Below are 57,671 nucleotides of genomic sequence, written 5' to 3'. Positions count from 1 at the left end.
CGGCCACCGTGCCCCTCGTACTCGACGTCGAGATGGCTTGGGAGCCGGCCCGTTCCGACGGCGCCGGATTCACCTCGCCGGGCCACAACGTGGTCATCGGCCGCCGCGGCAACGTCTCCTAGCCCGAAGCCGCGTGTACCGCGGCTTCGGGCCATGGATCGGGGGGTGGGGTCAGACGGCGTCACCGCCGTCGATGCTGCCGAAGTCGCCGACCTCGACGTTGCCCTCGTCGTCGACGGCGGTGTCGAAGGTGCCGTCACCGTCGGTGTCGGCCACCGCGATGTCGGTGTAGCCGTCGGCGTCGGTGTCGGCCTCGATGACGTCGATCTCGCCGTCGGCATCGGTGTCGTAGGCGATGGAGTCGGCCTGGCCGTCGCCGTCGGTGTCGAGGATGGCGTCGGTGGTGCCGTCACCGTCGACATCGGTGAGTGCGGCGTCGACGGCCCCGTCGCCATCGGTGTCGATCAGAACGGCGTCGGCGGGGATCTCGGTGCTCATGGGGTTGTCCTTCCAAGTGACGAGGCGCTGTGGTGGTGCACTGCCTCTGGGCGGTTCATGTACTTGGAGGCGGCACCGGATGCGAATGTTCCCGTGGTCTGGTGAGTCATCCGAATGGTCGACGCCGGAGTTTCGCGGCCCCGATTCTCAGGTCAGGTAGGCGTACGCCGGACTACCCGGCTCGAGCCGCTCACAGTGCAGCCGGGAATGGGCCATCCGGTCCATCAGGTCGCCGAGCCCGTCGCGGTGTCCCAGCTCGACGCCGACGAGGGCGGCGCCGGTCTCCCGATTGTTGCGTTTCACGTACTCGAACAGCGTGATGTCGTCGTCGGGTCCGAGAACCTCGTCGAGGAAACGCCGCAGCGCACCCGGCTCCTGTGGGAAGTCGACCAGGAAGTAGTGCTTGAGTCCCCGGTGCACCAGCGAGCGCTCGATGATCTCGCCGTACCGGGACACGTCGTTGTTGCCGCCGGAGACCAGGCACACCACGGTGGAGTCCGCGGGCAGCTGCAGTTTGTCGAGGATCGCGACGGCGAGCGCCCCCGCGGGTTCGGCGATGATGCCCTCGTTCTGGTAGAGCTCGAGCATCGCGGAGCAGATGGCGCCTTCATCGACGTGGGTGATGTGCGCGGTTCCCGGCACGGGGGCGTGGCGTTCGTCGGGTACCACGCGTGCGGAGGGGGCGTCGGTGATGCTCGCCAGCACCGGGTGATCGGTCACGGTCGCGCCCATCTCCGACAGCACCCGGTGCCCGATGGTCCCGATGCGCTTCACCGCTGCCCCGTCGACGAACGGGTCGATCTCGGCGAGGGTCACCGGTCCCCCGTTGACGAGGGCGGCGCTCAGCGACACCGCGCCGGTCGGTTCGACACCGACGATCGTGACGTCCTCGGACAGGCCGCGAAAATAGGTGGCCATCCCGGCCAGGCATCCCCCGCCGCCGACCGGTGCGACCACGACGTCGGGAACACGACCGAGCTGTTCGACGATCTCGTGCGCGATGGTCCCCTGACCGGCCGCGGTCCGCGGGTCGTCGAATGCGTGAATCCACGCGGACCCGGTACGCATCACGTCGTCCTGAGCAGCGGCCGCGGCGGCGTCGTAGGTGTCGCCGACGGCCCTGAGCTCGACGAAGTCACCACCGTGCCAACGGATTCGATCTCGTTTCTGCTTGGGCGTGGTGGTCGGGACATAGATGCGTCCGGGCACCTGCATGCTCCGGCATGCGAACGCGACCCCCTGGGCGTGATTGCCGGCGCTGGCCGCGACGACGCCACGCGACAGCTCCTCGGCGGACAGCTGCGCCATCACGTTGTAGGCACCGCGCAGTTTGTAGGAACGGACGGCCTGGAGGTCCTCGCGCTTGAGGAAGATCTCGGCCCCGGTGTCGGCGGACAGCCGCGGGCAGATCTCGAGCGGGGTACGCGCCACCGCGTCGGCGATACGGATCGATGCGGCTTCGATCGCGTCTACCGACAACGCCTGTTGATGGACCGGGACGTGGTGCGTACTCACGACAGCCATGTTCTCACTGTCTGCCGGTGATCCGATGTCGCGGGTTCCGACGCCCGTCCGCGACCGCGTCGTGGGTCGTGGCATGGCGGCGCCGGACGAATCAGCGTCGCGGCACATTCGCGCACCCGATGGCGTAACACTGGACGGGTGCGTTTGACAGCGGGCCGGACGGGAATCTTCCCGACGACCGTCTCGCCCAGCCATCGCCGACGGCGACCAGCCTCACCGACCAGGGAGCAGCCATGACAACTCGTCGAACCTTCCCACCCCGCACGCGACGCCTGTCGCGACTGGCCGCGCTCGGCGCGGCCGCCGCCCTGGCGGTCGGGCTCGCAGCCGCCGTCGACCCCGCCCCGGCCTCGGCCGCCCCCGTGTGTGCGGGTGCCGGACAGCCGGCGCGACTCGTCGGGTCGGTGCCCGGCGCGGCGCTCGAGGGCCTGACCGTCGACGCCGCCGGACGCCTCTACACCACCGACCTGATCACCGGTCGCGTGTATCGCCTGGCCGGACCGGGCGCACCTGCGGTTCCGATCGCACGCGTGCCGGGCGGGAGCGGAGCGGGCGCGCTGGCGTGGACCCCCGGCGGCACCCTGCTGGTCGGATACGGCGCCGACCCGCGTGTCTTCGTGGGCGACGCGCTGCGACACGCATCCATCGCCCGGCTCGACATCAACACCCGCGCACTGCGGCCCTGGGTGACGGGACTCTCGGCGGCCAACGGGATGGACGTGTCGGCGCGCGGAAATGTGTACGCCACCAACGACTTCGGCAATCTCATCGGTCGGGTGAGCCCCACCGGCGCCGTGCAGGCTGCCTGGGGAGCGCTGCCGAGCGCGAACGGAGCAGTTCTCGGACGCGGCGACGGGTGGCTGTACGTGTCGAGGACCTTCGTGAACCCGGGCGTCAGCCGGATCTCCACCGCGAATCCGCGCGTCGTGCAGAACCTGCTCAACGTCGGTGCGCCGTCGACGCCGGACGGACTGACCCTCGATTCACGCGACCGACCGGTGGTGCCGTTCAACGCGACGGGTGAGATCGTGCGCGTGACGGCGCCCGGAAGCTACTGCGTGCTCGCGACGGGCCTACCGACCTCGAGCGTCGTGTCCTACGGGCGAGGCGACCGCGGGTTCTCGGCCGGACGTCTCTTCCGCGCCGGATTCGACGGACGGATCTACGAGATCCCCGGCGGGTTCGATGCCGGCGCGACGGCCGCCGTCCCAGGCAGGTAGCGCTCGCCCCACCACACCGCGAGCAGCGTCAATCCGCTCGCCCAGGCGGTGACCGCGAGTGAGCCGAGGAGAACGAGGCTGACCAGTGCCACCACGACCGCGGCGGCGACGGCGTGCGCCTTGTGGACCGGACACTGCGCACCCAGGACATCGACGGTGCGGGGCTGTCGCGATGCCGGACGACCGGGGTCGACGTCGATCAGAGTCGCCATGTCGGATCACTCCCTCACTGGCCGGGTGCGCTGGACGTGCCGTCGAGTGTAGCGCAGAACGAACGAAAATGTTCGGCGACCCGAATCCTGGGTCACGGCCGGGTGAAGTCGGTCGAGCAGGCGACCCTCACTTCAGCCGCGTCAACTCAGACAGCTTGGTCCCAGGAGGGCTTTGAGGTCGCCCATCAGCGCCGAACTCGGGGCCACACGTAACGACTCGGTCAGTTTCAGCTGGGTCTGCCGCTTGTCGCTGACGAGCGTCACGTGCACGTCGGCCATGCCGGGATGCCGGGTCAGCACCTGCTTGAGCGCCGCCACGCGGTCGGGGGTGCAGAGTCGCGCCGACAGTGTCAGGGCCACCGGTTTGGTCGCCCCCGCGGTTTCCAGATCCGGCACCGCGAGATCGTTCGCGCTGATCATCATGCTGTCGTCGCGCAGGTTGACGCGCGCCTTGATCAGGACGATGTTGTCGGCGACGATGTCCATCCCGTACGCGACGTAGGCCCGCGGGAAGAAGTACACCTCGACTCCACCGACCATGTCCTCGAGGGTCACTGCGGCCCACGGCTCGCCCTTCTTGTTCACCCGCCGGGTCACCGAGGAGATGATGCCGCCGATGGTGATCTGGGCGCCGTCGGCGACGTTGCCCTCGAGGAGCGTCGAGATCGAGGTGTCGGTGTGCGCGGCGATCGCATGCTCGACGCCACTCAGCGGGTGGCCGGACACGTACAGCCCCAGCATCTCCCGCTCGATGGCGAGCTTGTGCTTGGTGTCCCATTCCTCTTCGGGCACCTTGACCGCGAACACCTCGGCCATCGAGTCGTCGGCACCGCCGGCGTCGCCGAAGAGGTCGAACTGTCCGATCGCCTCGGCCTTCTTGGTTCCGATGACCGATTCGACGGCCTCCCCGTGAACGAGGAACAGACCCTTGCGCGGGTGTCCGAGTGAGTCGAAGGCGCCGGCCTTGATCAGCGACTCGGTCACCTTCTTGCTGCAGGCGGTGACGTCGATCTTGCCGAGGTAGTCGGAGAAGTTGGTGAATTTCCCCTTCTCCTCGCGCGCGGCGATGATCGAACCGACGACGCCGGAGCCGACGTTGCGGATCGCGGCGAGACCGAATCGGATGTCCTTGCCAACCGCGGCGAAGTTCCGCTGCGACTCGTTGACGTCGGGCGGCAGCACGGTGATCCCGAGCTTGCGACAGTCGGCCAGGTAGATCGCGGCCTTGTCCTTGTCGTCGCCGACCGAGGTCAGGAGGCCGGCCATGTACTCGGCGGGATAGTTCGCCTTGAGGTACGCGGTCCAGAAGGAGACCAGCCCGTAGCCGGCGGCGTGCGACTTGTTGAACGCGTAGCCAGCGAACGGCAGGACGGTGTCCCACAGCGCGGTGATCGCGGCCTGCGAGAAGCCGTTGTTGCGCATGCCCTCCGCGAAGCCGTCGTAGGCCTCGTCGAGGATCTCCTTCTTCTTCTTGCCCATCGCGCGACGCAGCAGGTCGGCCTGTCCGAGCGAATACCCGGCGACCTTCTGCGCGATCTGCATGATCTGCTCTTGGTAGACGATGAGGCCGTAGGTCTCCGACAGGATCTCCTTGAGCGGCTCCTCCAGCTCCGGGTGGATCGGCCTGATCTCCTGCAGACCGTTCTTGCGCTTGGCGTAGTCGGTGTGGGCGTTCACACCCATCGGGCCGGGACGGTACAGCGCGAGCACGGCGACGATGTCCTCGAACCCGGTGGGCTGCATCATCTTCAGGAGTTCGCGCATGGCGGCGCCGTCTAGCTGGAACACCCCGAGGGTGTCGCCACGGGCGAGTAGTTCGTAGGTCTTCTCGTCTTCGAGCGGCAGCGAGTCGAGGTCGAGATCGATTCCCCGGTTGAGCTTGATGTTCTCCAGGGCGTCACCGATGACGGTGAGGTTGCGCAGACCCAGGAAGTCCATCTTCAGCAGGCCGATCGCCTCACACGACGGGTAGTCCCAGCCGGTGATGATGGCGCCGTCCTGCGCGCGCTTCCACACCGGGATCGCGTCGGTCAGCGGCTCCGAGGACATGATCACCGCACACGCGTGCACACCGGCGTTGCGGATCAGACCCTCCAGTCCGATCGCGGTGTCGTAGATCTTCTTGACGTCCGGATCGGTCTCGATGAGCGTGCGGACCTCGGCGGCCTCGTTGTAGCGCTCGTGTTCGGGATTGGTGATACCCCAGACCGGGATGTCCTTGGCCATGATGGGCGGCGGCAGCGCCTTGGTGATGCGGTCGGCGATCGCGAATCCCGGCTGACCGAACTGGACGCGCGCCGAGTCCTTGATCGCGGCCTTCGTCTTGATGGTGCCGAAGGTGATCACCTGGGCCACCTTGTCGCTACCCCACCGGTCGGTCGCGTACCGCACCATCTCGCCTCGACGACGGTCGTCGAAGTCGATGTCGATGTCGGGCATCGACACCCGCTCGGGGTTGAGGAACCGCTCGAAGAGCAGGCCGTGCGGGATCGGGTCGATGTTGGTGATGCCCAGCGCCCAGGCCACGAGGGAGCCGGCCGCCGAGCCACGGCCCGGGCCGACCCGGATGCCGACCTCGAGAGCGTGGCGGATGAGGTCGCCGACGACGAGGAAGTAGGCCGGGAACCCCATCTGGATGATGACGTCGAGTTCGTAGTTGGCGCGCTGCAGGTACTCCTCGGGCACCTCGGTGCCGGCGAAACGGCGCTCCGCGAGTCCCTTCGCGACCTCCTTGCGCAGGAACGTCTGCTGCGTCTCGCCGTCGGGCACCGGGAAGACCGGCATCCGATCGCGGTGGGTGAAGACCTCCTTGTAGGACTCGACGCGTTCGCCGATCTCCAAGGTGTTGTCACACGCCCCGGGGACGATCGAGTCCCACTGCTCGCGCATCTCGGCTGCGGACTTCAGGTAGTAACCGTCGCCGTCGAACTTGAACCGGGTCGGATCGGAGAGGGTCTTGCCGGTCTGCACGCACAGCAGCGCCTCGTGCGCCGCGGCGTGTTCCTTGGTCACGTAGTGGCAGTCGTTCGTGACGATCGGCTTGATGCCCAGCTTGCGACCGATCTCGAGCAGACCGTCGCGCACACGCCGCTCGATCTCGAGCCCGTGCTCCATGAGTTCGAGGTAGAAGTTGTCCTTGCCGAAGATCTCCTGCCACTTCGCCGCGGCCTCGAGCGCCTCGCGGTCGTGGCCGAGCCGGAGCCGGGTTTGCACCTCACCGGACGGGCATCCCGTCGTCGCGATGATCCCCTCGGCATGCTCGGCGATCAGGTCCACGTCCATCCGCGACCACTTGCCGAGCTGCCCCTCGATCGACGCGAGGGACGACAGCTTGAACAGGTTGCGCAGCCCGGTCGCGTTCTCGGCGACCATCGTCATGTGGGTGTAGGCACCCGAGCCGGAGACGTCGTCGCTCTTCTGATCGCGGGTTCCCCACTGGATTCGTTTGGTGTCGAATCGCGAGCCGGGGGCGATGTAGGCCTCGATGCCGATGATCGGCTTGATGTCGTTCTTGACCGCCGTGTTGTAGAACTCACTGGCGCCGAACATGTTTCCGTGGTCGGTCATGCCGATCGCGGTCATCCCCAGACGTTTGGCCTCGGCGAACAACGGGGACACCTTCGCCGCACCGTCGAGCATGGAGTACTCGGTGTGGTTGTGCAGGTGTACAAACGAGTCCGTCACGGCGCCTCTTCTGTCGAGATCAGTCGGTAGATGTCGGGTCAGTCGTCAGATGTCGGTTCGGTTGGCGGTCATCGGCACCCGGGAGAGTGCGCCCGACGGCGGTCGGGCGGGTCCGAGTCCGGGTCCACTCTAGGCGCGTGCACCGACACCGCCGGGCTCCCACTCCGCGTCGTGACGGATGGGACAGCTGTGGTAGCGGAGCCGGTTCACTCACCGCGCTCACAGGGCCATGAACACGATGACGATCGCGACCAGCAACACCACGGCGACGATCGCCAGCACGATGGGTAACCGGTTCGACGACGACGGCTTCGGTGCTGGTCCCACCGGTCCGGCGAAGCCCCGGGGACCTTGACCGGGCAGCCCGCCGGGTCCCGCGGCATCCAGGCCGCGCGGCGGGGTGCCGGCCGGTGTCGGGCCGACGCCGCCCAGGCGGCTCCGGTCGGGCCGCAGGTGGTCGTTGCTCTGCCGGAACGGATTCGACGGCGGACGCTGCCACACCGCCGGATCGGCACCGGTCGTCGGCCTCGATCTCGGGCCGCGCCCGGGCACCCGCGAGCCCGGCGCGGGGCCGGAGGACGGCGTGGCGGCACCCGGTGGGGCGTTCGGCGGACCGCCGCGCGCCGGGGCCGCGCGCTGCGTCGCTTCATGTGCCGGGTCCACGTTCGCCGCTGGACGGCCGGGCCCGGGTCGGCGGGGCTCGGCCGGCCCCGGCCGTGATCGACGTTCCGCGGGTGGTCGGTCGGGGGTCGCGGCGCGACCGGCGGGCGGCGGTGTCGGCCGGTCGGACCGTCCCGGCATGTCCGGCGCGCGCCGACCCGGGACGGCGCCGCCGGCCATCCGACCGGGGAGGCCGCGAACCGTCTCCGCGTCGAGGTCGGCGGCCGACCTCGGCCGCACGTTCCGCAGACCCGTCGCCAGCGCGTCGGCGAACTCCCGGCAGCTGGCGAAGCGCTCGTCGGGGGACTTCGCCATCGCACGCGCGATGACCGCGTCGGCGTCGGGCGAGAGTCCGGGCACGAGCTCGGAAACCCGCGGTACGGGTTCTTTCAGATGTGCTCCGATGACGGCGCCGTTGTCGCGGTCGTCGAAGGGCACGCGTCCGGTGAGCAGGTGGAAAGTGGTGGCCGCCAGCGAATACTGGTCGGTCCGGCCGTCGAGTCGACGACCCGTCAGCTGCTCCGGCGACGCGTACGACAGCGTTGCCAGGACCGTGCCGACCGAGGTGAGCGCCTCGGTCTCGTCGGACAGTTTGGCGACCCCGAAGTCGGTCAGCAGGACCCGCTGCTCGTCGAACGACGAATCCTCGTCGACCTCGGCGAGCAGGATGTTCGCGGGTTTCACATCGCGGTGCAGCAGTCCGCGCCGGTTGGCGTGGTCGATCCCCCGCGCCACCTCCGACACGATGTGCACCACGCGCCGCGGGGCGAGGCGGCCGCGTCCGGCGAGTTCGCGCGCACAGTCGGTACCCGGGACGTACTGCATGGCGATCCAGAGCAGATCGGCCTCCGCCGACTTGTCCGGCCTCGACGCCACCGGCACACTCGCACGTCCGCGGTTGAACACGGTGACGATGTTCGGGTGGTCGAGCGTGGCCGCGACCTCCGCCTCACGCAGGAACCGCCGGCGAAAGTTGCTGTCCGTGAGCCCGGCCGAGGCCTTCAGCACCTTCAGGGCGTCGTACCGGGGCAGCTCCGGATGCCGGGCGAGGAAGACCGCACCCATGCCGCCGCTGCCGAGTACCCGTTCGACGCGGTACCCGGCGACGAGGGTTCCCGGCTCGAGCACTCCCCCAATCTAGCGGTGTGTCTCGGAAATAGTCGATCGAACGGCCTGGTCGCGCGAGGCCTCAGGCCCGCTCGCTCCGCTCCCGGCGCCTCGTGAGGTCAGGTCGCGCGCAGGACCTCGAGCGCGTGCTGCAGGTCCTCGGGGTATGACGAGGTGAACTCCACCTGTCGGCCGTCGGCCGGATGGGCGAACCCGAGCGACCGCGCGTGCAGCCATTGGCGTTCCAGACCCAGCTTCTTGGCCAGCACCGGATCGGCGCCGTACGTGGGATCACCGCAGCACGGATGGTGGAGGGCCGAGAAGTGAACCCGGATCTGGTGCGTGCGACCGGTTTCGAGGTGAACGTCCAGCAGCGACGCCGACGCGAACATCTCCAGGGTGTCGTAGTGGGTGACACTCGGTTTGCCGTTCGCGGTCACCGCGAACTTCCAGTCGTTGCCGCGGTGCCGGCCGATCGGCGCGTCGATGGTCCCCGACGGCGGATCGAGGTGCCCCTGGACGAGCGCGTGGTAACCCTTGTGCACGGTCCGCTGTTTGAACGCCCGCTTGAGCAACGTGTACGCCCGTTCGGACACCGCGACCACCATGACCCCCGACGTGCCGACATCGAGACGGTGGACGATCCCTTGACGTTCGTGCGCTCCCGAGGTCGAGATCCGGAAACCCGCAGCCGCGAGGGCCCCGATGACCGTCGGGCCGCTCCAGCCCAGCGAGGGATGCGCGGCGACACCCACCGGCTTGTCGACGACGACGATGTCGGAGTCGTGGTAGATGACCTCGAGGTCCTCGACCGGGGTCGGCTCGACGCGCAGCGGCTCCTCCGGTTCGGGCAACGTGACGTGCAGCATCGTGCCCGCGGCGAGTTTGTGCGACTTCCCCACCGCCACGCCGTCGACGACGACGTCGCCCTCCTCGGCCAGAGTGGCGACGACGGTGCGCGACAGCCCGAGCATCCGGGAGACACCGGCATCCACGCGCATCCCGTCGAGGCCGTCGGGCACCGGCAGGAACCGCGATTCACGCATGCGCGCCGCCCTCGGTGCCGGCGGGATCGCGCTGCTCGCGACGGGCCGCCCAGCCCGTGCGGGTGCCGTCGTAGTCGAAACCGAGCGCGGAGAGGACGACCAGGAGGATCGCACCGCACACCACCGCGGAGTCGGCGACGTTGAACACCGGCCACCACCCCACCGACACGAAGTCGACGACATGGCCCTGAAGTGGTTGCGGGGCACGGAAGATGCGGTCCGTCAAGTTGCCGATGGCGCCACCGAGCACAAGGGCCAGACCCGCCACCCACCACCAGGAGCGCAGCCGGCTGCTGTAGCGGATGATCACGAGCACGACCACCAGGGCGATGATCGACAGCACCCAGGTGTATCCGGTGGCCATGGAGAAGGCCGCGCCGCTGTTGCGGACCAGACGCAGCGTGACGAAGTCGCCGATGATCTCCACCGGGCGCATCGGGTCGATCGCGGCGACGGCGATCGACTTCGTCAGCTGGTCGAGTCCCAGGACCACGAGCGCGACGCCGAGCACCACGATCGTCGCCTTCGGCACCCGACGGCCGGGACGTGCGGCGGCGTCGATGTCGCCGGGTCGCCGGTCGGCCCCGGGTTCGACACGGTCGTGCGGGTCCACGTGCTCTCGATCCGTCAGGGGTTGGTCATCCACAGCATCATTGTCCACGACACGTCGAATACGCTGGCTACCCGTGTCCCCGCATCCCCGTCGCCTCCGGTCCGTCGTCTCGTCCATCGGGGCGGTGACCGCGCTGTCCGTACTGGTCGCGGGATGCGCATCGGGTCCCGACGAGACGCCCGGCGCTCCGGCGGCGAGCACATCGGCGGGCTGCAGCACCGACTCGCCGTCCCGCGCCGCCGGTGCGGCGCCGGTCCCGATCGCACCGGCGACGGTGACGATCGTCGACGCGGGAACCGGGGAGCGCCGCGTGCCGACGACTGCGCCGGACGTCGCCACCGCCCAGTCGGTGACCCTGGTGACGACCTCGGAGGTGGCGTCGCCGGGCACCTCGGACGCCCAGACCGTCGAGATGCCACTGACCGCGCGGTTCGGGTGCGCCGACCCCGCCGACCTCGAACTCGACCTCGGCACGGTCACATCCCCCGACACGACCCTGAACGACGAACTGTCGGCGATGACCGGCGCGAAAGCCGGTCTCACGCTCGGTCCGGGCCTGGCGCCGGTGTCCCTGCGGATCGCGCCGCCGGAGCCGGCCGGCGGCGAGGCGCGACTGGCGGTCGAGCAGGCGCTGGTGTCGGCGTTCAACGCCGCGGTCGTGCTCCCGACCGAACCGATCGCGGTGGGTGCGACGTGGCGGAGCGAGCGGGTGATCGCGGCCGCGGCGACCGTCACCCAGACCATCGAGGCACGGCTCACCGGATGGGACGGCAACCGGCTGACCATCGAGTACACCGCCGACGAGACCCCGGTGAACTCGGTGTTCGCGATCCCCGGCGGCAGTGACAGCCTCACCATCAGCCGCTACAGCTACACCGGTCAGGGGTCGGTGACCGTCGACCTGACCCGCGGGCTGCCCATCGCCGGCGAGGCCACCTATCGGGGCGCCCGCGAGTTGGTCGGTGCGGACCCGAACCGGCCGCTGGTACAGCGGACCGGACTGTCCGTCACCTGGCGCTGAACGCCGACGGCCCCGGGTCACCGACTTCGGTCGGCGACGCGGGGCCGCGGATCATGCTGTGCGGCGAGTGGTCAGCTCGCAGGAGCGCACATGGCGCTCTCGACCTGGTAGAGGCCGAGGAGGTTGCACACGGTCTCGTTCGAGAGCTTCCAGCGCCCGTCGTCGAAGACGATGGTCGACTCGGCGTTGGTCGGCGGGTTGCCCGCGGTCTCGATCCGGACCTTGACGCGGGCCTTGTTGGGTCCGGCGCTGATCACGGGGTTGACGAGGACCCAGTCGACGTCGGAGTTCTCGGCACGTGCCTTGACCAGCTCGTCGAAGATCGCCGGGTCCTTCTCCGAACCCTCGACCAGTTCGACCTTCTCGGCCCGCGGGATGTCGGGGTCGACGGCCTGATCGACCATCTCGTTGAGGGCGGCGATCGACGGCGGGTTGCTGCCGTCGGTGATCTCGGAGCCATCGCCGCTCGCGGCGGCGGTGGTGCTGGTGAGCGTCGGTGCGGGCGGCGCGTCGGCGTCGTCACTCCCGCAGGCCGCGACGGTGGTCATCAACGCGGCCGCGATCATGGTCGCGCCCAGGAATTTCCGATACTTCAACGATCTCCCTCACTGTGTTCTCGGGCATGGGGTGCGCCGGCGGGCGCTCTCGTACCGCGATGCCGGACGTGTCTGCCGGGGTTGCCCCCCAGCCGGACGTGTGTGCCGGGTTCCCCCCCGGCGACGGCCCACACCACTATGCCAAACGGCGGGCACCAGGGGTCCCCGGTGGCCCGACGACACGCGACGACGATCCGCCCGGCCGGCGGCGCCGAGCAGGTAACGCTTGACGGGCCGACCGGGTTCCGGTGACCCTTGGGCACCATGACAGGCACCCCGCCCGCGGCCGCCGGAGTCACCGTGCTGATCAGCACCGGAGGCACGATCGCCGCCCAGACCACCGACGACGGCGCGGTCCCGGCGCTCGGCTCGGCCGCTCTCCTCTCCGCCGCCGGGACGATCACCACCGGGACCGACAGGGCCGGGGACGACGGAACGCCGCGCACTCCGTCGGCGATCCGCACCGTCGACCTCATGTCGGTGGACAGTTCCGCGATGACCGTCGCCGACCAGTTCGCAGTGGTCCGCGCGATCGCCGACGCGCTTGCCGACCCCGCCGTTCGCGGTGTGGTGGTCACGCACGGGACCGACACGATGGAGGAGACGGCCTACCTCGCCGACCTGTATGCCGCCGACGAGCGGCCGGTCGTGTTCACCGGGGCCATGCTGCCGTCTGACTCCCCACACGCCGACGGGCCGTCGAATCTCGCCGCCGCGCTGGCCGCGATCGACGACCCGACCGCCCGCGGTCGAGGAGTCCTCGTGGCCATGGGCGGCCGACTCCTGCCGGCACGCGGGTTGTTCAAGGTCTCCACCACCGACCCCGCGGCCTTCGACACCGTGCAGGGCACCCGTCGGGCCGACGACCCGCCGGTGCCGCGACGGGTGCTCGCCGGACCGGTACCGGTGGGCCGGCCGGCACGCGTCGACGCCTTCACCCTCTACCCGGGCGTGTCACCGGGACTGATCGCCGCGTCCGTCGCGCAGAACGCCGCCGGTGTGGTCCTCGCGGCGACCGGCTCCGGGAACACCCACCCGGACATCACCGCCGAGGTGGCACTCGCCGTCCAGCGCGGGGTGACCGTCGTCGTCACCAGCCGCGTCCCGTACGGCGAGGTGACTGCAACCTACGGCGGGGGCGGCGGCGCGGTCGATCTGCGGCGGGCCGGGGCGATCGTGTCACCCTGGCTGCGCGCACCGCAGGCGCGCATGGCGCTCATCGCACTGCTGACCTCGGGCCACGATCTCGGATCGATCACGGACTTCTTTGTCACACAACACCACTGAGGACCGCCGCCGGCACCCACCGGGGGGCGGTCGGCGCGGCCGGTCGATACCGTGCTGATCGGTCAGCCGTCGCCGGGGAGATCCCACTCGAGGCTGTCGAGCGGATCCGCCGGACGGAGGTTCGGATCGTCGACCGGGAACGTACGCGTGCGTCCCGGCCCGCTCGTGCGGGTCTCGAATCGCACGGTGACGACCCCGTGCCCACTCCCCTGAACCCAGCCGTGCCCGTGGTCGGGGTGGGTCACGTCGGCGCCCGGACCGAATCGGCCGACCGGTATCGAACTTCCCCCCGGCGCGAACCGCGGGGGTTCGGGCGCCGAGTCAGCTATCTGGACGGCCGACGCCTCGGCCCCGGCCGGGTCCGGTGACGTCGCCACCTCGGCGCGACCCCCCTCTTCCGCACCGTGGCCTGCGGCGGTGTCGTGGTGGGTGGTCTCGACATCGGCCGGTCCCTCGCTGCCCAGCTCGTCGAAGAGGGCGTACTGCTGCACCGCGGTCAACCCCGAGAAGCTGACGCCGACAAGGCGAATCGCCCCGATGGAACGCGGATCGAGCGCGAGCCGCTGCGCCGTCCGCTCGAGGTCGTCGAAGTCGGTGGTGGCCGCCGCGGTCGTCGCCGAGCGCGTCAGGATCGACATGTCGGATCTCTTCAGTTTCAGTACGACGGTGCGCGCTCCCCGGCCGTCGGTGAGCAGTCGGCGGTGAGCGCCGGCGGCGGCCTTGCGGATGGCGGGACGCAGCGCGTCGAGTTCGACGATGTCCTCGGCGAAGGTGGACTCGGCGCTGATCTGCTTCGAGGAGGCACGTTCGGCGACCGGCCGGTCGTCGATGCCGTGGGCAAGGCGATGCAACGCGGGACCGACGGTGGCGCCCAGCACGGAGGCCACCTCGACCGGCGACATCGCCGCGAGGTCACCGATGGTCGCGATCCCCAGCCGCGCCAGCCGATCGCCGGACACGGGCCCGATGCCCCACAGCTTGCGGACCGGGAGCGAATGCAGGAACTCCAGCTGGCCGGACGGTGGGATCACCATCACCCCATCGGGTTTGGCCATCCCCGAGGCGATCTTCGCGAGCTGTTTGCCGCTTCCGAGCCCGACCGACGCGGCGAGTCCGACCTCGCTCCGAATCCGGGATCGGAGCTCCTCGGCGAACTCGCCGGCCGCGTCGACGGTAGCCCCCGCGAGTTCCTCCGGCTCGCCGAACGCCTCGTCGAACGACAGCGTCTCGATGACCGGAACCGCTTCGCGCACAATGGCGAAGACACGTTTGCTGACCGTGCTGTACACCGATCCGCGCGGCGGGATGACCACGCCGGTCGGCCCGATGAGCCGACGCGCCTGGTGCATCGGCATCGCCGAGCCGGCCCCGAACACGCGTGCCTCGTAGCTGGCGCCGGCGACCACCCCGCGCCCACCGGACCCGCCCACCAGTACCGGGCGGCCGCGCAGCGTCGGGCGGGTGAGCTGTTCGACGGAGGCGAAGAACGCGTCCATGTCGAGGTGCATCACCCAGCGCGGGCTGCGTTCGGACCCCCGCCCCGACACCGCACCGACCGGGCGCGGCGGTTCGGGTTCGAGGCGTGACACCTCACCGAGTCTAGTGAGCAGCGGTGACGGCGAAGACGGGGATCAACCCGGCGTGGGCGGCGAGATCCTCGTCCGACGAGGCGAGCGCGAGGCCCGCGGGCAGGAACCGCCCGACCTCCCACCCCCAGCGGCGCAGGTACTCCCGGATGACCGGCGGACGAAGCGCGGGGTCGAGCTCGGTGAGGGTGACGACGGCCCGACGTCGGCCGCGGCGGAGTTCCACCGTCCCGGCCGCGCGTGCGTTGCGGACCCATTGCGTGTCGCCTCGGACGGCGACCAGGAATTCCGCCCCGTCGAGTCGCAGCACGTTGACCGGCACCCGCTGCGGCGTGCCGGTCTTCCGGCCGACGACGGTGAGCGTCTGGGCCCCGGCCAGGTTGACCCCGCGGTCGGCGAGCCAGCGCACCGCGCGGTTGAACGCGGCGTCGAATCCGCTGGGTGCCTTGTAGTGGGTGGTCGCGGTCATGATCGGCCTTTCGTCGAGGTAGTGACACTCTCGAGAGCAGTGCTCTCGAAATCGAGTATGCAGCCGCGCCGTCAGGAAAACAAGAGCACCGCTCTCGGTTTGTGGCAGGATCGTCGCCATGGCCACCGGACGAACCCGCGCGGAGAACCGCGCGATGATGACCGACGAGATCCGTCGACTGGGACGCGAACACCTGACCACCTACGGGGCCGCCGGGCTCTCGTTGCGCGCCATCGCCCGCGACATGGGCGTCGTCTCCTCGGCGGTGTACCGGTACGTCCCGAGCCGCGACGAGTTGCTGACCATGTTGCTGGTGGAGGCCTACACCGATGTCGCGGACGCCGTCGATGCCGCGGCCGATTCCATCGCCACCTCCCGACGGCGCGATCGACTCGCGGCCGCGGCCGCGGCCGCGCGGACCTGGGCTCTCGCCGAGCCGTCCCGATGGGCGCTGATCTACGGAAGCCCGGTGCCCGGTTACTCCGCCCCCGGCGAGCGGACCATCGGGCCCGGCACACGCATTCCCGTGCGGCTGCTCCGCGAGTGCTCGGCCGCCCACGCCGAAGGCCTGCTACGCGCCGACCTCCCCTCTCCCACACCGGATGTCGCCGCGGACATGGACGCGATCCGCGACGAGTTCGACCTCGACACCCCCGCCGCGGTCCTGGCCGCGGCCACCACGTTGTGGGCCGTACTCGTCGGCGCGATCAGCCTGGAGACCTTCGGCCAGTACGGGACCGATACCTTCGCGCATCCCGAGCAGCTCTTCCGGCTCCAGATCGAGCAGACACTGTCGGGCCTGTTCGCCTGAGATCGGACAGAGTGCGGTATTCGTACAGGTTTCCGGTACAGATCCCGCGCTCCGCGCGGCGGGTGGATCAGCGGGTGACCGGCCGACGGAGCTCGACCCCGACGAGCTTGTCGGGGTTGCGCATCACGTAGATGTCGCCGATCAGGTCATCGACGACGCGGAGGGTCATCGCGGTCTGCAGCCGGCCGTCGAAGTAGAGGATCATCCCGGGCTGACCGTTGAAGACCACGAACTCGGCGCGGTAATTCTCGAGCACGGCACCGATGCGGGCGAACCCCGACAGCACCTGCATCACCGCGGGCGCCCCGCGCATGGGCTGCCGTACCGCGGTGGCCTTGCCGTTGCTGTCCGAGGTCAGCACGACCTCGGGTGCCATGAGGGCGACAACCGCGTCGGCGTCACCCGACTCGGCCGCGTCGAGGAACGTTTCGACGACCTCCGCGGCGCGGGCACGGTCCATCGGATCGAACCGGGGGCGCCGACGCTCGACGAACGACCGGCCTCGTTCCGCGAGCATCCCCACCTCGTCGAGCGACCAGGACAGCATCGTGGCGATCGTGTCGTCGGCGAATCCGAAGACCTCACTCAGTACGTACACCGTCCGTTCAGCGGGCTCGAGTTCTTCCAGAACGAGCAGCATCGCGGTCGACGCGAACTCCGCGAGACCCGCGTCGGCGAGGACGTCGCCGTCGAACCGGATGGGATCGGGCAGCCACGGTCCGACGTAGTCCCCGGCAACACGTCGACGCGCGGTGAGCGTCTCGAGCGCGCGCCGGGCGACCTGCGCGATGAAGTGCGCTCGGGCCGACCCGGGGCCGAACGCGTCCACCGGCGCGCTCACCGGATGATCCCAGAGGCCGTGTCGGACAACATGATCGGCGTCCACAGCCGAGCCCAGGATCTCATAGGCCACCGTGAACAGCAGCGGTTCGAACGCGGCGGATCGCGCCGGGATCGGGTCCACGTCCATGCGGGTCATCGGGGTCTGCCCCCTCGTATATGGTTCGGGCGGCGAACGACGCGCTCGGGTGTGTGCTCACCCTGCGGGGCCGGGTCGCGGCAGTCTCCACACCGTACGTGGCGCAGCACCACCAGGGTGCGACTGTTGCGATCGGTGTCCCAGATCGTCTCGTCCGATCACACCTCCCGCGCGACCGACGACGACACCGCGCGGACACCCGGCCGGGATGTCCGCGCGGTGCACGTGTCAGCGGATCAGTTCGCCTTCGCCACGTCGGCGGTCACACCGTCGCCCAGTTCGATGCTGCCCGCGTCACCATCGCCGGTCACGTCGAACCGCACCGCGAGCACCTCGCCGGCGATCAGGTCGGCGTGCGTCCTCGCCCAGTCCAGACGTTCGGCCGGTACGACGAGTCGCACCGTGATCCGGTCGGAGACGTCCAGTCCCAGGGTGCGGCGCGCATCCTGCAGCTCGCGAACCCGGTCCTTCGCCCACCCCTCGGCCTCGAGTTCGGGCGTGACCGCCGTGTCGAGGACGACCAGGCCGTTCCCGCCCGGCAGCTCCGCGGTCGAGTCCGGTTCGACGGCCACCAGCCGTCGGGTGAACTCCCCGTCGTGGAGTTCGATGCCGTCGGCGACGATGATCTCGGACCCGTCGGCGCCCTCGCCCGCAGTCCAGTTGCCCGACTTCACCGCCTTGATCGCACGCTGCACGTCCTTACCCAGGCGGGGGCCGGCAGCACGCGCGTTGACCGCGATCTCGTAACGCCCGTACTCGCTGGCATCGGCCGCCAGAGTCACGTCCTTGACGTTCATCTCGTCCTTGATCAGGTCGACGAACGGCTCGAGCGCGGCCGCGGTCGGCGAGGCCACCGTCAGACCCGACAGGGGCAGCCGGACCCGCAGCTTGTTGGCCTTGCGGACGCTCGACGCTGTCGAGCACACCGCCTGGACCTGGTCCATCGCCATGACCAGGTCGGCATCGGCCGGCAGCTCATCGCTCGTCGGCCAGTCCGTCAGGTGCACCGACCGCTCCCCGGTGAGACCCCGCCAGATGGCCTCGGTCGCCAGCGGAAGCAGCGGCGAGGCCAGCCGGCAGGCGACCTCGAGCACGGTGTAGAGGGTGTCGAAGGCGTCGGTGTCCTCGTCCTGGCCGGCCCAGAAGCGTGCCCGGGAACGACGCACGTACCAGTTGGTGAGCGACTCGACGAACTCACGGAAGGCGTCGCACGCCCCCGCGATGTCGTAGGTGTCGAGCGCCGCGGTCATCGTGTCGCGGGTCGTCGCCAGCTTGGCCAGGATGTAGCGGTCGAGCACATGCTGCGAGTCGGTCCGCCAGGTCGCCGGGCGCTCGGCGTAGAGCTGCAGGAAGCTGTAGGCGTTCCACAGCGGCAGAAGCGCCTGACGCACCCCTTCCCGGATACCTCGCTCCGTCACGACGAGGTTGCCGCCGCGCAGGATCGGCGAGGCCATCAGGAACCACCGCATCGCGTCCGATCCGTCGCGATCGAAGACCTCGTTGACGTCGGGGTAGTTGCGCTTCGACTTCGACATCTTCTGCCCGTCGTCACCCAGCACGATCCCGTGCGCAGCAACGGTTTTGAAGGCCGGCCGGTCGAACAGCGCGGTGGCCAGCACGTGCAGCGTGTAGAACCAGCCACGGGTCTGCCCGTTGTACTCGACGATGAAATCGCCCGGGTTGTGGGCCGGGGCGTGCGCGGAGTCACCACCGTCGAACCAGTCCCGGTTCTCGAACGGATAGTGCACCTGGGCGAACGGCATCGAACCCGACTCGAACCAGCAGTCGAGGACCTCGGGTACCCGACGCATGGTCGACTTCCCGCTCGGGTCATCGGGATTGGGCCGGGTGAGGTCGTCGATGAACGGCCGGTGCAGGTTGTCCGGACGCACCCCGAAGTCGCGCTCCAGGTCGTCCAGCGAACCGTAGACGTCGACGCGCGGGAACTCCGGGTCGTCGGACACCCAGACCGGCAGGGGCGCACCCCAATACCGGTTGCGGCTGATGTTCCAATCCCGGGCGCCTTCGAGCCACTTGCCGAACTGTCCGTCCCGGATGTGTTCGGGCACCCACGTGATCTGCTTGTTCAGTTCGACCATGCGGTCGCGGAACTGCGTCACCGCGACGAACCACGACGGCACCGCCATGTAGATCAGTGGCTGGCCCGACCGCCACGAGTGCGGGTAGGAGTGCTCGATGGTCTCGTGCCGCAGGATGCGCCCGATTTCCTTCAGGTCCTTGATGATCACCGGGTTTGCGTCGAAGACCATCAGGCCCTCGTACGGCGGGACCTGCGCGGTGAAGCGTCCGCCCGGGTCGAGCGGTTGCACAACCTCGATGCCGTTGGCGGTCGCGAGGTCCATGTCCTCCTCGCCGAAAGCCGGTGCGAGGTGCACGATCCCGGTGCCGCTGTCGGTGGTCACGTAGTCGCCCAGCAGCACCCGGTGCGAGTTCGGGTGACCGGCGAAGAAGTCGAAGGGAGGCGCGTACGACAGATCCGCCAGATCCGCTCCGCGGTGCGTGCCGAGCACCTCCGGATCGGCGACCTCCTTGGCGTACGCACCGAGCAGCGCCTCGGCCAGCAGGTACTCCCGGCCGTCGGCGGCCTTCACGTGGGCGTAGGTGACTTCGGGGTTCACCGCGATCGCGAGGTTCGACGGCAGGGTCCACGGGGTCGTCGTCCAGATGAGCGCGTTGACACCGTCGAGGGAGGACAGCGGACCGTCGGGCACCGAGAGCGGCATCGTGACGGTGACCGCCGGGTCCTGGCGCATCCGATAGGCGTCGTCGAGTTTCGACTCCTGGTTGGACAACGGCGTCTGCTCGTACCAGCTGTAGGGCAGCACTCGATATCCCTGGTAGATGAGCCCCTTGTCGTAGAGCGCCTTGAACGCCCACATCACCGACTCCATGAAGTCGAGATCGAGTGTCTTGTAGTCGTTGTCGAAGTCGACCCAGCGGGCCTGGCGGGTCACGTAGTCACGCCACTCCCCCGTGTACCGCAGCACCGAGTCGCGGCAGTACTCGTTGAACTTCGCCATGCCCATCTTCTCGATCTCCGACTTGTCGGTGATCCCGAGCTGGCGTTCGGCCTCCAGCTCGGCAGGCAGACCGTGTGTGTCCCAGCCGAATCGGCGGTCCACCTTCTTGCCACGCATGGTCTGGTACCGGGGTACCAGATCCTTGACGTAACCGGTCAGCAGGTGACCGTAGTGCGGCAGGCCGTTCGCGAACGGCGGACCGTCGTAGAAGACGAACTCCTCGGCGTCGGCCCGGTTCTCGATCGACGCGGCGAAGGTCGAATCGGAGTCCCAGTACTGCAGGACCCGCTGTTCCACGGATGGGAAGTCGGGGGCGCTGCGCCCAGTGCCCCCGGTCATGTCGACCTTGGGATACACCCGCCCGGACTGAGTGGGGGCGGACTGGGTGGGGTCGGTCGCGTCGCTCACGGCTCGTCTCCTCGTGCCTGGTGATGTCTCATCGGCACGGGGACGCACACCGGAGGTCTGCGCGGTACCACCCCGCTTGCGTCGGAGATCCGACGCCACTCGACGAATCGCGACGGTTGGTGACCGTACGATCCTGTGGCTGTCACGGGCCACGCCCGCCCGGTTCTACTGAGAGTCACGCATTCGCACCGTCCACTGGACGCCGCACTCGATGACACCGTTCTTCCGGGTGCTCCCCGGTGATGGCCGGATCAACGCGTGAACCAGTGTAGCGACGACCGACCCGGTCGGGCCAATGGGTTGTCGACCGGTGTGCGGCCACCCGGGTGCGCTCAGTCCGGCGGCGGATGCCAGTTCGGATCAAGCGGATCGAAATCCGCACGCCGACGACGCGGCGCGGACTCATCGGGACTTGTTGTCCAGTCGTCCGGGCCGGCGGCGTCGCCGCCCGGCACGTCGTCGGGGGCCCACCCCGAGGACTGCGGGTCGAACGGACGCGGAGCCGACGGCGGGCCGACCGGAGGCCGTTGGCCCCTGGTCGGAGGCGCGCCGGCTTGCGGAGGACCGAATTGCCCCTGCTGCGGCCGGGCCTGCTGCTGTGTCCACGATGGTTGACCGACCCCGGGTTGTCGGCTCTGCGGTCCTACACCGGGCGGTCGGGAACCCGGCGGCGGGCCGGGGCGACCCTGGGCACCACCGGCGACATCGACACCGGTGGGCGAGGCCCCGCGGGGCGGCCCGTCACCACTCGGACTGTCGCCGCCGACCGAACGCAGATAGTCCTCGAGGTTGCCCTCACGACGCTCGGGAGCAGGACGATTCGGCGGGACCGAACCAGCGGGCGCGGCCATTCCGGGGTCGAAGGCCCCGGGCCGATAGCCGGCTGGCTCGGAATCGCCGACACCGGGGGCGTCGGCGGCGGGGTACCGACGCGTCGGTGTATCGTCGCCGCGATCGCCGGCCGGGTCGTGCCGGGTGACAGCGTCGTCATCGGCGTCGTGCGACGGATCGGTGTCGCGACCGGCGCCCGGGACCATGTCTTCCAGTGACCGGGCCGCTTCGCCCTTGCGACCGGCGAACACGTCCACCAGGAGGAAGCCGAGGCCCACCAGACAGACCACGATGCAGGCCACGGCCAGCCACACGGTCCCGGTGATGAGACCGAGGATGAGCAGCACGAACCCCAGAAGGGTCGCGGCCAGCGCCAAGGTCAGCACATCACCAGCCTAGTGCGCACCGATCCGCCCAGGTCAGCTGGGTGAGTAGCTGCTGAATCCACCGTTACCCGGATCGTTCGAGAACGACTGATCGGGTCGGCCGCCCTCGACAGGCGCCGCGCTGCCACGCTGCTGGAGTTCCTCGAGCTGGGATTCGAGGTAGGTCTTCAGACGCGTACGGTATTCACGCTCGAAGGTCTTGAGCTGCTCGATCCGGCCTTCCAGCACACCGCGCTGCTGGTTGATCGTGCCCATGATCTCGCTGTGCTTGCGCTCGGCGTCGCTCTGCAGGGCATCAGCACGTTCCTGTGCCTGCCGCAACTGCGCCTCCGACCGCGTCTGCGCGTCGGCGAGGATCGCCTCCGAGCGCTGCCGGGCATCGGCGAGCATGGCATCGGACTTGGTCTGCGCCTCGGAGACCAGCGTGTCGGCGCGCGTCTGGGCGTCGGACAGCATCGCGTCGGCGTCGGCGCGTGCGCTGCCGGTGAGCCGGTCCGCGGTGTCCTGGGCGAGCGCGAGAACGCGTGCGGCACGCACGTTGGCGTCGTCGTTGGTCGCCTGCGGAGCCGGCGTCGGCGCCGGGGCGGGCGGCTCGGGTGCCGCGGCGGGCTTGGCGAACATCTGGGTCCGGTCGTCCGCCTGGGCGCCACCACCGGAACGGGCATCGGCGAGCTCGCTCTCGAGCTCCTCGACGCGCTGCTTGAGGTCGGTGTTCTCTTCGATCAGCCGTGCGAGTTCGGCTTCGACGAAGTCGAGGAACTGATCGACCTCGTCCTCGTTGTAACCGCGCTTACCGATGGGCGGTTTGCTGAACGCGACGTTGTGCACATCAGCTGGAGTCAGCCGCATGTCGGTTCCCCTCATGTCTGGTGGTGAACTTGTGTTCAGTTGGCGGGCCGTCCAACCCGGATCGCGCGACGGTGAGTCGTTCGACCGATACAGGTTGTCACTAACTATTCATACCAGTCAAAAATTGTAACTGGCGTCCAATCCTGTCACACGCGAACCGTTGGTCGCATCTCTGCGATGCGCTGTTGAAATGAAACAGTCATCCGAAGATGACTTATAACGGTAGACCATCGCCGTGGCACGGGGTACCCGCCGCCCGATCGGGTGCGCCCGCCGGTGACGGACCCTTCGTGACGCGCCCTCCGCAAGCTCCGGGCGCTCCTCAGGGAGCAGGGGGACGCGCCCGCAAGCTCCGGGCGCTCCTCAGGGAGCAGGGGGACGCGCCCGCAAGCTCCGGCCGCTCCTCAGGGAGCAGGGGGACGCGCCCGCAAATTCCCGGGGCTCCTCAGGGAGCAGGGGGACGCGCCCGCAAGCTCCGGGACCCGGCGTCAGGGGCGGACGAGGTGTCCGGCGATCGCGAGCGACTCGGCCAGGGCGTCGGCGCGTAGGCCGTTGACGATGTTCATGCCGATGATCACGACGAGCATCACGATCATGAGCGACAGGTCGAGCCGGATGGGACCGAGTGGGATCGGGGGGAGAACGCGACGCAGCGCCTTGATCGGGGGGTCGGTCAGGGTGAAGACCATCTCGATGACGACCACCGCGATCCCGGTGGGACGCCACTCACGCGCGAAGGTCCGGACCAGTTCGACCACCAGCCGGCCCAGGAGGAGCAACCAGAAGATCAGCAGTAGGTAGTACAAGACGCTCAACAAAATCGCAGCCACGCGTCAAGAGTGCCTGAACATCTCGGACGACGGCGAACCGAGGTACCCGACGCCGGTCAGGAGTGGTTGTAGAAGCCCGTCTCGGCGATCTTGCGGCGGTCTTCGGGCGACACGTCGACGTCGGCGGGCGACAGCAAGAACACCTTGGTGGCCACCTTGTCGAACGATCCGCGCAGCGCGAACGCAAGACCCGCGGCGAAGTCGACGAGGCGCTTGGCGTCGTCGTTGCTCATGTCGACGAGGTCCATGATGACCGGGTTGCCGTCGCGGAAACGCTCCCCGATGGTACGGGCTTCGCTGTAGTCCGACGGGCGCAGCGTGGTGATCTTCTGCAGCGGGCTGTCGGCGAAGACGCGCTCGAGTTCGCGGGGGTCGGCACCCGTCGACCGCGGCGCGGTGGCAGCGCGCAGGGCGGCGCTCGACGAACGCTGCAGCGGTTCGAGGCGGGCGGGCGCCCGCATCGGCCCCTCGCCCACCGCGCGACTGCCGGCGTAGGCGAACTCCGCCGCGTACTCCGGGGCCAGGTCGAAGCCGGCGTCGTAGTGGCGGTCGGACAGCTCGTCGCGGTAGCCGGCGTCCCGGAACGACGGCTCGTATCCGGGATCGTAGGAGGAGTCACCGTAGTAGTCGTCACGGTAGGCGCGCTCACGAGACCGCTCCCGCAGCGGCGGGGCCGACTCCTCGAGGTAGTCGTCCTCGTACTCGCTGGGCGGCACCATGCCGAAGTAAGCCTTGAACTTCTGCATCGTGGTCATTGACGGCCTCTCTGGTAGTGCGACGCCGGTTGCTGCCGTGCCGGATGGTGCATCTGTGGTCAGTGAGCTAACTGCGCTTCGTGTGTCACTTGGTTCTGGTGTTACCAATGTGATTACTGAGAGATTAGCGGCCGATCGCCCATGATCGCGGTTCCGACACGCACGCATGTCGAGCCCGCGGCGACCGCCTCCTCCATGTCCCCGGACATGCCCGCGGACAGTTCGGCGGCGGCGTCGAATCGCCCGCGGAACGCCTCGCGGATGCGTGCGGCCTCGGCCATCCAGTGCCCGGGTTCGCCAGCCAGCGGGGCGATCACCATGAGCCCGCGCAACCGCAGTGAGTCGGCCTCGACGACCCGCTCGGCCAGAGCCGGGAGATCGTCTTCGACGACGCCGCCGCGCTGCGGATCGCCGTCGAGGCTGACCTGGAGCAGGATGCCGAGCGGATCGGCGCGCTCCCCCTCGTCGAGTGCTGCGACCGCGGCACGGTCCAGGGCGTCGACGACCTTCGGGCGGTCGACGGAGTGCACCGCGCGCGCCCACCGCGCCACCGACCGGGCCTTCTTGGACTGCACCGAACCGATCATGTCGAAGACGGGGACGTCACCGGGCCCCGGGGACTCCCAGTCCCTGAGCACCTCCGCCACCTTCCGGCCGGCCTCGGGTTCGCGCGACTCGCCGAACGCGCGCTCCCCCAGCTGCAGCAGCCGGCGGACGTCATCCGCGGGGAAGAACTTCGTGACCACGAGGAGCTGACAGGAGCCCGCCGGCCGATGGGCGGCCTCGACCGCGGCGTCGAGGCGCCGACGCACCGCCGCCAACCGTTTCCCCAGCTCGGCGGTGCGCGCATCAGATGACCCGGTCATGTCCCCATCCTTCTCGCCACCGGGTCACTCCCCGAGCGGGCGCCGCTCACCGGGTGCATCGTCGCCGTGTGCATCGCCATCGGGGTCCATCCAGATGACCGAGGCCAGGCGGCCCGTGGGTGCGCCCCGGCGATGGCTGAACAGGCTCGGGTCGGCGATGGTGTCCCGCGGGTCGACCGCGACTCCGGCGACGCCGGCCTCGAGCAACTGCCGCCGCAAGCCGGCACGCAGGTCGAGACCGGCCGTGCCCTTCTTGGTACGCACGGCGCTGCCCGGCAGATGCTTCTCTACGTCGGCCTGCATGTCGGCGGGCACCTCATAGTGGTCTCCGCTCGCGGCAGGACCGAGGAAGGCGCCGATGGACCCGATCCGGGCGCCGAGTTCGACCATTGCGCGCAGGGTGGCGGGCACGATGCCGATCCGGGCGCCGACGCGGCCCGCATGGACCCCCGCGATCACACCGGCGTCGTCGTCGCTGAGGAGTACCGGGACGCAGTCGGCGGACAGCACGGCGAGGGCGAGACCGGGCGTGGTCGTGACCAGCGCGTCGGTGGCGGGCACCGGCTCGGGAACCGGTCCGTCGACCACGGTGACGTTGCGACTGTGGATCTGTTCCATCCAGACCACCGACCCGGCCGCCACCCCGATCTGCTCGGCCAGCCGAATCCTGTTCGCCGCCACGGCTTCCGGATCGTCTCCGACGTGATCACCGAGATTGAACGAATCGTACGGTGACACCGAGACCCCGCCGGCACGGGTGGTGATGACACGACGCACCCGCATGCGCGGGCTCAGCGCTTCATGAACGACGGCACGTCGACATCGTCGTCGTCGAGCCGAACGGTGTTGCGGCGGGGCGGCTCCGGCTCCTGCTCGAACGGATCGCCCGCACCCTTCGGCATGTCCCCGAAGAGCGGATCGTTCTTCGGCGGCGACGCCACGGCGCCGGCCTGGCCCTGACCGACCGCGGAACGCCCCGCGGCGGCCGGGACGTCGGTCCGCTTCTTGGGTGAGCCACCGTCGAAGCCGGCGGCGATGACCGTGACCCGGACCTCGTCACCGAGGTTGTCGTCGATCACCGTGCCGAAGATGATGTTGGCGTCCTCGTGCGCGGCCTCCTGCACCTGGGTCGCGGCGTTGTGGATCTCGAACAGACCCAGGTCGCTGCCACCGGCGATCGAGATCAGCACACCGCGGGCGCCTTCCATCGAGGCCTCGAGCAGCGGCGAGTTGATCGCGGACTCGGCGGCCTTGCGCGCACGCTCCTCGCCGCGGGCCGAACCGATGCCCATCAGCGCGCTGCCGGCATCGCTCATGACGCCCTTGACGTCGGCGAAGTCGACGTTGATCAGGCCCGGCGTGGTGATGAGGTCGGTGATGCCCTGCACGCCGTTGAGGAGCACCTCGTCGGCACTGCGGAACGCGTCCATCAGGCTGACCTGCGCGTCGCCGAGCTGCAGTAGACGGTCGTTGGGGATCACGATCAGGGTGTCGCAGGACTCGCGCAGCGCGGTGATGCCCGCCTCGGCCTGTCCGCCGCGTCGCTTGCCCTCGAAGGCGAACGGCCGGGTGACCACGCCGACGGTGAGCGCGCCGAGCTTGCGCGCGATCGACGCGACCACGGGTGCACCACCCGTTCCGGTCCCGCCGCCCTCGCCCGCGGTCACGAAGACCATGTCAGCGCCCTTGAGCAGTTCCTCGATCTCGTCGCGCGCGTCCTCGGCGGCGCGGCGACCGACCTCGGGATCGGCACCGGCGCCGAGACCCCGTGTCGAGTCGCGCCCGACATCGAGCTTGACGTCGGCGTCGCTCATCAACAACGCCTGGGCGTCGGTGTTGATCGCGATGAACTCGACTCCCTTGAGTCCCTGTTCGATCATGCGGTTGACGGCATTCACGCCGCCACCGCCGATGCCGACGACCTTGATGACGGCCAGGTAGTTGTGCGGTGGCGTCATGCGCTCGCCTTCCTTGTGTGGTCGATCTCGTTGTTCGAGTTCTGGTCTCGATATGTCCTGTGTGAACCGGCCGGTCCACGTCCCGCTCGCGACAAACCCTAAACCTGAACCATAGATTTAGAGTTATGTCAAGTAACTCGTTGTGGTGATGACGCTAGGCATCGCAGGCCCCGGTATCCAGATCCGCGCTCGGCGTGTCGGGAAGTCGTGGCGAAATCCGCCGGAACCCTCAGCTTTTCGCCGCCCCACGGGGGTCGTCCGGTTCCGTCTCGCGGGTCCGCCTCACCCCGACCGGTGATTTCGAGGTCGGCCGGACCCGGCGTGCGTCACCGATAGGCCGGGAACTCAGGACTCGACACGTTGTACATCCGCGCCTCGCGGGTGAGCAGATGCGTCAGTGTGCGGGCCTTCTCGGCGCCGCGGTCGCTGTCCCCCCACACCACGGTGCGCTTCTCCGACAGCGTGAACTCGATGTCGACCGGCGAGGTCGCGGTCACCCGGATGACCTGCCGCGCCAACGATTCGGGCAAGCCCGCCACCGCCGCGATGGTCTCCCTGGTGGTCGGGTCCGCCGGCCCCGGGTTCGGGGTGTCGAGAACCGGGAGCTTGAGCACCTCGGGCGGGACGCCCTGCGTGCGGTCGTAGTCGAGGAACGCCACCCCGGACTTGTCGAGCACGTGGACGTCGTCGCCGTTGTTCACGATCACGACCGGGACCCGCTCGACGACGGTGATGGTCAGCGACGAGGGGTAACTCCGCTGCACGCGCGCCGATTCGACGGACGCGATGGTGGCGACACGCTGCGCGACCGCCCGGGTGTCGACCTGCAGCAGCGGGGTGCCCGACGGCACTGCCGCGACCCGCAGGATCTCGTCGGCCGGAATCGACCCGTTGTCGCGGACGTCGGTGCCGCGCACCGACATCAGCGGCGTGAGGTAGGCGATGAGCACCAACCCGACGCCGGCCGCGACCACCATGAGCGTGCCGAGGACCACGCGCGACCGGCGGCGCTGCGGCCAGCGGATCACGACACCCGCCCCGTCCGGCCGTCGGAGTCCGCCGGGCCGTCGGTCGGAGTCGCGCCCGAACCCGTCACAATGGCGGTGTCGGCGGTCGTCGAGGTCGAGGCCAGGGCGTCGAGGATCTCCGGACCCTGCATGGTGATGTCGCCCGCCCCCAGGGTCAGCACGACATCCCCGGACCGCGCCAGTCGCGCGACCTGCGCGGCCAGCCGCGACAGGTCCGGGGCGAAAATCCCCGGCGCGGTCAGCTTGTCGGAGATCGTGCGCCCGCTGACTCCCGGGATCGGGGCCTCACGGGCCCCGTACACATCGGCGACGACCACTGCGTCGGCGAGGTCGAGAGCAGCGGCGAACTCATCGGCGAACTCGACGGTGCGTGAGTAGAGGTGCGGCTGGAACACCGCGATCACGCGCCCGCGCGAACCGCTCGGCCCGCCGCGGGCGGACACCATGTCCTGCGCCGCCGAGAGCACGGCCCGCACCTCGGTCGGATGATGGGCGTAGTCGTCGATGACCTCGACGCCGCCGCGCCGGCCGCGGAACTCGAAGCGGCGGTGGACACCGCCGAACGCGCCGATCCCGGCCACGATGGCGTCGAGCCGTCCGGCCCCGGTCGATGGGTCGGATGTCGCGACGCCGGGCTGCGCACCCACCCGGGCGGCACCGATCACCGCGGCGATCGCGTTGAGCGCCATGTGCTCGCCCGGGAGCGGGAGGACGATCGGTCGATCCTCGACATCCGGGCAGAGCGGGGAGGTGAACCGGACCGTGGCGGCTCCGCCGCCTCCGCGCGGCTCCCAGGACGTCATGGTCGCGACGTTGCGGACGGTCGGCGCCAGCGCGGCGTGGGTCCCCCGTCCGTATCCAAGGACCTCCACCCCGCGCGCGGTGAGCGACTCGGCGACGCGGCCGGCCAGGGCGGCCGAGCCCGGGTCGTCGAGGCACACGACGAGCGACCCGCCGCCCGCGATGCGCGCGACGAACAGGTCGAACACCTCGACATAGGCCTCGATGGAACCGAAGAAGTCGAGGTGGTCGGCGTCGATGTTGGTGACGACGACGACGTCGGGTGTGTACTCCAGCAGCGAGCCGTCGCTCTCGTCGGCCTCGGCGACGAAGATCGGGTCGCCACCGTGGTGGGCGTTGGTCCCCGACTCGTTCAGCTCGCCGCCGATCGCGAACGACGGGTCGGTCCCGGCATGCTGCAGCGCGACGACCGCCATCGAGGTCGTGGAGGTCTTGCCGTGGGTGCCGGCGATCAGCAGGCTGCGCTGACCCGCCATCAGCTCGGCCAGGACGCGGGGCCGCAGGAGGATCGGGATACCGCGCGACCGTGCCGCCACGAGTTCGGGATTGGTCTTGGGGATCGCGGCGTGAGTGGTCACCACGACAGACGGGCCACCGGGGATCTGGTCGAGCGCCGACGGATCGTGCCCGACCTGCACCCGGGCGCCGCGAGTCCGGAGTTCGAGGATGCCCCGACTGTTCTTGGCATCCGACCCCGACACCTGTCCCCCGCGGGCCAGCAGAATCCGGGCCAGCCCCGACATCCCGGCGCCGCCGATGCCGACCATGTGGACGCGGCTCAGTTCATCGGGCAGCGACCCCGGGGCCGACGCCGCCTCGTCCCTCTCCGTCGCTTCGCTCACGGCGTCATCGTTCACGGGCCGACCTCCCACTGCGACGGCGTCCGGCCCGGAAATCCTGCGCCAGTTCGATCGCCGCGGTCGCCACCGCCGACGCCGCATCCCGGTGTCCGGTACCCGCCGCGGCGACCGACATCTGCTGCAGTCGCTCCGAATCCGTTAGCAGCGCAGGCACTTCGCGAGCAACCCAGTCGGCGTCCACCGTCGCATCGTCGACGAGCAGTCCCCCGCCCGCCTCCACGACCGGGAGCGCATTCAGTCGTTGTTCGCCGTTCCCGTGCGGCAGCGGGACATAGATCGCGGGCAACCCGGTCGCCGACACCTCGGCGACGGTCATCGCGCCGGACCGGCACATCACGAGATCCGCGGCGGCGTACGCGAGATCCATCCGTTTGAGATACCCGACAGCGCGGTAGGGCGGCGCGTCATCGACGACGGCGGGGTCGATCGAGTTCTTGGGACCGTAGGCGTGCAGCACGCCGATGCCGGCCTCACCCAATGTCTTCGCCGCGCCCGACACGGCGTCGTTGAGTCGTTGCGCGCCCTGCGAGCCGCCGAAGACGAGCAGCGTCGGCGCATCGTCGTCGAGGCCGAAGTAGTGGCGCGCCTTCGCCCGCAGGGCGGGCCGGTCCAGTTCGGCGAGGACACCGCGCACCGGGATTCCGACGACCGTCGCATCGAGCCCGGAACCGTCGACCGCCGCCAGAACCCGATCGGCGAACCGGGCACCGACCTTGTTGGCGATGCCGGCCGAGGCATTGGCCTCATGGATGACGATCGGGATCCGATTGCGTCGGCGCAGGTGCATCTGCGCCGCGAGGTACGCCGGCACGGAGACGTAGCCACCGAAACCGATGACCACGTCGGCGTCCACCTCGTCGAGAACCTTGCGGGTGGCGGCCACCGAACCCAGCAGACGGCCGGGGGTGCGCGCCAGGTCGAGGCCGGGTTTGCGCGGCAACGGCACCGGCGGGATCAGCTGCAGGTCGTATCCGCGTTCCGGGACGAGATCGACTTCGAGGCCCCGACTGGTACCCAGCGCCGTGATACGGGCCGTCGGATCGATGCGGCTGACCGCGTCGGCGACGGCGAGGGCGGGTTCGATGTGACCGGCCGTGCCGCCGCCTGCGACGACCACCGACAACGGCCGGCCGTTCGGCCGTCCGGTCGTATCAGCTTGTACCGCACCCGAACTCACCGGCGTCGTCACTCCATTTCAGCTTTCGATCACAATCGTCGCGGGCTTCTGGCCGGGAGATCTCCCGTCGCGGGCCCGCACCTCAGCCGCCCCGGCCGCCGGTCACCGACGGCCGGCGCCGCGTACATACGGCCCGCTCGCTCCGCTCCCGGCGCCCTGTACATACGACCCGCTCGCTCCGCTCCCGGCGCCGCGTACATACGACCCGCTCCCCCGATACCCGACACCGTAGTCGACGCCGCTCCGCGAAGAAGTCCCCGGCCGGGCCCGCCCGCGCGGGACACCCGCCCGGCCGGAGGCCGCCGACCGGGCTCCTCGGGTGTCGCCGGCACCGGATCGCGTCGACGACCGACCCTGCCGCCGATCGTCCCGCGCGGACTGCGACGGGGCGGCACGCCGCTGCGACGTCTCGGCGGCACGCCGCCAGGGCAACGGGAAGCGTCGACGGCCACGTCCGGCATCGGCCGACGGCGCGGGCCCGCTCGGCGGACGGCGACGCGACTGCGGTCCCCGGCCGCCGCGACCGGCACCGGCCGTCGGACGCGGACCGGCCGTGCGACGCTGGTCCAGTCGATCGCGCAGCGACTCCGCCCGTGTCTGTCGGTAGGCCACCGGCGTCGGCAGGCGCAGCCACCGTGCCACGCGGCTCGGCGACCCGCCGGTGAGCGTCGCGACCGCCTCGGGTTCGTGCCTCGCGGCGTTGGCGAGCAAACCGAGCATCGCGAGGACGGTCAGCGTCGACGTGCCACCGGCCGAGATCAGCGGCAGCTGGATTCCGGTCACCGGCAGCAATCCGATGACGTAGCCGATGTTGATGAACGCCTGCGCGGTGATCAGCACCGTGATGGTCGCCGACATCAGGCGCAGGAAGGGATCGGTCGACCGGGATGCGATCCGGAAGCCGATGTAGGCGAGGACGACGAACAGGAACACCACCATGAGCCCGCCGAGGAGCCCGAGCTCCTCGCCGATGATCGCGAAGATGAAGTCGTTGTGCGCGTTCGGAAGATAGTTCCACTTGGCACTCGACTGGCCGAGGCCCACGCCGAAGACCCCGCCGTTCGCGAGCGCGTAGGTCGCCTGGCGCGCCTGATAGCCGGCCCCCTGCGGGTCGTCGACGTTGCCGAGGAAGCTCATCACGCGCTGCGAGCGGTAGCCTTCGGCCAGGGCGAGGATCACGGCGAGCGCGATGCCGGACACCGCGAACGAGACGAAGACCTTGACCGGCAGTCCCGCGAACCACAACAGCGCACCGACGATGATCGCGATGGTGATCGTCGTCGACAGGTTCGGCTCGAGGATGATGAGCAGGCACACGAGCATGGCCACCGGGACGAGCGGGACCAGCAGCTCGCGCAGGGAGGCGTTGTCCCGCCGGCGCGAGGCCAGCAGGTGCGCACCCCAGATACACAACGCGACCTTCACCAGCTCCGACGGCTGCACCGACAGGCCGTAGATGACGAACCAGCGGCGTGCGCCCTGACTGAGCGTGCCCACGCCGGGGATGAGGACCAGCGCCAGGAGCACCACCGCGACGAACATCGCGGGAGCGGCGAACCGTCGGAGCAGCCGCACCGGAATCCGCAGCATGAAGTAGAAGACCACCAGGCCGAGCAGGGCGAAGATCACCTGCGTGGCGAACAGCCCGTACGCCGAACCCTCTTTGGAATACCCCTCGACCGACGACGCCGAGAGCACCATCACCAGGCCGAATGTGGTGAGCAGGAACGACATCGTGAGAATCAGCTGATACGACGCCAGCGGACGTGCCAACAGGTTGCGGATGGCGTCGAGCACGATCGCCGGGATCGACGCGGCGGTCGCTGCTGCCGCACCTGCGGAGCGGCCCGAGGCGTCGTCCGGTGCCGACCTGCCACCGGTCCCGCCCTTCACGCCCGGCCGTTCGTCTCTCGTGCGCGTCCCGCCACCGGCGTCCCCGCCGGTCTCGTCATCAGCGCTCCCGTTGTCGGCAGCGACACCATCGTCTGCGACGCCGTCGAGACCGCTGCGGTCATCGGCATCGTCGACGGGGTCGTTGTCTGCGGCCGGGTTCCGGCTGCTCATCCGACTCAGCGTCCGGTGTCGGGCGAGCCGGCGATCCGACGCGCGGCGGCGGCGAACGCGTCACCGCGCGCGCCGTATCCGGCGAACATGTCCAGCGAGGCCGCCGCGGGTGCGAGCAGCACGGCGTCGGGCGCGGACGGGCTCGCCTCCGCGAGCACCCACGCCTCCTCGACGGCCCGGTCCATGACCGCCACCGATGTCGAGGAGCCCGTCCCCGGGAGATCAACTGCTGAGGCTTGGGGACCGGCCTGTCCCGGACGATGCACGTTCACCGTGCCATCGTCCCCTGTGAATACTGTGACTGTTGGGACTTCTGGGGCGTGTCGCGCGATCGCCTCGATCACCAGGTCTCGGTCACGGCCGATCGCGACCACCCCGGCCAGCCGATCGCCCACCGCGGTGAGCATCTCGTCCATCGACGCACCCTTGAGCAGACCGCCCGCGATGAGGACGACTCGGTCGAGGGCGGCGACCGCCGCCTGGGCTGCGTGGGGGTTGGTGGCCTTGGAGTCGTCGACGAAGTCGATCCCGTTCCGCGAGGCGACGACCTCGCCGCGATGACCGGCCGGCCGGAAGGACGCCAGCCCCGCCCGTATCGCCTCCGGCCCGATGCCGGCCGCGAGCGCGAGAGCCGACGCGGCCAGCGCATCGGCGACACCCGACGGTCCGGCCGGGCGCACCTCGTCGGCGTCGTACAACCGGCCCGCGTCGAAGGCGCGGTCGATCAGCACACCGTCCGCGACGCCGAGCTGTCCGGGCTGCGGCTCGCGCAGCGTGAAACCGATCCGGCGGCCCGCGGCGGGCAGGCCGGACGCGACCGGGTCGTCGAGTCCGACGACACTCACCGCACCGCGCAGCGCTCCCGCCTTGGCAAGTGCGTACGCCTCGAAGGTCCCGTGCCAGTCGAGGTGATCCTCGGCCACGTTGAGCACGACTCCCGCATGCGGACGGACCGACGGCGCCCAATGCAGCTGAAATGACGACAGTTCGGCGCACAGCACGTCCACCCTGGGCTCGGCCTGCATCGCGTCGAGCACCGGGAGCCCGATGTTGCCACAGGCCGCACCCCTGCGGCCCGACGCCTCGACGATCCCGGCGAGCATCGACGTGGTCGTCGTCTTGCCGTTGGTGCCGGTCACGACAAGCCAGGTGCGTGGTTCGCCCAGCAGTCCCGCGGCGTCCACGCGCCAGGCCAGTTCGACCTCGCCCCAGACCGGTACGCCGGCGGTGGCCGCGGCCGCCACCAGGTGGTGGGTGGGCGCGAAGCCGGGTGACACGATCACGACCGTGGCCGTCGCCAGTCGCCCGGGACCGGTGAGCAGATCCGAGACGGCGACCGGTTCGACGCCCTGGGACATCAGTTCGGCGACCCCGGAGACCGCCGCGGCCGCGGCGTTCCGGTCGACGGGCGCCGCGTCAGCACCGGCGAACCGGTCGTCGGCGAGCAGGACATGCGCGCCGAGCGTCACCAGGAACCGGGTGGCGGACAACCCCGCGGTCCCGGCCCCGCCGACCACGACGGTCCGGCCGGCCAGTGCGCGCGGGTCGGGCCCCCCGGGGGTCGGGACCGCCGCCGGGCGATCAGCCATTGGTGGTCAGGAACTCGCCGTAGAACAGCGACAGGCCGAGCGCACAGGCGATGGCGGTGAGCAACCAGAATCTGATGATCACCGTGGTCTCCGCCCAGCCACCGAGTTCGAAGTGGTGATGGAACGGCGCCATCCGGAACACGCGACGACCGGTGGTCCGGAAGAAGGCGATCTGGATCACCACCGACATGATCTCGGCGACGAACAGCGCGCCGATGACGACCGCGAGCAACTCGGTCCGCGTGGTGATCGACAGACCGGCGAGCATGCCGCCGAGGGCGAGCGAGCCGGTGTCGCCCATGAAGATCTTGGCGGGCGCCGCATTCCACCAGAGGAAGCCGAGGCACGCTCCACCGCCGGCCACCGCGATGAGCGCGAGGTCGAGGGGGTCACGGACCTGGTAGCAGCCGGTGGGGATCTCGCTCGGCGGTTTCGCGCCGCCCGCACAGGCGTTGACGAACTGGAAGAAGGTGACCAGGACGTAAGAGCCCAGGACCATCGCCATCGAGCCGGCGGCCAGGCCGTCGAGCCCGTCGGTGAAGTTCACCGCGTTCGACCAGGCCGCGACCACCAGCCAGCAGAACACCACGAACACGACCGACCCGAGCGTGATCGCATCGATGTCGCGGACGTAGGACAGGTTCGTGCTCGCCGGCGTGTAGCCGTAGTCGTTGCGGAACTGCAGCACCAGGATGCCGAAGAGGATGGCGGCGATGAACTGCCCGATCGACTTCGCGGTCTTGTTCAGACCGAGATTGCGATGCTTGCGGATCTTGATGATGTCGTCGAGGAACCCGACGACGCCCAACGCGGTCGCCAGCCCCAGGACGAGCAGTCCGGAGGCGGTCGGCCCGTTCCCGGCATCGGTGAAGACCCCGACGAGGTGGGCGCCGAAATAGCCGGCCCAGAGGGCGGCCAGGATCGCGACGCCGCCCATCGACGGGGTCCCGCGCTTGGTCTGGTGGCTCTGCGGGCCCTCGACCCGGATCTCCTGCCCGAAGCCCTGCCGGGAGAACACCTTGATGAGGACCGGCGTCAGCAGGATCGACACCGCGATCGCGATCGCCCCCGCGAGGAGTATCTGTGTCACCGCGTTGCCCCCGCATCCTCTCCGTACGCGACCGGTCTGTTCCCGACCGCGATCTTCCCGAACCTGCCTGACACCCCGCGGCGGAGCGGCATCGTCGGCCCACTCACGCCCGCGCGAGCGCTCACGGTGCCGCCTCGTCGCCGGCAGGGGCGTCGACGACCCGCCATCCGCCCCGCTCGGACCACGCGGTGATCACGGAGTCGAGATCGGCGCCGGCCGCGGCCAGCAGGATGACGTCGCCGGCGGTGGGCTGCCAGTCCGGTTCGGTGTCGGCGAGTCGGGCGGCGGCGTCGACGGACTCGACGATAAGCGCCTCGTCACCCCACGAACCCTCCATGACCGCGCCCTGGTGCAGCGCGTGCACCGATCGTGAATCCCCCACGCAGAGAGTCTTGTCGACGGCCAGTCGGACCGCCAGGCGACCCAGCAGATCGTGTTCGACGACGCGCTGGTTCTCGGTCAGGCCGGCCGGCGAGGCCAGCTCGGCGATGACCGCCCAGGTGCGGCCGGCGCCGGCGGACTCGGCGAGGCGCCGGATCAGCCGGCGGGCGTCGTCGACCGACACCGGCGCATCGCCGCGGATGACCGTCACCGCTCCGGTGGTCATCGTTCGCTCTCCGCGACCGCACCCGGAGCCTCGGCTGCGCGGGACTCGAGCGCACGGGCGACGACCTCCCGATCGTCGAACGGATGCTTCACGCCGTCGATCTCCTGTCCTGCCTCGTGTCCCTTGCCGGCGACCAGCACGATGTCGCCGGGCCGTGCCCAGGCGACGGCCGCCTCGATCGCGGCGGCGCGATCGCCGATCTCCCGGATCGGTTCCGCGCCGCGGGGGCGCTCGGTTCCGGGCACGGCCTGTGCACCGGCGAGCACCTCGGCCCGGATCGCACCCGGGTCCTCGGTACGCGGGTTGTCGTCGGTCACGACCACGAGTTCGGCACCGCGCGCGGCCGCTTCCCCCATCAGCGGCCGTTTGCCGGTGTCGCGATCGCCGCCGGCACCGACGACGATGGCCACCCGTCCGGTCGTCTGCCCGCGCAGTGTCGCCAGCACCGCCTCGATCGCGCCCGGCTTGTGCGCGTAGTCGACGAGGGCCAGGAACGGCTGTCCACGATCGATGCGCTGTAGGCGTCCCGGGACGCTCACCGACGCGACCGCCTCGAGTGCGGTGGGCACCGGCACCCCGGCGGCGTGTGCCACGGCGACGGCCAGGAGCCCGTTGGCCACGTTGTACCGGCCGGGCAATGGGATGAGGAGCTCGTGCTCACCGTCCGGCTCGGTGAACGGGGTGCGTGACGAGCCGTCGTCGGCGAGCGACGACTCACCCGCATGCCAGTGGGCCGACGTCGGCCCGGTGGACACCAGGACCGGTTGCAGATGGGCAGCTTCGCCCGGCCGCCGGGCGAGCTCGGCCATTCGCCGACCCCACTCGTCGTCGACGCACACGACCGCCCGGACCGCGTGCGTCGGGGCGGACGGGACGAACAACTGGGCCTTTGCGTCGAAGTAGGCGCGCATCGTGAGGTGGAAGTCGAGGTGGTCCTGCGAGAGGTTGGTGAACGCGCCGATCGCGAAATGCGCACCGTCGACGCGACCGAGCGCCAGCGCATGACTCGACACCTCCATGACGACGATGTCGACGCCGTCCTCGAGCATCGCTGCGAGCAGGGCCTGCAGGGTCGGCGCCTCCGGCGTGGTCAGCGAACTCGGTTGGGCGACGCCGTTCACGCGGGTCTCGACGGTGCCGATGAGCCCTACCGAGTGCCCGGCGGCCAGCAGGGCGGCCTCGACCAGATAGGACGTGGTGGTCTTGCCCGACGTGCCGGTGATGCCGATCAGCTTGAGTCGTTGGGACGGATTGCCGTACACGCGGGCGCTGACATTGCCGAGAACCGTGCGGGGAGCGGGATGGATGAGGACCGCGACGGCCGTCTCCGGCGGCAGGACGCGAGCCAGTTCGGCCCGGCCGGCGGGGTCGGTGAGGATGGCCGTCGCACCGGCCGCCACGGCCTGATCGGCGAACTTCGCGCCGTGCGTGCTGGCCCCGGGCAGAGCGGCGAACAGGTCACCGGGCCGGACGTCCTGCGCCCGCAGGACGACCCCGGTCACCTGGGTCTCGGCGTCGGCGCCGCCGACCAGGTCGAGTCGGGCCCCGGTGGCGGTGGACAACACGGACACCGGTGTCGGCGTGACATGACGCGGACGGATGGGTCCGCCACTCCGGTCGGGTGATGGTCGACGAGACGCCATCGGTGCTCCTCGCCTCCTCGGTTCTTCTCTCGGCGTTTCCCACGGGCGAGCGAACATGCTCGCTCCTCGGGACTGTGCTGGTCGTGCGGGACTGCTCGGTACGGGTGTCGGTGTCAGGACGTCGGACCGGGCTGTGCCGCGAGGTGCGTCGGTGCCTCGTCGGGAGGCGCAGAATCGCACTCACGATACCGACCCGCCCCGACGCCACGGCACACGGTGCGCCCGTGGCCGCACCTGTCCGGGTGCTCGGCTGATCGGCGACGGACGCCGCGGGCGCTACCGCGCGGTCAGGGTCAGCCGCGGCGTCGGCGCGGACAGCGGCACCTGGGCGCGCTGGAGCATCCACGACGCGATGGTGGAGAACAGCGGAGCCGCCGACTGACCGCCCGACCCGTCGGAACTGCGCCGTGGGTTGTCGAGCATGATCCCGACGACGTAGCGCGGGTTGTCGGCCGGGGCGATGCCCGCGAACGTGATGTTGTACCGCGAGTTCGAGTAGCACCCACAGGATGGATCGACCTGCTGCGCGGTGCCGGTCTTGCCGCTCACCTGGTAGCCGTCGACGGCCGCCTTGGTCCCGGTGCCCTGTTGCTCACCGGTCGGGTCGTCTTGCACCACCGACCGGAACATGTCCCGGACGGTCCGGGCGGTGGACTCGCTCACAACCCGGACGGGTTGGGGCCGCGCCCGGTCGTCGGGCGCCGACCCGTCCCGCTGTTCCGACGCCAGGATGCGCGGCGGAATGCGCAAGCCGTCGTTGGCGATCGCCTGATACATCGCGGTCATCTGCAGCAGCGACATCGAAAGGCCCTGTCCGATGGGCAGGTTGGCGAACGAGCCACCGGACCACTGACTCAGGGCGGGAACCTCTCCCGCGCTCTCCGCGGGCAGGCCGACCCCGGTTCGCTGACCGAGACCGAATTTCTTGACCATGTCGGCGAAGCGCTCTTCGCCGATCCGCTGCGCGAGCATCAGGGTGCCGACGTTCGACGACTTACCGAAGATGCCGGTGGTCGTGTACGGCTCGACCCCGTGCTCCCAGGCGTCGCGCACCGTCACCCCTGCCATCCGGATGCTGCCCGGAACACGGTGCACCGTCTCGGGCCGGGTGATGCCGTACTCGACGGCGGCCGCGGCGGCGATGAGCTTGTTGACCGAACCCGGCTCGAACGGCGAGGTGACGGCGGGGTTGCCCAGCTCGGCATCGGGCTGATCGGACAACGGGATGGATGCGTTGAACGTCCCGTCGTTCGCCATCGCCAGCACCTCACCGGTCTTGGCATCGAGCACCACGGCCGACGCGCCCTGCGCACCCGATGCCTGCTTGGCCTTCATGACCTGGCTCTGGACGAACCACTGGATGTCGGAGTCGAGGGTGAGGCGTACCGTCGCCCCGTTGAGAGCCGGGTGCACGTTGCGCATGCTGCCGGGGATGACGGCCCCGTCCGATCCCCGGTCGTAGGTCCGCGAGCCGTCCGTCCCGGACAGGATCGAGTCCAGCGATGCCTCGAGCCCGATGAGTCCATTGCCGTCGTAGTTCACGTCGCCGACCACGTTCGCCGCCAGCGACCCACCCGGGTACAGGCGGATGCTCTGCGGGTCGGCACCGACCTCCGGGAAGTCCTCGGTGATCCGGGACGCGACGTCGGGGCTCACGGACCGCGCGAGGTACACGAAAGTGTCCTCGCCGGTGACCTTCTCGAGGAGATCCTCCTCGCTGATCGAACCACCGAGGGCCACCGACACCCCCTTCGCGATCTCCTCGAGCCTGGTCTCGACGTCGGGAAGCGCGGGGTTCTTGCGGTGCTCTTCCTCGATCGTCTTGCGAACGGCCTTGGGCAGGAACGTCAACGACCGCGCTTCGTCGGTGTAGGCCAGCGGGCGCCCGTTGCGGTCGAGGATCGCACCGCGCTTGGCGGTGAGGACCTGCGTGTACTCGCGCTGCTGTGCGGCCTCGGCAGAGATCGAACTCGCCTGCACCGTGTGGACGACGATCATCTTGACCGCGACGGCGAGGACGACCAGCAGGACCACCACGCCCGCCGCGCGCGCACGGAAGACGAAACCCTGCGGCCCACGGCCGTTCCGCCCGCCGGGCCCCTTCCGATCCGATCCTCCCGACCCCGCCCCGGGTCCACGCCCAGGTCGGCGTCCCGGACGCGACGGGCCGGCGCCGAGCCGCTCGAAGGTCGCACGTGTCATGGTCGTCAATTGTTCACCGCTTCAACGTGGTTACCCCGGATTTGACCCCGGCGGGTTGGAGATGGCGCCGGAGATCCAGCGCACTTCGGAAGCGCGGATCGGGGCGAACTCACGGGGCGGGCACCACATTCGGCGCCGGAGTCGGGGCCGACGGCGCGGCCGGGGGCACGGCACCGGCCCCGGAGGGAGCCGGACTCGCCCCGGACGGGAGCGGATTCGCGCCGGGCGGTGCGGTCTGCGACGGAGACGGTCCGCCGGCCGCCGGGTCGCCGGATGCCGGTTGCGACGATGTGGGTTGCGACGGTGCGGGTTGCGGTGTGGACGTCCCGCCCGCCTCGGGTCCCGCGGAACCCGATCCGCCGCCCAGCCCGATCGAGTCGTCGACCTCGCTCGGGTCGATCGATTCCGCGGGATCCGGTGCGGTATCGGGATTCAGGCTCCCCATCGGACGCCCGGACGCGGGCTCCGGCTTGCCCACCACGCGCGGGCGTCGCGGGTCGTCGACGATCATCCGAGCGGGGTTGTCGGCGGGGATCATGCCGAGACGTGCTGCCTTGTCGGACAATTCAGGCGCCGAGTTGCCCGATTCGTACGTGCGCTTGAGCGCGTCGCGCTGATCGATGAGGGACTGGTTCTGCGTCCGCTCGATTCCCAGCTTGTAGGAGTCCTGCGCCGCCTTGGTCGACAACCACAGGCTGAGACCGAGTCCGAGGACGAGCAACGCGATCACCGGCACGACAAACGGGGTGTGCTGCAGTCGCTCTCGCAGGGACACCCCGGTCATGGACAGTCCGCCGCCGGTACGACGCGGCGGCGTGGCACGACCCGCCGCGGAGCGTCGGTGTCGACGGTCGAGTGCCCGCTGGGCGGCCCTCGATCGCGTCGCACGTTCGGACTCGATGCGGGTTCGGCGTGACCGTCGCGAATCGCGCTCGTCCCCGGCGGACCGCGACGGGGCCTCGTGCAGGATGGTCATGCTCAGCCCTTCTTCTCGACTCGTTCGATCGCGCGGACACGCACCGGCGCCGAGCGCGGGTTGGTGGCCAGTTCGTTCTCGTCCGGACGTTCGGCGCCCCGTGTGACGAGACGGAACTCCGGTGCCGTGCCGGGCAACTCGACCGGGAGGCCGGGAGGCGAGGTGGACGATGTGCGCGTCGCGAACTCGCGCTTGACGATCCGATCCTCGAGAGACTGGTAACTCATCACGGCGATCCGTCCGCCCACGGCGAGCGCGTCCAGCGCGGCCGGCAGAGCCTTACGCAGGACATCCAATTCGTGGTTGACCTCGATGCGCAGCGCCTGGAACGTCCGCTTCGCCGGGTGCCCGCCGGTCCGCCTGGTGGCGGCCGGGATGGCGTCGTAGAGGAGTTCGACGAGACGCGCGCTGGTCGTGAAGGGCTCCTTGTCCCGCTCCCGCAGGACCGCCGAGGCGATCCGGCCGGCGAAGCGCTCCTCCCCGTAATCGGAGAGCACACGGGCCAATTCGCCGTGCGAGTACGTGTTGAGCACGTCGGCGGCGGTGAGCGGGTCGTCGGCGTTCATGCGCATGTCGAGCGGCGCATCCACCGCATAGGCGAAACCGCGTCCGGCCTGGTCCAGCTGCATCGACGACACCCCGAGATCGAACAGTGCGGCATCGATGACCGACTCCCCCGCTGCGTCCATCACGTCGCGGATCTCGTGAAAGGTGGCCTGGTGCAGCGAGATCCGGTCGGAGTACGACGTCAGGCGCTCGCGGGCGATGTCCAGTGCCGAGGCGTCCCGATCGATGCCGACCACGCGGACGTTCGGGAACGACTCGAGAACCAGTTGACTGTGCCCGCCCGCGCCGAGCGTGGCGTCGAGGAAGACGCGCGGATCGTCGGAATCCAGTGCGGGGGTCATCAGTTCGACGATGCGCGCACCCATGACGGGGATGTGACCGAACTCGCCGGACCGACGCGGTTCGTCCTCGGCATCGACCATGATGAAGACCCCCCATCGGCATGTATGCGGTATCGGCGGTGGGCGGATGCCTCGGGTCGGCGAGAGCAGGCGATCGGATGGAGCGGGGTCCCGACCCGATCACGCACCTGGCGTTGGGGAAGTACGCCAGGGTCGCCACCGGGCCGGGGCCTCGTGCCACCCGAAGCCGCTGGGCACCGAACTCGCCCATCGGTTGCTGTCTCTTCGGTCGGTTTCTGGTCGGTTGCTGTCGTTGGTGTTGCTGTCTCGGCGGTGTGGCGGGCCGGTCCTCCGGCTACAGCACCGCGTTCAGCGCGGCTGAGTTGGCGGCCGAGAAGTTCTCCTCGTGCCGCGTCTGGTACTCGTTCCATGCGGCCGAGTCCCAGATCTCGAGGTGATCGAAGCTGCCGAACACCACGCACTCCTTGGACAACCCCGCGTACACGCGATGGTCGCCGGACAGGCTGATCCTGCCCTGACCGTCCGGTCGCTGCTCTTCCGAACCGGCGAAGAACGTCCGCTGGAACGCGCGCAGATCAGGGTCGTTCCGAGACGCCTCGACGATCCGAGCGGCTATCGCGTCGAACTCTTCGGTCCGGTACACCGACAAGCTGTGATCTTGGCCTTTGGTGACCACTACCCCTCCTGCCAGTGCATCGCGGAACTTGGCGGGCAACGTGAGCCGCCCTTTGTCGTCCAATTTGGGCGTGTAGGTACCGACGAATCGCACGGACACGTCGACACCTCCTGCCCACCGGGTTCCGCGTCGTATCTCGCCTCACCCAGTGCTGCCACAGTACCCCACTTTCCACCACTTTCCACCCCCACCGCCCCCGCATTCACCCACTGACAGCAAATTCCCAGTTCAGGGAGCTCAAGTTGACAATGAACGCGCGTGTCCCCGGCGCGTCACGGGCCGAAAGAAGCGCATCAAGCGTGTGACCAGAGACACCGATGAGGTTCGAGAGGCGGGAAATCCAGGCATAGATCCTCTAGTGGGGCAAAGTGGGGCGTCCCGGTGGGGAGAAGTGGGGATCGCCGGTGGGGAGAAGTGGGGATGCCGGTAAAGAAGCGCGAGGATCGTCGACTGGGCGTCCGATCCTGTCGATCGTGCGCCCGAATCCGTCGGCCGTGCGCCCGAACCCGTTCAGCGTGCTCTGGAGAGCAATCGAGGACATGAAAGAGCCGCGTGCCCGAAGGCACGCGGCTCAGTCGTATGCGAAGTTGCGGGAGTCGGTCAGCCGATCGACGAACGCGGAGTCGGGATCAGCGGATCACTCCTGCTCGAACCGGCGATTGAATCGCTCCTCCATGCGTTCCGACAGCTTGCGCTTGGCGCCGGACGACCCCGATTGCTTCTTGCCGGACCTGGTCGACGACGAGCCCGCCTCGGCGGTGTTGTTGTCTCCCCAGAGTGCGAAGAGGCCGGCCCCGAACATCACCAGGAAGCCCAGGAGGCTCACGATCGGGAATCCGCCGATGTTGATGTTGACGATGAGTCCGCCGACCAGCATCACCAGGCCGACGACGAAGGCCGCTGCCGCCTGCAGGCGACGACGACCGCTCGACTTCCCAAGGCGCCGACGCTTGACACTGGACGCAAACTTGGGGTCTTCCGCGTACAGCGCGCTCTCGATCTGTTCGAGCATGCGTTGCTCGTGCTCCGAAAGTGGCACCGACCCTCCTTCTCACTGATCCGTGACGCCGACGAAGGTCACCCGCGACCGGAAAGGCGTCTGCGCCTATATCGTCCCATGATACGAGGTGAAATCGACCGCGACCACCATTACTCGCTGTTGCCGACGACCGGGCGGTGCCAGAAACCGCAAAGTGTGGCCGGATTCACGCCGTCGCGCCGATCTGCGGCGCTTCGGCACCGAGTTTTCCTTGCTCGTAGGCGATGACCATCGTCTCGACCCGACGCAGGAAGTCGAGGACGAGCAGCCGCATGCCGGCGACGCTGTCGGGGTCGATCGTGCGGATGATCCCGGACTCGATCTTCATCCGAACCGGCGACAGCGCGGCGAACCGGGCGGCGATCGGCGCCAGCTCGGGGGCGACCACACCGATGCGGGTCCAGGCGTTCGACGTCCTGCGCCGCACGGTCCCGACCGGTTCGTGCACGGCAAGGGCCGCGCCCGAGGCGCGGAGTGCGACGAGGTACAGCTGGCGGAACCGCTCGACGTCGTCGTCGACGCCGTCGGCATTGTCGAAGAGCACGTGTGCGCGCTCGAGGAGATCGCGCGCTCGACCGACCATCACCGGGTCGACGGGCGCCGCGTGGGTGAGAGCCGTGGCGCTGCGGTGTCTGGCCATGTCGTCCTCCTCGTGCGTATGGGCTGTGTCCGGCGGCAGACGCTTCCCTCGTCCGCCGCCGGACCGTGTCGTCGGATGAACGCGAACAGCTTGCGGAGGCACATTCATCGAACATCCGTTCGACACGTTCAATATAGCTATCCCGGCGTCGGCGTTCAAGACATCTGTGACCCGAAACCCCCGCCGGGGAGTACAACGCCACCACCTGCGGGCCGATTCCTGCCGAGTGTGCATCATCGATAGGACAATTCCCGGAAGTGGCCTGCGACGCGATGCCCCCGGCAGAGGGCGGCCCGCCCCAGCGGCAGCCGACCTCGTCTGCAGGTCGACGACGCAGGACGAACGATGCAGAGAACGGAAATCCGTTGACCATCCGCCTGGTGAGCCTGAGTGGCCAGGACGCCCGGGCCTGGCTCGAGCCGGCCCTGGAGATCTACGTGACCGCGATGAATTATCCGCGCGGTACGGAGATCCATCGGGCCGGGCTCTGGCGCGAACACATCGCGCGGCCCGGATGGCGTGCGGTGGGCGCGGTCGAGACGGTGACCCCATACGAGGCGCGGACCATGCCGGCCGCGCGGCGCCGGGTCGGTCCACCGGTCGGCTTCGGACCCGACGACCTGCTCGTCGGCATCGCCTACGGCTACACCGGCGCGACCGGTCAGTGGTGGAACCAGCAGCTGCGGCTCGGACTCCGCCAGACGGGCCGACCGCCCGAGACGGTCGAGGCGATCGCGCGCGATTACTTCGAGCTCACCGAGCTGCACGTCCACCCGACCGCCCAGGGCCGTGGGATCGGACAGGCGCTCCTCGCCCGGCTGCTGGCCGATCGGCCCGAACGCCATGTGCTGCTGTCGACCCCGGAGATCCCCGCCGAGGACAACCGCGCGTGGTCGTTGTACCGGCGGATGGGTTTCACCGACGTCCTGCGCCACTTCACCTTCACCGGCGATCCGCGTCCGTTCGCGTTCCTCGGCCGTCCGCTCCCCCTGGAACTGCAACCCCCGGCCGCCGCCCGCCGCGCCGGTACCGGGAGCTGACGATGCACGGCCCCCGGCGTGACGCCGTCGTCATCGGCGCGGGCCACAACGGCCTGATCGCCGCGGCCTACCTGGCACAGGCCGGACGGGATGTGGAGGTACTCGAGCGGGACGACATCCCCGGCGGCGCGGTCTCCACCGTCGAACGGTTCCCCGGCCATCGGGTCGACCGGGGGTCGTCGTCGCATCTGATGATCCGTCACTCCCCCGTCCTCGACGACCTCGACCTCGCCGCGCACGGCCTGCGCTACGTCGACTGCGATCCGTGGGCGTTCGTCCCGGCCACCGCGACCGCCCCGCCGATCGTCTTCCGCACCGACCTCGACGCGACGTGTGCTTCCATCGAGAACGCCTGCGGTGCGGCCGATGCCGCCGCATATCGACGGTTCGTGGAGACGTGGACGCCGCGGGCGCGGGCGGTCATGGATGCGTTCTACCAACCCGCGACGATGGGGAAGTTCGGCCGGGCCTTCGGCGGGCTCGGCGGCACCGCCACCACGGCACGCACGGGGTTGTTCGGCCGGCGCGGCGGCCGGGTGCTGAACCTGACCGCCGAATTGATGGCCTCCGGCGATTCCCTCCTCGACGAGTATTTCGAGTCCGAACAGCTCAAGGCCGGACTCGCGTGGTTCGGCGCCCAGTCCGGACCGCCCATGAGCGCACCGGGCACGGCGCCGATGATCGGATTCGCCGCACTCATGCACCGAATCCCGCCCGGACGCGCGATCGGGGGCAGCGGCGCCCTCACCGAGGCCCTCGTGCACCGAATCCACCAGGACGGCGGCCGTGTCTCCTGCGGCGACCCCGCGGTCTCCGTCGCCCGCTGCGGCGACCACTGGCGGGTGCTCACCGGCACGGGTCAATCCCGTTGTGCCGCAACAGTCATCCACGCCTGCCACGTGCTCACCACGCTCGACCTCCTCGCCGCCGGCGGTTTCGACGCGGGCGTCATCGACCGCTGGCGACGCGCCATCGTCGTGGGCAGCGGGATCGGGATGGCGGTTCGCCTGGGGACGACCGGCCTGCCCGACTACCAGGGGCTGCCCGGCGACCTGCCCGAGCACGGCGTCCATTCGGCTCTCGGACTGCTGGTCACCGACCGCGCCCACCTCACCCGAGCCCATGCCGCGGCGTCGGTGGGCGAGCTCCCGCCGCGCCCGGCTGTGGTCGCGATGAGCTATTCGGCGATCGATCCGACGCTCGCGCCCCCGGGCCGCTCCGTCATCAATCTCTGGGCACAGTGGCATCCGTACCGGCTGGCCGACGGCGACTGGCCGGCCGCGGCGGACCGCGCCGCGAAGGCCGTCGTCGACGAGGTGGACCGCCACGCGCCCGGTTTCGCCGAGTCGGTCGCGCATCGGTACGTCCAGACGCCGCGAGATCTGGCCGATGAGCTGGGCCTGATCGGCGGCAACATCATGCATGTCGAGATGTCCATCGACCAGATGTTCATGTGGCGTCCCACCCCCGACCTCGCCGGACACCGCGTCCCCGGTGCCGACGGCCTGCTCCTCGCCGGAGCGTCGACTCACCCCGGCGGAGGTGTCACCGGCGCGAGCGGTTACATCGCCGCCCACCTGGCGCTGCGACGCGGGCGTCGGGGTCTCGGCCGTCGGCCCTGACACCGCCGACACCCGACGCGGCGCGGTGTGACCGGTGCCCCGCGGTCCGGCCGGGGTCTGGCACGATGAGCACCGTGCGTTCGTCGAATCCCGTACCGGGTGCGCCCGGGTCCCGCCGAGCCCGGCGCCTGTTGCCGTCCGCGGTCGCCGTCGCTCTCGTCGCCCTCTCCCCGCTGATGGCCGGTTGTCTCGAACGGTCGACGACGGTGGGAGATCGCTACTCGGGGAGCGTCGTCGTGGCGACCACCCCGGACAATCCGCGCGGGACACCGCAGTTCGACCTCCCCGAGTCGATGGTGGGGCAGGTCTCGGTGACCGACTACAAACAGGTGCCCGATCGTCCCGAGGCGCCGTCGTCTCCGGGCGCCGGACCCGAGAACACGGCGGATTCCCCCTCCCCCTCCGAGCCCGCCGGAAACGACGAGGCCGGCGCGGACGAGAACCCCGCCGAGGACGATCCCGCCACGCGCGTCGGAACGCGGGCGTCGTTCAGCGATCTCACCGCGGGACAGTTCGCCCAGCTGGGCGACATCGTGGCCGACGCCTACGGAGACACCTCGCTGACGATGGACCTCACCGCCAAGCGCAGCGGGGAGGTGGTGCGGTTCCGCGGCGACGCCGATCTGACCGAGCTGGTCCCGGACCGCGACTACGTGCAACTGACCGTCACCTTCGGCGGTCCGGTGACCGCGACGAACGGCGAGCAGGTCGGCGAGTCCACCGTGACCTGGACCCCCGCTCCGGGTGAACCGTCGGACTTCAGCGCCGATGCCACCTATCCGGACCCGGCGACCGCCGCGGTCAGCAGTTGGTCGTGGTTCGTCGCGTTGCTGTGCGTCGTGGTCGTCCTGGTGATCGTCCGGATCGCCTACTCCAAGCGGTATCGCGGACCGCGGCCCGGACGTCCGGTGGCGGCTAAGACAAACCCTTCGTCGATCTCGGGTGAAGGACTCGCGGCTGCCGCCGATCCCGTGTCGGGTCCGTCATCGGCAACGCCGCCCGCGGATCGAAAGCCACCCGCAGGCACATGATGCCGCGCCGGACCGGCGTCGACACCGGTCCGGCGGAACAGCTTCGGCCGTTCAGGCCGGGACGTGCAGCGCGGCGTCGACGTCCACGCCGAGTCGGCCCAGGACCTCCGTCGTGGCCTTGGCGAAATTCAGACTGCAGAAATGCAGGCACGGCGCACCCTCGGCGACGAGTCGCTGTGCCATCTCGGTGGCGAAGTCGATGCCGACGGCACGGACCGACGCGCGGTCCTCCTCGGCGCCGTTGCCCGCCGCTTTGGCGAACCGCTCCTCGACGTCGGGCGGGATCACCGATCCCGACAGCTCGACCATGCGACGGACGGTGGCCAGCGACGTCACCGGCATGATTCCCGGGATGATCGGCTTGAGTCCCTGCTCGGGGTCGGCGGCCGCGACCCGGTCGCGCAGCCGCAGGTAGTGCTCGACGTCGAAGAACATCTGGGTGATGGAGTACTCGGCCCCGGCCCGCAACTTGCTGACGAGTGTGCGGGTGTCGTGTTCGATGTCGGGCGACCGATGATGCGTCTCCGGGAACGACGCCACCCCCACGTGGAAGTCGCCGAGGGTATCGATGAGCCGGACCAGTTGCTCGGCGTACTCGACGCCGTCGGGATGGGCGACCCACTCGCCGAGCGGATCGCCGGGCGGATCGCCGCGGAGCGCGAGGATGTTGGTGATGCCCTGGTCGGCGTAGGCACCGACGAGCGCGCGCAGTTCCGCGACGCTGTGATTGACGGCGGTCAGGTGGGCCACCGGCAGCAGCGTGGTCTGTGCGGCGAGCTCACCGGTGATGCGCACCGTGCGATCCCGCGTCGAACCACCGGCACCGTAGGTCATCGAGACGAACGCCGGGGACAACCGCTCGAAGATGCGCACCGCCCGCCACAGCCGGGACTCGGCCTCGGCGTCACGCGGCGGGAAGAACTCGACCGAGAACGGGACCGGGCCGCGGTGCGGAGCGGACAGGCGTTCGACGATCGAGGGTGCGGGAGCGGTTGGGGTCACCCGCACAGTGTACGGAGCAGGTCGCATAGCCTGGCAGGGTGACCTCCACGATCCCCACGCCCACCTCGCTCGATGCGGTTCCGGGCGCCGTCGAGGCCGAATTACGCGCCTTCTTCGACGACGCGGTCCCGGCCGCCGCCGCGATCGCACCGGTGGTCGGTGAGGCGGCCGAACTGATCCGGGAGTTCGTGCTGCGAGGAGGCAAACGCATCCGACCGGTCTTCGCCTTCGCCGGGTGGCGCTGCGGGACGTCGTCGTCGGACCGTGCCGTCGCCGGGGCCGCAGCCGAGGACGACGCCCCCGGCCCGCGGGACGCGCTGCGCGTCTGCGCCGCACTCGAACTCGTGCAGGCCTGCGCCCTGATCCACGACGACATCATCGACCGGTCGGACACCCGGCGCGGGTACCCGACCGTGCACCGGGAGTTCGAGTCACGGCACGCGAGCGCGGAGTGGGCCGGGGACTCCGGCGCCCACGGGGTGGCGGCCGCGATCCTCGCCGGCGACTTCGCGCTCGCCTGGGCGGACGACCTGGTCCACGGTCACCGGCCGGGGGTTTCGACAGGCTCAACCGGCGGGGACCGCTCAACCGGCGGGGACCGCTCAACCGGCAGGGACCGCTCCACCGGCAGGGACCGCTCAACCGGCAGGGACGGCGACCACCCGCTGCCCGCGGAGGTGGGCGCGACGTGGGCGGCGATGCGGACCGAGGTGCTCGGCGGCCAGTTCCTGGACATCGTGAACGAGGCCGGCGGCGACGACTCGACCGAGGCCGCCTACCGGGTGATGGAGTTCAAGACCGCCGCCTACACCGTCGCGCGATCGCTCGAGCTGGGTGCGCGACTCGCCGGTGCGTCCGAGCAGCTGGTGTCGACGCTGCGTGCGATCGGGCACGACCTCGGCATCGCCTTCCAGCTCCGCGACGATCTGCTCGGCGTCTTCGGCGATCCCGAACGCACGGGTAAACCGTCCGGGGACGATCTGGTCTCGGACAAGCACACGGCCCTGCGCGCGATCGCGCTGCAACGCGCCGATGCGGCCGACCCGGCCCTCGGCGCGCGGTTGCGCTCCTACTTCGGCCGCCGGCTCGACAGCGACGAATTGGGTTCCGCGCGAGACCTGTTCGTCGAGCTCGGCGCGGTGGCCGAGGTGGAGAACTCGATCGACGAGCTGTTGGGGTCGGCGTTGACCGCACTCGACGCCGCCGACATCGGCGACGACATCCGTGCCGAGCTGATCGCGGTCGCCCATCGCGTCGCGCACCGTCAGGCGTGAGCACTTCCGTGACAGGTGCCGCCACGGCCGGTCGGGGCGATCTGATCCTCGGCGCGATCGGGTCCGTGCTGGTCTGTCTCGGCAGCTTCGGGGTCGGCGACCCGCCGCGCAACTCCGCTCTTCTCTCCGATCTGGGTCTGAGCTGGATCACGTACGGGCACGGCAAGAACGTCTTCGGGACGCTGTTCTGGCTGGGCGTGTTCCTCATGGTGTTCGGGTGGGTCCGGCTGGGGCGTCGGATCATCTCCTCCACCACCGACACCGCGCCGACGACGCGGACGCTGAGCCGATGGGTGCTCGTGTGGACCGCTCCCCTGCTCGTCGCGGTGCCGGTGTACTCGCGCGACGTCTACGCCTATCTCGCCCAGGGCGCGGTGTTCGGCGCCGGTTTCGACCCGTATGCCGACGGTCCCGCCCACCTGCCCGGTCCGCTCGTCGACAGCATGGCGCAGGTCTGGGCGACCACGACGGCACCGTACGGCCCCTTCTTCATGGGCATGCTGCGCGTCGTCACCGAGATCACCGGCGACCAGGTCGTCCTCGGCGTGCTGGCCATCCGGCTGGTGCTGCTGCCCGGACTCTTCCTGTCCCTCTGGGCGATCCCCCGATTGGCGGAGCGGTTCGGGGCCTCCCCGCAAGCCGGACTCTGGCTGGTGCTCTTCAACCCGCTGGTCCTGATCCATCTCGTGGCGGGACCGCACGTGGAGCTGCTGATGATGGGCGTCCTCGTCACCGGGATCGTCCTGGTGGTCGACGGCCGGCACGTGGTGGGCACAGCCGTCCTGGCGCTCGCGGTGTCGATCAAGATCACCGCCGGCATCGCACTGCCGTTCGTCTTGTGGATCTGGCTGTCGCACATCCGTTCCCGGCGACCGGTGACCGCCCGCGACGTGGTGACGGTGTTCGCATCCATCGTCGGGATCGCGGTCGCGGTGTTCGGCCTGTGGACCCTGGTGATCGGCTTGGGACTCGGCTGGCTCACCGGCCTGGGGTGGGCCGACGTCATCATCAACTGGTTCACCATTCCCACCCTCGCCGCCCATGTCGTGACCCTCGTCGCGGCGCCGTTCGTCGCCCTCAATCTGCAACCGGTGCTGGAGGTCACGCGGGCAATCGGTTCGGTGGTCCTCGCGGTCACGCTGGTCGCGCTCTGGTGGCGCCACCGCCACGACGTGCGGGACGCGGTCGCCGGGATGGCGTGGGCGATGCTGGCTGTACTCCTGCTCGAGCCGTCGACGCTGCCCTGGTACTACACGTGGGTGCTGGTGATCGCGGTGGCCTTCGACCTGCCGATGTGGGTGCGGGCCACGGTCGTCGGTGCCTCGACGTTCCTGCTGATCGTGTTCCAGCCCGACGACGCGATCGTCTTCTACAAACCTGTCGAGGTGACGCTGGCGGCCGCACTGGCCGGCGTCGCGGCCTGGTCGCTGACCCGTCGGGACCCGTTGCGGCTGAGCCGGTTCGGCAGGTGGGCGTGGGGCGCGACCCCGGCCGGCGAGGGCACTCTCGCGTCGGATGTCCTCGCGGAGACGGGCGTCGAGGAGTCGGGGCGCGCCGAGGCCGAGCACCGGGAGTCCGGACCCCGGGGGTTCGGGGCCGGGGCGTCGCTCAGAAAGCCTGGGCCTGCGCCCGGCGGATGACCTCGCGGGCGAGATCCGTGTGCAGCGCTGCCGCCGGGTGGAGTCCGAGATCCTCCTGCTCGGTGAACAGCCACTCCATCACCTCGTCGCGCGTGTAACCGCCGTCGATCAGGACCGCCACGAGCCCGTAGAAGTGTTTCGCGACGCCGCCCTCGTCCACGAAGAGCGCCGGAATCGCCGGGTATCCGTTGTGGGAGACCGCGAGCAGGTGATGGTCACGGATGAGTGTCCGCACCCGGTTGGTCGACACCCCGAGGCGGTCGGCGACATCGTCGATCGACAGGAACTCGGTGTCGGAAGGCAGAGTGTCAGGCGACAACGGTAGGGAACCCACGTCGAAAGGGTAGCCGGTAGTCGGGAGCGGGAGAAACCGTCGGGTCGCGACGACATGACGAACGAGACCCGCGAACGCCCCGGCGGCGACACCCTCGGTCGGCATCGTGCCGATGCTCTCGACCGGCCCGGGCTGCAGGTAGATTCGGCAGCGTGAACTCCCCCGTCGACACGATGCTCGGGACCGTCCTCGAGGACCGGTACCGGATCGACGCGCCCATCGCGCGAGGCGGCATGTCGGCGGTCTACCTCGCCGTCGACCTGCGGCTGGGACGCGACGTGGCGGTGAAGGTGATGGACTCCCGGTACTCGGGAGACCCACAGTTCTTGCGCCGCTTCGAGTTCGAGGCACGCGCGGTCGCCGGCCTGAAACATCCCGGGCTCGTCTCGGTGTACGACCAGGGCATCGACGACGGCATCGCGTTCCTAGTGATGGAACTGGTCGACGGGGGCAGCCTGCGCGAACTGTTGCGCGAGCGCGGCCCGATGCCACCCCATGCCGTCGTCGCGGTGGCCGCGCCGGTACTCGGCGGGCTCGGCACCGCACATGCCGCGGGTCTGGTGCACCGGGACGTGAAACCCGAGAACGTGCTCATCTCCGACGAGGGCGAGGTCAAGGTCGCGGACTTCGGACTGGTGCGAGCCGTGGCCGAGGCCGGGGTGACCTCGGCCAGCGTGATCCTCGGGACCGCTGCCTACCTCTCCCCCGAACAGGTCGAGTCCACCCACGCCGACGCTCGCAGCGATGTCTACTCCATGGGTGTGATGATGTTCGAACTCCTCACGGGCAGAACACCTTTCTCGGGCGACTCACCCCTGGCCCTCGCCTACCAGCGACTCAGCTTCGACGTGCCGGCGCCGGGCGACGTGATCCCGGGGGTGCCGGAGGAGTTCGACGAGATCGTGCTGCGCGCGACCGAACGCGACCCCGCCGATCGATATGCCGACGGCTTCGACATGCAACGGGCCCTGCTCGCCGTCGCCGACGAACTCGACCTCCCGCCGTTCACGGTGCCCGCGCCGCGCCGGTCGGCCGAGCGTCAGACGGTGTCGCGCTACCGGGGCCCCGATCCCGGCGGCCATGGCACCCGGGTCCAGTCGGTGCCCGGCCCGGCGCGGCCCGCGGACACAGCCACACCCGTGGAGCAACCTGCGGCCGAGCGCGACGACGTCGGCTCCGCGCCGCGTCCGGTGACCCGTCGTACCTCACGGCCGATGGCCGTCGAGCCCGAACTCATCGGCGGCAGCCGGCTCGGCGCGCTGGTCTGGATAGTCGTCGTGCTGGTGCTGGTCGGCGGCCTCGGCGCCCTCGGTTTCTGGGTCGGCAGCACGTTCCTGGCGATCGGCTGACGCCCCGCTCCCTCAGCCGCGCAGCATCTCCGCGACGAGGAACGCCAGCTCGAGCGACTGCTGCGTGTTCAACCGCGGGTCGCAGGCGGTCTCGTAGCGTCCCCCGAGGTCGAGATCCGAGATCTCCTGTGCGCCACCGAGACATTCGGTGACGTCCTCGCCGGTCAACTCGACGTGGACGCCACCGGGATGGCTGCCCAACGCGCGATGCACCTCGAAGAACCCCTGCACCTCGTCGACGATGCGGTCGAAGTGCCGGGTCTTGAAGCCGGTCGACGCCTCATGGGTGTTGCCGTGCATCGGATCGCACTGCCAGATGACCTTGTGGCCGGTCGCCTCGACGGCGCCGACGATGGCCGGCAGCACGTCGCGGACCTTGCCGTTGCCCATCCGCGCGACGAGCGTGAGTCGCCCGGGCACGTTGTGCGGATCGAGACGCTCGACGTATTCGACGGCCTGCTCGGGCGTCGTCGTGGGCCCGATCTTGACGCCGATCGGATTGCTGATGAGCTCCGCGAACGCGATGTGGGCGCCGTCGAGCTGGCGGGTCCTCTCCCCGATCCACAGGAAGTGGGCGGAGAGGTCGTAGAGGACCTTGCCGGCACCCTCGGGGTCGTCGGCCAGCCGCAGCATGGCGCGTTCGTAGTCGAGGACGAGCGCTTCGTGCGAGGCGAAGATGGAGGCGGAGTTCAGATTCGAATCGGTGACGCCGCAGGCGTCCATGAACCGCAGGCCGCGATCGATCTCGGACGCCAGGGCCTCGTAGCGTGCGCCGGCCGGTGACGTACGCACGAACTCGCGGTTCCAGTCGTGCACCCGGCTCAGATCCGCCTCGGCCTGGGTGAGGGCGCGGACCAGGTTCATCGCGGCCGCGGCATTCGCGTAGGCGCGCACCAGCCGGGACGGGTCGTGTGCCCGCACCGCCGCGTCGGCCACGAATCCGTTGACCATGTCGCCGCGGTAGGAGGGCAGCCCCAGGGCGTCGGTGTCGGATGATCGCGGCTTGGCGTACTGGCCTGCGATCCGGGCGACCTTGACCACCGGCATGCTGGCGCCGTAGGTGAGCACGACCGCCATCTGCAACAACGTGCGGATATTGCCCTTGATGTGCGGTTCGGTGTTGTCGGCGAACGTCTCCGCACAGTCACCGCCCTGCAGGAGGAATGCACGCCCCTCGGCGACGTCGGCCAGCTGCGCGGCGAGCGTCTGGACCTCGGCGGGCATACAGATCGGCGGGACCGACTCGAGGACGGTCCGCATCTTGCGCGCCTCGTCGGCCGGCCAGCTCGGCTGCTGTACCGCCGGGCGGCTCATCGCGTCGTCGAAACGCGTCTGGAGATCCCCCGGAAGCGGCGGGAGCTCGGGAAGGTCGTCGATCGGAACGTCTACGGTCCAGTTCACCACCCGTCCAGGGTAGAGGAGACGTGGGGAGTGGATTCGTCCGCGGGTCAGACGCGGGCCTTCTCGATCGCCTCCCACCGGCGCAGGTTGTGCCGGGCGTCGCTCAGCGCGTCGTGCGCGTCCGACGGCGTGGGCGGCAGCGCCGGTCGGCCCGCGGCCTCCCAGTGCTGCCGCAGCTCACGGGTGAACCGCGGGATCTCACGCGGCAGCGCGGTCATGGGACCCCACAACTGGCACAGCACGACATGGTCGTAGGCGCCCACCCAGGCCCACAGCTCGATGTCGGAGCCGTCGGCGGTGAGGAACTCGAGGAGATCTTCCCGGATGCGTCGACGGTCCCGCCACGCGGACGACGACGGCGAGGGCAGTTTCGGCAGCACGTTGGCCCGCACCCAGTCCCCCGCCCGGCCGGGGTCGAAATCGGTCGACACCGCGTAGAACTCGCGGCCGTCCTCACCGACGACCCCGATCGAGACCAGCTCGATGGTGGTGCCGTCCTCGATGAACTCCGAGTCGTAGAAGAAACGCATGGGTCAAGTATTCACACACACTCGTGCCGACCCGCTCACCGCGCACCGTTTCGCCATACCGCCCTCCGGCTGTCTACCCTGGTATTTCGTGCGCTCCAGGTCCGTGCTGGCGACCGCTCTCCTGGCGGCGTCGATCATCGCGCGGCTCGTCTGGGACACGCTGACCGTGAACGGCAGGAACTTCGTGGACCTGCACGTTTACCGCGACGGTTCGGCGGGTCTCGCCGACGGGTCGCTCTATCTCTTCACCTACGCCGGTGAGACCGACTTCGCCCTGCCCTTCACGTATCCGCCGTTCGCGGCCGTCGTGTTGTACCCGTTGTCGCTCGTGCCATGGGACCTGGTGGCCATCGGCTGGCAGCTCGCGACGTTCGGAGCTCTGTACACCTGCGTCGTCCTCGCCTTACGCCTGTGCGGGTCGACGACCGACGTCTACGCCGTGGCCGCACTCTGGACCGCCCCCGCGATCTGGTGCGAACCGGTCCGGGTCACGCTGGACTACGGCCAGATCAACGTCTTCCTGATGCTGGGCACCCTGCTGGCGGTCACCTGGGCGCGCAGCGACCGCGGGGTGCTCGCCGGCGGCGCACTCATCGGTCTGATGGCCGGGGTCAAGCTCACCCCGGCGATCTCCGGGCTCTGGTATCTCGCCGCCCGCAAACCCCTGGGCGCCCCGGCCGCCGCGGTCGCCTTCGTCTTCACCGTTCTCGGTTGCCTGCTGCTCTTCCCCGACGTCACCCGCACCTACTACGGGACCCTGCTCGGCGACGCCGAGCGCATCGGTCCCGTCGAGGCAGTGATCAATCAGAGCCTGCGTGGCACCCTGTCCCGCTTCGTGGGCTTCGACGTGGGGTCGGGCTGGATCTGGATGGTCGGCGTCCTGGTCGCGGTCGTGGTGGCGGTGTTCGCCGGCCGTGCGGTGTCCGACGCCCTCGGCATCCTGCTGGTGGTCCAGCTCTTCGGACTCCTGGTGTCGCCGATCTCGTGGGTGCATCACTGGGTGTGGATCATCCCGCTGGGAATCTGGCTCGTGCACGGCACCGGTTCGCGGCGCCGGGGCGCGCGGGCGGTCCTCGGGATGTGGATCGTGGTCGCGGGCCTCGGGATTCCGTGGTTGCTCCGGGTCACGATCGAGTACGGTCCCCATCCCCCGGCGGCACTCGAGGCGATCTTCGGGGCCGCGTGGCCCGCGGCCACGTTCGTCACCTTCGCCTGGATGATCGCGACGCGCGCCGCGCGCGACGAACCCCGCGACACCCGACCGCGCGACGTCGTCGCCGCGGCGATCGTCGCCGACGGCCGCGTGCTGCTGGCGCAGCGGTCCCGTCCGGCCGAACTCGCCGGTCTGTGGGAACTGCCCGGCGGTCGTGTCGAGTCGGGGGAAACCCATGCGGCGGCGCTGGTTCGGGAGATCCGCGAGGAGCTCGGAGCCGAGGTCGAAGCCGGCGAGGGCGTCGGCTCCCCGGTCGCGCTGCCCGGTGGCCTGACCCTGCACGCCTACGTGGCGCGGTTGCGCTCGGGGACTCCGACCGCGCTCGAGCACCTCGACGTGCGCTGGTTCTCCGCCGACGAGCTACGACACCTCGACGCCGCCGAGATCGTCCCGGCAGATCGCGACTGGATACCGGAGCTGTGCGCCGTCCTGGACGGCACCCGGGTCGGCGACGCCGGCTGACCGACCACGGCGAGCGTTGCCGAGAAGCGAGCTTGCGCGCATCACCACGCTCCTGAAGAGCGCTTGCGAACATCACCCCGCTCCCTTAGGAGGCCGCAGCTTGCGGAGGGGCGCAACCAACCACCGCTCCCTGAGCCTGGATATTTCACTGATGTTGCTGGTGTTCGGCGTGTGATACGCGAAAGTGCCTGTCTGCCTTGTGATTATTGATTCAC

The 57,671-nt window shown here is 69.8% G+C and carries 49 protein-coding genes (1 of these 49 running past the window's edge); 12 read left to right on the top strand and 37 right to left on the bottom strand.

Features of this window, described 5'->3' with window-relative positions:
• On the top strand, positions 1 to 122 hold the end of the coding sequence (gene treZ, locus AS181_RS11465) for a malto-oligosyltrehalose trehalohydrolase (protein ID WP_269434031.1). Its footprint begins 1,666 nt before the window's first position; the window shows 122 of its 1,788 coding nt (coding positions 1,667–1,788); the start codon falls outside the window, past its left edge; its stop codon occupies positions 120 to 122.
• A 49-nt stretch (positions 123 to 171) separates the two neighbouring features.
• Here the strand turns inward: treZ and AS181_RS11460 are convergent, their stop codons facing one another.
• Together AS181_RS11460 and ilvA are read right to left on the bottom strand one after the other, a co-directional pair.
• Entirely contained in the window at positions 172 to 498 is a 327-nt protein-coding gene (locus AS181_RS11460; protein WP_058251736.1) for a hypothetical protein, read from the bottom strand.
• Positions 499 to 645: 147 nt separating this feature from the next.
• A complete protein-coding gene (gene ilvA / locus AS181_RS11455; RefSeq protein ID WP_058251864.1) occupies positions 646 to 2,022 on the bottom strand; it encodes a threonine ammonia-lyase IlvA in 1,377 nt (458 codons plus the stop codon).
• A gap of 233 nt (positions 2,023 to 2,255) precedes the next feature.
• On the opposite strand from ilvA, the gene AS181_RS11450 reads away from it, so the two are divergent.
• Positions 2,256 to 3,242 (top strand): SMP-30/gluconolactonase/LRE family protein, encoded by a 987-nt coding sequence (locus tag AS181_RS11450; RefSeq protein ID WP_058251735.1) that lies wholly within the window; start codon positions 2,256 to 2,258, stop codon positions 3,240 to 3,242.
• Here the strand turns inward: AS181_RS11450 and AS181_RS11445 are convergent.
• From AS181_RS11445 to lspA, 5 genes are all read right to left on the bottom strand, one after another.
• Positions 3,185 to 3,454 (bottom strand): hypothetical protein, encoded by a 270-nt coding sequence (locus tag AS181_RS11445; protein WP_058251734.1) that lies wholly within the window; start codon positions 3,452 to 3,454, stop codon positions 3,185 to 3,187. The two genes, AS181_RS11450 and AS181_RS11445, sit on opposite strands and share 58 nt — an antisense overlap.
• A gap of 141 nt (positions 3,455 to 3,595) precedes the next feature.
• Positions 3,596 to 7,138, bottom strand: a complete 3,543-nt coding sequence (dnaE, locus tag AS181_RS11440) for a DNA polymerase III subunit alpha (RefSeq protein ID WP_058251733.1) — start codon at positions 7,136 to 7,138, stop codon at positions 3,596 to 3,598.
• A gap of 219 nt (positions 7,139 to 7,357) precedes the next feature.
• Positions 7,358 to 8,926, bottom strand: coding sequence for a serine/threonine-protein kinase (locus AS181_RS11435; protein WP_058251732.1), 1,569 nt, complete (start codon positions 8,924 to 8,926; stop codon positions 7,358 to 7,360).
• 98 nt (positions 8,927 to 9,024) lie between these two features.
• Positions 9,025 to 9,951 (bottom strand): RluA family pseudouridine synthase, encoded by a 927-nt coding sequence (locus AS181_RS11430; protein WP_055476137.1) that lies wholly within the window; start codon positions 9,949 to 9,951, stop codon positions 9,025 to 9,027.
• The gene (lspA, locus tag AS181_RS11425) at positions 9,944 to 10,597 is read right to left on the bottom strand and encodes a signal peptidase II (RefSeq protein WP_231742373.1); all 654 of its coding nucleotides are present in this window, start codon (positions 10,595 to 10,597) and stop codon (positions 9,944 to 9,946) included. Before lspA ends, AS181_RS11430 begins: the two co-directional genes overlap by 8 nt.
• Before the next feature lie 40 nt (positions 10,598 to 10,637).
• Between lspA and AS181_RS11420 the strand changes: the two genes are divergently transcribed.
• Positions 10,638 to 11,585, top strand: a complete 948-nt coding sequence (locus AS181_RS11420; protein ID WP_058251730.1) for a hypothetical protein — start codon at positions 10,638 to 10,640, stop codon at positions 11,583 to 11,585.
• A gap of 71 nt (positions 11,586 to 11,656) precedes the next feature.
• On the opposite strand, the gene AS181_RS11415 is transcribed toward AS181_RS11420, so the two are convergent.
• Positions 11,657 to 12,133: a hypothetical protein gene (locus tag AS181_RS11415; RefSeq protein ID WP_175404321.1), complete on the bottom strand. Its 477-nt coding sequence runs from the start codon at positions 12,131 to 12,133 to the stop codon at positions 11,657 to 11,659.
• Between the two features lie 312 nt (positions 12,134 to 12,445).
• Here AS181_RS11415 and AS181_RS11410 point away from each other — a divergent pair, with 312 nt between their 5' ends.
• Positions 12,446 to 13,468 (top strand): asparaginase, encoded by a 1,023-nt coding sequence (locus tag AS181_RS11410; protein WP_058251728.1) that lies wholly within the window; start codon positions 12,446 to 12,448, stop codon positions 13,466 to 13,468.
• A 62-nt stretch (positions 13,469 to 13,530) separates the two neighbouring features.
• Here the strand turns inward: AS181_RS11410 and AS181_RS11405 are convergent, their stop codons facing one another.
• Positions 13,531 to 14,976, bottom strand: coding sequence for a DNA polymerase IV (locus AS181_RS11405; RefSeq protein WP_082652923.1), 1,446 nt, complete (start codon positions 14,974 to 14,976; stop codon positions 13,531 to 13,533).
• A gap of 91 nt (positions 14,977 to 15,067) precedes the next feature.
• Complete coding sequence (locus tag AS181_RS11400) at positions 15,068 to 15,523, bottom strand: nitroreductase family deazaflavin-dependent oxidoreductase (protein ID WP_058251726.1); 456 nt, start codon at positions 15,521 to 15,523, stop codon at positions 15,068 to 15,070.
• Between the two features lie 118 nt (positions 15,524 to 15,641).
• On the opposite strand from AS181_RS11400, the gene AS181_RS11395 reads away from it, so the two are divergent.
• Positions 15,642 to 16,334 carry a TetR/AcrR family transcriptional regulator gene (locus AS181_RS11395; RefSeq protein WP_058251725.1) on the top strand — a complete coding sequence of 231 codons (693 nt, stop codon included), beginning with the start codon at positions 15,642 to 15,644 and terminating at the stop codon, positions 16,332 to 16,334.
• A gap of 67 nt (positions 16,335 to 16,401) precedes the next feature.
• Here AS181_RS11395 and AS181_RS11390 read toward each other — a convergent pair whose 3' ends face one another.
• From AS181_RS11390 to AS181_RS11280, 23 genes are all read right to left on the bottom strand, one after another.
• Entirely contained in the window at positions 16,402 to 17,313 is a 912-nt protein-coding gene (locus AS181_RS11390) for a hypothetical protein (protein ID WP_058251724.1), read from the bottom strand.
• Positions 17,314 to 17,549: 236 nt separating this feature from the next.
• Positions 17,550 to 20,762, bottom strand: a complete 3,213-nt coding sequence (ileS, locus tag AS181_RS11385; RefSeq protein WP_058251723.1) for an isoleucine--tRNA ligase — start codon at positions 20,760 to 20,762, stop codon at positions 17,550 to 17,552.
• Between the two features lie 332 nt (positions 20,763 to 21,094).
• Positions 21,095 to 21,979 (bottom strand): hypothetical protein, encoded by an 885-nt coding sequence (locus AS181_RS11380; RefSeq protein WP_058251722.1) that lies wholly within the window; start codon positions 21,977 to 21,979, stop codon positions 21,095 to 21,097.
• Positions 21,980 to 22,012: 33 nt separating this feature from the next.
• Positions 22,013 to 22,828: a DivIVA-like cell division protein Wag31 gene (gene wag31 / locus AS181_RS11375; protein WP_058251721.1), complete on the bottom strand. Its 816-nt coding sequence runs from the start codon at positions 22,826 to 22,828 to the stop codon at positions 22,013 to 22,015.
• Between the two features lie 488 nt (positions 22,829 to 23,316).
• The gene (locus tag AS181_RS11370; RefSeq protein ID WP_058251720.1) at positions 23,317 to 23,658 is read right to left on the bottom strand and encodes a YggT family protein; all 342 of its coding nucleotides are present in this window, start codon (positions 23,656 to 23,658) and stop codon (positions 23,317 to 23,319) included.
• 56 nt (positions 23,659 to 23,714) lie between these two features.
• Positions 23,715 to 24,413: a cell division protein SepF gene (locus AS181_RS11365; RefSeq protein WP_058251719.1), complete on the bottom strand. Its 699-nt coding sequence runs from the start codon at positions 24,411 to 24,413 to the stop codon at positions 23,715 to 23,717.
• A 113-nt stretch (positions 24,414 to 24,526) separates the two neighbouring features.
• Entirely contained in the window at positions 24,527 to 25,279 is a 753-nt protein-coding gene (locus AS181_RS11360; protein WP_058251718.1) for a YggS family pyridoxal phosphate-dependent enzyme, read from the bottom strand.
• 24 nt (positions 25,280 to 25,303) lie between these two features.
• Positions 25,304 to 26,062, bottom strand: a complete 759-nt coding sequence (gene pgeF / locus AS181_RS11355; RefSeq protein WP_058251717.1) for a peptidoglycan editing factor PgeF — start codon at positions 26,060 to 26,062, stop codon at positions 25,304 to 25,306.
• A gap of 8 nt (positions 26,063 to 26,070) precedes the next feature.
• Positions 26,071 to 27,237, bottom strand: coding sequence for a cell division protein FtsZ (ftsZ, locus tag AS181_RS11350; protein WP_058251716.1), 1,167 nt, complete (start codon positions 27,235 to 27,237; stop codon positions 26,071 to 26,073).
• 326 nt (positions 27,238 to 27,563) lie between these two features.
• Positions 27,564 to 28,265 carry a cell division protein FtsQ/DivIB gene (locus AS181_RS11345; protein WP_058251715.1) on the bottom strand — a complete coding sequence of 234 codons (702 nt, stop codon included), beginning with the start codon at positions 28,263 to 28,265 and terminating at the stop codon, positions 27,564 to 27,566.
• Positions 28,262 to 29,833 carry a UDP-N-acetylmuramate--L-alanine ligase gene (gene murC, locus AS181_RS11340; RefSeq protein ID WP_058251863.1) on the bottom strand — a complete coding sequence of 524 codons (1,572 nt, stop codon included), beginning with the start codon at positions 29,831 to 29,833 and terminating at the stop codon, positions 28,262 to 28,264. The genes AS181_RS11345 and murC overlap by 4 nt, the downstream gene beginning before the upstream one ends.
• Before the next feature lie 79 nt (positions 29,834 to 29,912).
• Positions 29,913 to 31,043 (bottom strand): undecaprenyldiphospho-muramoylpentapeptide beta-N-acetylglucosaminyltransferase, encoded by a 1,131-nt coding sequence (murG, locus tag AS181_RS11335; RefSeq protein WP_058251862.1) that lies wholly within the window; start codon positions 31,041 to 31,043, stop codon positions 29,913 to 29,915.
• Positions 31,044 to 31,205: 162 nt separating this feature from the next.
• On the bottom strand, positions 31,206 to 33,167 hold the full coding sequence (gene ftsW / locus AS181_RS11330; RefSeq protein ID WP_058251714.1) for a putative lipid II flippase FtsW: 1,962 nt from the start codon (positions 33,165 to 33,167) through the stop codon (positions 31,206 to 31,208).
• A gap of 5 nt (positions 33,168 to 33,172) precedes the next feature.
• Positions 33,173 to 34,756, bottom strand: a complete 1,584-nt coding sequence (gene murD, locus AS181_RS11325; RefSeq protein ID WP_058251713.1) for a UDP-N-acetylmuramoyl-L-alanine--D-glutamate ligase — start codon at positions 34,754 to 34,756, stop codon at positions 33,173 to 33,175.
• On the bottom strand, positions 34,749 to 35,846 hold the full coding sequence (gene mraY / locus AS181_RS11320; protein ID WP_058251712.1) for a phospho-N-acetylmuramoyl-pentapeptide-transferase: 1,098 nt from the start codon (positions 35,844 to 35,846) through the stop codon (positions 34,749 to 34,751). Before mraY ends, murD begins: the two co-directional genes overlap by 8 nt.
• Before the next feature lie 121 nt (positions 35,847 to 35,967).
• Positions 35,968 to 36,453 carry a hypothetical protein gene (locus AS181_RS11315; RefSeq protein ID WP_058251711.1) on the bottom strand — a complete coding sequence of 162 codons (486 nt, stop codon included), beginning with the start codon at positions 36,451 to 36,453 and terminating at the stop codon, positions 35,968 to 35,970.
• Positions 36,450 to 38,096 (bottom strand): UDP-N-acetylmuramoyl-L-alanyl-D-glutamate--2,6-diaminopimelate ligase, encoded by a 1,647-nt coding sequence (locus tag AS181_RS11310; RefSeq protein ID WP_058251710.1) that lies wholly within the window; start codon positions 38,094 to 38,096, stop codon positions 36,450 to 36,452. Before AS181_RS11310 ends, AS181_RS11315 begins: the two co-directional genes overlap by 4 nt.
• 276 nt (positions 38,097 to 38,372) lie before the next feature.
• A complete protein-coding gene (locus tag AS181_RS11305) occupies positions 38,373 to 40,298 on the bottom strand; it encodes a peptidoglycan D,D-transpeptidase FtsI family protein (protein ID WP_058251709.1) in 1,926 nt (641 codons plus the stop codon).
• A 109-nt stretch (positions 40,299 to 40,407) separates the two neighbouring features.
• A complete protein-coding gene (locus tag AS181_RS11300) occupies positions 40,408 to 41,274 on the bottom strand; it encodes a hypothetical protein (RefSeq protein WP_058251708.1) in 867 nt (288 codons plus the stop codon).
• 2 nt (positions 41,275 to 41,276) lie between these two features.
• The gene (gene rsmH, locus AS181_RS11295) at positions 41,277 to 42,263 is read right to left on the bottom strand and encodes a 16S rRNA (cytosine(1402)-N(4))-methyltransferase RsmH (protein WP_058251707.1); all 987 of its coding nucleotides are present in this window, start codon (positions 42,261 to 42,263) and stop codon (positions 41,277 to 41,279) included.
• A 274-nt stretch (positions 42,264 to 42,537) separates the two neighbouring features.
• Complete coding sequence (gene mraZ / locus AS181_RS11290; RefSeq protein ID WP_058251706.1) at positions 42,538 to 42,978, bottom strand: division/cell wall cluster transcriptional repressor MraZ; 441 nt, start codon at positions 42,976 to 42,978, stop codon at positions 42,538 to 42,540.
• A gap of 538 nt (positions 42,979 to 43,516) precedes the next feature.
• A complete protein-coding gene (locus tag AS181_RS11285; protein WP_058251705.1) occupies positions 43,517 to 43,918 on the bottom strand; it encodes a DUF3040 domain-containing protein in 402 nt (133 codons plus the stop codon).
• 166 nt (positions 43,919 to 44,084) lie between these two features.
• On the bottom strand, positions 44,085 to 44,558 hold the full coding sequence (locus AS181_RS11280) for an SAV_6107 family HEPN domain-containing protein (RefSeq protein ID WP_058251704.1): 474 nt from the start codon (positions 44,556 to 44,558) through the stop codon (positions 44,085 to 44,087).
• A 365-nt stretch (positions 44,559 to 44,923) separates the two neighbouring features.
• Between AS181_RS11280 and AS181_RS11275 the strand changes: the two genes are divergently transcribed.
• The 3 genes from AS181_RS11275 to AS181_RS11265 all read left to right on the top strand — a co-directional run bounded on the left by AS181_RS11275 (position 44,924) and on the right by AS181_RS11265 (position 48,251).
• On the top strand, positions 44,924 to 45,598 hold the full coding sequence (locus AS181_RS11275; protein ID WP_058251703.1) for a GNAT family N-acetyltransferase: 675 nt from the start codon (positions 44,924 to 44,926) through the stop codon (positions 45,596 to 45,598).
• Positions 45,599 to 45,600: 2 nt separating this feature from the next.
• On the top strand, positions 45,601 to 47,220 hold the full coding sequence (locus AS181_RS11270; RefSeq protein WP_058251702.1) for a phytoene desaturase family protein: 1,620 nt from the start codon (positions 45,601 to 45,603) through the stop codon (positions 47,218 to 47,220).
• 65 nt (positions 47,221 to 47,285) lie between these two features.
• Entirely contained in the window at positions 47,286 to 48,251 is a 966-nt protein-coding gene (locus AS181_RS11265; protein WP_058251701.1) for an LppM family (lipo)protein, read from the top strand.
• Positions 48,252 to 48,302: 51 nt separating this feature from the next.
• Here AS181_RS11265 and AS181_RS11260 read toward each other — a convergent pair whose 3' ends face one another.
• Positions 48,303 to 49,280, bottom strand: coding sequence for a methylenetetrahydrofolate reductase (locus AS181_RS11260; protein ID WP_058251700.1), 978 nt, complete (start codon positions 49,278 to 49,280; stop codon positions 48,303 to 48,305).
• Between the two features lie 11 nt (positions 49,281 to 49,291).
• On the opposite strand from AS181_RS11260, the gene AS181_RS11255 reads away from it, so the two are divergent.
• Both AS181_RS11255 and AS181_RS11250 read left to right on the top strand, forming a co-directional pair.
• Complete coding sequence (locus tag AS181_RS11255; RefSeq protein ID WP_058251699.1) at positions 49,292 to 50,527, top strand: polyprenyl synthetase family protein; 1,236 nt, start codon at positions 49,292 to 49,294, stop codon at positions 50,525 to 50,527.
• Entirely contained in the window at positions 50,524 to 52,167 is a 1,644-nt protein-coding gene (locus tag AS181_RS11250) for an alpha-(1->6)-mannopyranosyltransferase A (RefSeq protein ID WP_058251698.1), read from the top strand. The genes AS181_RS11255 and AS181_RS11250 overlap by 4 nt, the downstream gene beginning before the upstream one ends.
• Here AS181_RS11250 and AS181_RS11245 read toward each other — a convergent pair.
• On the bottom strand, positions 52,136 to 52,501 hold the full coding sequence (locus AS181_RS11245; RefSeq protein ID WP_058251861.1) for an Rv2175c family DNA-binding protein: 366 nt from the start codon (positions 52,499 to 52,501) through the stop codon (positions 52,136 to 52,138). The two genes, AS181_RS11250 and AS181_RS11245, sit on opposite strands and share 32 nt — an antisense overlap.
• Positions 52,502 to 52,653: 152 nt before the next feature.
• Between AS181_RS11245 and AS181_RS11240 the strand changes: the two genes are divergently transcribed.
• Positions 52,654 to 53,850: a protein kinase domain-containing protein gene (locus tag AS181_RS11240; protein ID WP_058251697.1), complete on the top strand. Its 1,197-nt coding sequence runs from the start codon at positions 52,654 to 52,656 to the stop codon at positions 53,848 to 53,850.
• A 12-nt stretch (positions 53,851 to 53,862) separates the two neighbouring features.
• On the opposite strand, the gene AS181_RS11235 is transcribed toward AS181_RS11240, so the two are convergent.
• Positions 53,863 to 55,254: a class II 3-deoxy-7-phosphoheptulonate synthase gene (locus AS181_RS11235; protein WP_058251696.1), complete on the bottom strand. Its 1,392-nt coding sequence runs from the start codon at positions 55,252 to 55,254 to the stop codon at positions 53,863 to 53,865.
• Between the two features lie 44 nt (positions 55,255 to 55,298).
• A complete protein-coding gene (locus tag AS181_RS11230) occupies positions 55,299 to 55,781 on the bottom strand; it encodes a polyadenylate-specific 3'-exoribonuclease AS (protein ID WP_058251695.1) in 483 nt (160 codons plus the stop codon).
• Between the two features lie 103 nt (positions 55,782 to 55,884).
• Between AS181_RS11230 and AS181_RS11225 the strand changes: the two genes are divergently transcribed.
• Positions 55,885 to 57,456, top strand: coding sequence for a mannosyltransferase (locus AS181_RS11225; protein ID WP_058251694.1), 1,572 nt, complete (start codon positions 55,885 to 55,887; stop codon positions 57,454 to 57,456).
• Positions 57,457 to 57,671 lie beyond the last annotated feature (215 nt).

The sequence above is a fragment of the Gordonia sp. SGD-V-85 genome, from assembly GCF_001456905.1.
Classification (GTDB): domain Bacteria; phylum Actinomycetota; class Actinomycetes; order Mycobacteriales; family Mycobacteriaceae; genus Gordonia; species Gordonia hongkongensis.
The sequence above is the reverse complement of the archived record's forward strand: the minus strand, read 5'-3'. Positions and strand labels throughout refer to the sequence as shown.

Coding starts and splice junctions, on each gene's coding strand:
- AS181_RS11460 (WP_058251736.1), bottom strand. CDS start 498: ATGAGCACCGAGATCCCCGCCGACGCCGTTCTGATCGACACCGATGGC.
- ilvA (WP_058251864.1), bottom strand. CDS start 2,022: ATGGCTGTCGTGAGTACGCACCACGTCCCGGTCCATCAACAGGCGTTG.
- AS181_RS11450 (WP_058251735.1), top strand. CDS start 2,256: ATGACAACTCGTCGAACCTTCCCACCCCGCACGCGACGCCTGTCGCGA.
- AS181_RS11445 (WP_058251734.1), bottom strand. CDS start 3,454: ATGGCGACTCTGATCGACGTCGACCCCGGTCGTCCGGCATCGCGACAG.
- AS181_RS11430 (WP_055476137.1), bottom strand. CDS start 9,951: ATGCGTGAATCGCGGTTCCTGCCGGTGCCCGACGGCCTCGACGGGATG.
- AS181_RS11415 (WP_175404321.1), bottom strand. CDS start 12,133: ATGACCACCGTCGCGGCCTGCGGGAGTGACGACGCCGACGCGCCGCCC.
- AS181_RS11410 (WP_058251728.1), top strand. CDS start 12,446: ATGACAGGCACCCCGCCCGCGGCCGCCGGAGTCACCGTGCTGATCAGC.
- AS181_RS11405 (WP_082652923.1), bottom strand. CDS start 14,976: ATGCACCTCGACATGGACGCGTTCTTCGCCTCCGTCGAACAGCTCACC.
- AS181_RS11400 (WP_058251726.1), bottom strand. CDS start 15,523: ATGACCGCGACCACCCACTACAAGGCACCCAGCGGATTCGACGCCGCG.
- AS181_RS11395 (WP_058251725.1), top strand. CDS start 15,642: ATGGCCACCGGACGAACCCGCGCGGAGAACCGCGCGATGATGACCGAC.
- AS181_RS11390 (WP_058251724.1), bottom strand. CDS start 17,313: ATGACCCGCATGGACGTGGACCCGATCCCGGCGCGATCCGCCGCGTTC.
- wag31 (WP_058251721.1), bottom strand. CDS start 22,828: ATGCGGCTGACTCCAGCTGATGTGCACAACGTCGCGTTCAGCAAACCG.
- AS181_RS11365 (WP_058251719.1), bottom strand. CDS start 24,413: ATGACCACGATGCAGAAGTTCAAGGCTTACTTCGGCATGGTGCCGCCC.
- AS181_RS11360 (WP_058251718.1), bottom strand. CDS start 25,279: ATGACCGGGTCATCTGATGCGCGCACCGCCGAGCTGGGGAAACGGTTG.
- pgeF (WP_058251717.1), bottom strand. CDS start 26,062: ATGCGGGTGCGTCGTGTCATCACCACCCGTGCCGGCGGGGTCTCGGTG.
- ftsZ (WP_058251716.1), bottom strand. CDS start 27,237: ATGACGCCACCGCACAACTACCTGGCCGTCATCAAGGTCGTCGGCATC.
- murC (WP_058251863.1), bottom strand. CDS start 29,833: ATGGTCGGCATCGGCGGCGCCGGGATGTCGGGGCTGGCCCGGATTCTG.
- ftsW (WP_058251714.1), bottom strand. CDS start 33,167: ATGAGCAGCCGGAACCCGGCCGCAGACAACGACCCCGTCGACGATGCC.
- murD (WP_058251713.1), bottom strand. CDS start 34,756: ATGGCTGATCGCCCGGCGGCGGTCCCGACCCCCGGGGGGCCCGACCCG.
- AS181_RS11315 (WP_058251711.1), bottom strand. CDS start 36,453: ATGACCACCGGAGCGGTGACGGTCATCCGCGGCGATGCGCCGGTGTCG.
- AS181_RS11310 (WP_058251710.1), bottom strand. CDS start 38,096: ATGGCGTCTCGTCGACCATCACCCGACCGGAGTGGCGGACCCATCCGT.
- AS181_RS11305 (WP_058251709.1), bottom strand. CDS start 40,298: ATGACACGTGCGACCTTCGAGCGGCTCGGCGCCGGCCCGTCGCGTCCG.
- AS181_RS11300 (WP_058251708.1), bottom strand. CDS start 41,274: ATGACCATCCTGCACGAGGCCCCGTCGCGGTCCGCCGGGGACGAGCGC.
- rsmH (WP_058251707.1), bottom strand. CDS start 42,263: ATGGTCGATGCCGAGGACGAACCGCGTCGGTCCGGCGAGTTCGGTCAC.
- AS181_RS11280 (WP_058251704.1), bottom strand. CDS start 44,558: ATGGCCAGACACCGCAGCGCCACGGCTCTCACCCACGCGGCGCCCGTC.
- AS181_RS11270 (WP_058251702.1), top strand. CDS start 45,601: ATGCACGGCCCCCGGCGTGACGCCGTCGTCATCGGCGCGGGCCACAAC.
- AS181_RS11265 (WP_058251701.1), top strand. CDS start 47,286: ATGAGCACCGTGCGTTCGTCGAATCCCGTACCGGGTGCGCCCGGGTCC.
- AS181_RS11260 (WP_058251700.1), bottom strand. CDS start 49,280: ATGCGACCTGCTCCGTACACTGTGCGGGTGACCCCAACCGCTCCCGCA.
- AS181_RS11230 (WP_058251695.1), bottom strand. CDS start 55,781: ATGCGTTTCTTCTACGACTCGGAGTTCATCGAGGACGGCACCACCATC.